This window comes from Desulfobacula sp. (genome assembly GCF_014237455.1).
Classification (GTDB): domain Bacteria; phylum Desulfobacterota; class Desulfobacteria; order Desulfobacterales; family Desulfobacteraceae; genus Desulfobacula.
In genome coordinates this window covers 1-53132 of record NZ_JABZFL010000089.1, presented here as the reverse complement: position 1 = coordinate 53132, position 53132 = coordinate 1, and the positions used below count along the sequence as shown (strand labels likewise).

At 42.3% G+C, this 53132-nt stretch carries 46 protein-coding genes; 16 read left to right on the top strand and 30 right to left on the bottom strand.

Annotated features, from left to right (window positions below; all coding sequences use genetic code 11):
• From HGJ91_RS12960 to HGJ91_RS12910, 11 genes are all read right to left on the bottom strand, one after another.
• On the bottom strand, window positions 1-724 hold a 724-nt coding region (locus HGJ91_RS12960; protein ID WP_291348234.1), incomplete at its 3' end, for a molybdopterin-dependent oxidoreductase.
• Between the two features lie 26 nt (window positions 725-750).
• On the bottom strand, window positions 751-1554 hold the full coding sequence (locus HGJ91_RS12955; RefSeq protein ID WP_291348233.1) for a 4Fe-4S binding protein: 804 nt from the start codon (window positions 1552-1554) through the stop codon (window positions 751-753).
• Window positions 1555-1568: 14 nt separating this feature from the next.
• Window positions 1569-2006 carry a hydrogenase iron-sulfur subunit gene (locus HGJ91_RS12950; protein WP_291348232.1) on the bottom strand — a complete coding sequence of 146 codons (438 nt, stop codon included), beginning with the start codon at window positions 2004-2006 and terminating at the stop codon, window positions 1569-1571.
• A gap of 41 nt (window positions 2007-2047) precedes the next feature.
• On the bottom strand, window positions 2048-5077 hold the full coding sequence (locus tag HGJ91_RS12945) for a CoB--CoM heterodisulfide reductase iron-sulfur subunit A family protein (RefSeq protein WP_291348235.1): 3030 nt from the start codon (window positions 5075-5077) through the stop codon (window positions 2048-2050).
• 80 nt (window positions 5078-5157) lie between these two features.
• Window positions 5158-6309 (bottom strand): (Fe-S)-binding protein, encoded by a 1152-nt coding sequence (locus tag HGJ91_RS12940; RefSeq protein ID WP_291348231.1) that lies wholly within the window; start codon window positions 6307-6309, stop codon window positions 5158-5160.
• A gap of 4 nt (window positions 6310-6313) precedes the next feature.
• Complete coding sequence (locus tag HGJ91_RS12935; RefSeq protein ID WP_291348230.1) at window positions 6314-6865, bottom strand: (4Fe-4S)-binding protein; 552 nt, start codon at window positions 6863-6865, stop codon at window positions 6314-6316.
• Between the two features lie 43 nt (window positions 6866-6908).
• The gene (locus HGJ91_RS12930) at window positions 6909-8891 is read right to left on the bottom strand and encodes an aldehyde ferredoxin oxidoreductase N-terminal domain-containing protein (protein WP_291348229.1); all 1983 of its coding nucleotides are present in this window, start codon (window positions 8889-8891) and stop codon (window positions 6909-6911) included.
• A 286-nt stretch (window positions 8892-9177) separates the two neighbouring features.
• A complete protein-coding gene (gene oah / locus HGJ91_RS12925; RefSeq protein ID WP_291348228.1) occupies window positions 9178-10314 on the bottom strand; it encodes a 6-oxocyclohex-1-ene-1-carbonyl-CoA hydratase in 1137 nt (378 codons plus the stop codon).
• A gap of 27 nt (window positions 10315-10341) precedes the next feature.
• A complete protein-coding gene (locus HGJ91_RS12920; RefSeq protein WP_291348226.1) occupies window positions 10342-11091 on the bottom strand; it encodes an SDR family NAD(P)-dependent oxidoreductase in 750 nt (249 codons plus the stop codon).
• Between the two features lie 22 nt (window positions 11092-11113).
• A complete protein-coding gene (gene had / locus HGJ91_RS12915) occupies window positions 11114-12226 on the bottom strand; it encodes a 6-hydroxycyclohex-1-ene-1-carbonyl-CoA dehydrogenase (protein WP_291348225.1) in 1113 nt (370 codons plus the stop codon).
• 28 nt (window positions 12227-12254) lie between these two features.
• Window positions 12255-12434 carry a DUF2080 family transposase-associated protein gene (locus tag HGJ91_RS12910; RefSeq protein WP_291348224.1) on the bottom strand — a complete coding sequence of 60 codons (180 nt, stop codon included), beginning with the start codon at window positions 12432-12434 and terminating at the stop codon, window positions 12255-12257.
• Window positions 12435-12806: 372 nt separating this feature from the next.
• Between HGJ91_RS12910 and HGJ91_RS12905 the strand changes: the two genes are divergently transcribed.
• From HGJ91_RS12905 to HGJ91_RS12850, 12 genes are all read left to right on the top strand, one after another.
• On the top strand, window positions 12807-13802 hold the full coding sequence (locus HGJ91_RS12905; RefSeq protein ID WP_291348223.1) for a TRAP transporter substrate-binding protein: 996 nt from the start codon (window positions 12807-12809) through the stop codon (window positions 13800-13802).
• An 83-nt stretch (window positions 13803-13885) separates the two neighbouring features.
• Window positions 13886-14380: a TRAP transporter small permease gene (locus HGJ91_RS12900; protein ID WP_291348222.1), complete on the top strand. Its 495-nt coding sequence runs from the start codon at window positions 13886-13888 to the stop codon at window positions 14378-14380.
• Window positions 14377-15693 (top strand): TRAP transporter large permease, encoded by a 1317-nt coding sequence (locus tag HGJ91_RS12895; protein ID WP_291348221.1) that lies wholly within the window; start codon window positions 14377-14379, stop codon window positions 15691-15693. Before HGJ91_RS12900 ends, HGJ91_RS12895 begins: the two co-directional genes overlap by 4 nt.
• An 81-nt stretch (window positions 15694-15774) precedes the next feature.
• Complete coding sequence (locus HGJ91_RS12890; protein WP_291348220.1) at window positions 15775-18066, top strand: PAS domain-containing sensor histidine kinase; 2292 nt, start codon at window positions 15775-15777, stop codon at window positions 18064-18066.
• Between the two features lie 4 nt (window positions 18067-18070).
• Window positions 18071-19486: a sigma-54 dependent transcriptional regulator gene (locus HGJ91_RS12885; RefSeq protein WP_291348219.1), complete on the top strand. Its 1416-nt coding sequence runs from the start codon at window positions 18071-18073 to the stop codon at window positions 19484-19486.
• 122 nt (window positions 19487-19608) lie between these two features.
• Entirely contained in the window at window positions 19609-20463 is an 855-nt protein-coding gene (locus HGJ91_RS12880) for an ABC transporter substrate-binding protein (RefSeq protein WP_291348218.1), read from the top strand.
• A 244-nt stretch (window positions 20464-20707) separates the two neighbouring features.
• Window positions 20708-21142, top strand: a complete 435-nt coding sequence (locus HGJ91_RS12875) for a hypothetical protein (RefSeq protein WP_291348217.1) — start codon at window positions 20708-20710, stop codon at window positions 21140-21142.
• Window positions 21143-21172: 30 nt separating this feature from the next.
• Window positions 21173-22141, top strand: a complete 969-nt coding sequence (locus tag HGJ91_RS12870) for a TAXI family TRAP transporter solute-binding subunit (RefSeq protein WP_291348216.1) — start codon at window positions 21173-21175, stop codon at window positions 22139-22141.
• A 12-nt stretch (window positions 22142-22153) separates the two neighbouring features.
• Window positions 22154-22687 carry a DUF1850 domain-containing protein gene (locus tag HGJ91_RS12865; protein WP_291348215.1) on the top strand — a complete coding sequence of 178 codons (534 nt, stop codon included), beginning with the start codon at window positions 22154-22156 and terminating at the stop codon, window positions 22685-22687.
• A 34-nt stretch (window positions 22688-22721) separates the two neighbouring features.
• A complete protein-coding gene (locus tag HGJ91_RS12860; protein ID WP_291348214.1) occupies window positions 22722-24737 on the top strand; it encodes a TRAP transporter permease in 2016 nt (671 codons plus the stop codon).
• Complete coding sequence (locus tag HGJ91_RS12855) at window positions 24727-25704, top strand: CoA transferase subunit A (RefSeq protein WP_291348213.1); 978 nt, start codon at window positions 24727-24729, stop codon at window positions 25702-25704. The genes HGJ91_RS12860 and HGJ91_RS12855 overlap by 11 nt, the downstream gene beginning before the upstream one ends.
• Before the next feature lies 1 nt (window position 25705).
• The gene (locus tag HGJ91_RS12850) at window positions 25706-26482 is read left to right on the top strand and encodes a CoA-transferase subunit beta (protein ID WP_291348212.1); all 777 of its coding nucleotides are present in this window, start codon (window positions 25706-25708) and stop codon (window positions 26480-26482) included.
• 51 nt (window positions 26483-26533) lie between these two features.
• Here HGJ91_RS12850 and HGJ91_RS12845 read toward each other — a convergent pair whose 3' ends face one another.
• The 14 genes from HGJ91_RS12845 to HGJ91_RS12780 form a co-directional block, all read right to left on the bottom strand.
• A complete protein-coding gene (locus HGJ91_RS12845; protein ID WP_291348211.1) occupies window positions 26534-27640 on the bottom strand; it encodes a permease in 1107 nt (368 codons plus the stop codon).
• 68 nt (window positions 27641-27708) lie between these two features.
• Window positions 27709-28008, bottom strand: a complete 300-nt coding sequence (locus tag HGJ91_RS12840) for a helix-turn-helix domain-containing protein (protein ID WP_291348210.1) — start codon at window positions 28006-28008, stop codon at window positions 27709-27711.
• A 146-nt stretch (window positions 28009-28154) separates the two neighbouring features.
• Window positions 28155-29546 carry a sigma-54 dependent transcriptional regulator gene (locus HGJ91_RS12835; RefSeq protein ID WP_291348209.1) on the bottom strand — a complete coding sequence of 464 codons (1392 nt, stop codon included), beginning with the start codon at window positions 29544-29546 and terminating at the stop codon, window positions 28155-28157.
• Window positions 29547-29565: 19 nt separating this feature from the next.
• Window positions 29566-31062, bottom strand: coding sequence for an ATP-binding protein (locus tag HGJ91_RS12830; RefSeq protein ID WP_291348208.1), 1497 nt, complete (start codon window positions 31060-31062; stop codon window positions 29566-29568).
• Window positions 31059-31565 (bottom strand): hypothetical protein, encoded by a 507-nt coding sequence (locus HGJ91_RS12825; protein WP_291348207.1) that lies wholly within the window; start codon window positions 31563-31565, stop codon window positions 31059-31061. The genes HGJ91_RS12830 and HGJ91_RS12825 overlap by 4 nt, the downstream gene beginning before the upstream one ends.
• Window positions 31543-32130, bottom strand: coding sequence for a hypothetical protein (locus tag HGJ91_RS12820; RefSeq protein ID WP_291348206.1), 588 nt, complete (start codon window positions 32128-32130; stop codon window positions 31543-31545). The genes HGJ91_RS12825 and HGJ91_RS12820 overlap by 23 nt, the downstream gene beginning before the upstream one ends.
• Before the next feature lie 91 nt (window positions 32131-32221).
• The gene (locus HGJ91_RS12815; RefSeq protein ID WP_291348205.1) at window positions 32222-33916 is read right to left on the bottom strand and encodes a sulfite exporter TauE/SafE family protein; all 1695 of its coding nucleotides are present in this window, start codon (window positions 33914-33916) and stop codon (window positions 32222-32224) included.
• A gap of 32 nt (window positions 33917-33948) precedes the next feature.
• On the bottom strand, window positions 33949-34332 hold the full coding sequence (locus HGJ91_RS12810) for a hypothetical protein (protein WP_291348204.1): 384 nt from the start codon (window positions 34330-34332) through the stop codon (window positions 33949-33951).
• Window positions 34329-35087, bottom strand: a complete 759-nt coding sequence (locus HGJ91_RS12805) for a 2Fe-2S iron-sulfur cluster-binding protein (protein ID WP_291348203.1) — start codon at window positions 35085-35087, stop codon at window positions 34329-34331. The genes HGJ91_RS12810 and HGJ91_RS12805 overlap by 4 nt, the downstream gene beginning before the upstream one ends.
• On the bottom strand, window positions 35080-35529 hold the full coding sequence (locus HGJ91_RS12800; protein ID WP_291348202.1) for a CBS domain-containing protein: 450 nt from the start codon (window positions 35527-35529) through the stop codon (window positions 35080-35082). Before HGJ91_RS12800 ends, HGJ91_RS12805 begins: the two co-directional genes overlap by 8 nt.
• An 18-nt stretch (window positions 35530-35547) precedes the next feature.
• The gene (locus HGJ91_RS12795; protein ID WP_291348200.1) at window positions 35548-35763 is read right to left on the bottom strand and encodes a hypothetical protein; all 216 of its coding nucleotides are present in this window, start codon (window positions 35761-35763) and stop codon (window positions 35548-35550) included.
• 12 nt (window positions 35764-35775) lie between these two features.
• On the bottom strand, window positions 35776-37941 hold the full coding sequence (locus tag HGJ91_RS12790) for an NAD(P)-binding protein (RefSeq protein ID WP_291348199.1): 2166 nt from the start codon (window positions 37939-37941) through the stop codon (window positions 35776-35778).
• Window positions 37942-37957: 16 nt separating this feature from the next.
• Entirely contained in the window at window positions 37958-38473 is a 516-nt protein-coding gene (locus HGJ91_RS12785; RefSeq protein ID WP_291348198.1) for a 4Fe-4S dicluster domain-containing protein, read from the bottom strand.
• An 86-nt stretch (window positions 38474-38559) separates the two neighbouring features.
• The gene (locus tag HGJ91_RS12780; RefSeq protein ID WP_291348197.1) at window positions 38560-40641 is read right to left on the bottom strand and encodes a molybdopterin-dependent oxidoreductase; all 2082 of its coding nucleotides are present in this window, start codon (window positions 40639-40641) and stop codon (window positions 38560-38562) included.
• A gap of 433 nt (window positions 40642-41074) precedes the next feature.
• Here HGJ91_RS12780 and HGJ91_RS12775 point away from each other — a divergent pair, with 433 nt between their 5' ends.
• Window positions 41075-43654 (top strand): PEP/pyruvate-binding domain-containing protein, encoded by a 2580-nt coding sequence (locus HGJ91_RS12775; protein ID WP_291348196.1) that lies wholly within the window; start codon window positions 41075-41077, stop codon window positions 43652-43654.
• Between the two features lie 22 nt (window positions 43655-43676).
• Entirely contained in the window at window positions 43677-44687 is a 1011-nt protein-coding gene (locus HGJ91_RS12770; protein ID WP_291348195.1) for a dual specificity protein phosphatase, read from the top strand.
• A 3-nt stretch (window positions 44688-44690) separates the two neighbouring features.
• Here the strand turns inward: HGJ91_RS12770 and HGJ91_RS12765 are convergent, their stop codons facing one another.
• The 5 genes from HGJ91_RS12765 to HGJ91_RS12745 all read right to left on the bottom strand — a co-directional run bounded on the left by HGJ91_RS12765 (window position 44691) and on the right by HGJ91_RS12745 (window position 50436).
• Window positions 44691-45053 (bottom strand): response regulator, encoded by a 363-nt coding sequence (locus HGJ91_RS12765; RefSeq protein ID WP_291348194.1) that lies wholly within the window; start codon window positions 45051-45053, stop codon window positions 44691-44693.
• Window positions 45028-47064 carry an ATP-binding protein gene (locus HGJ91_RS12760; protein WP_291348193.1) on the bottom strand — a complete coding sequence of 679 codons (2037 nt, stop codon included), beginning with the start codon at window positions 47062-47064 and terminating at the stop codon, window positions 45028-45030. Before HGJ91_RS12760 ends, HGJ91_RS12765 begins: the two co-directional genes overlap by 26 nt.
• Window positions 47065-47080: 16 nt before the next feature.
• Entirely contained in the window at window positions 47081-48001 is a 921-nt protein-coding gene (locus HGJ91_RS12755) for a phosphate/phosphite/phosphonate ABC transporter substrate-binding protein (RefSeq protein ID WP_291348192.1), read from the bottom strand.
• Between the two features lie 102 nt (window positions 48002-48103).
• A complete protein-coding gene (locus tag HGJ91_RS12750) occupies window positions 48104-49021 on the bottom strand; it encodes an AEC family transporter (RefSeq protein ID WP_291348190.1) in 918 nt (305 codons plus the stop codon).
• A complete protein-coding gene (locus tag HGJ91_RS12745) occupies window positions 49018-50436 on the bottom strand; it encodes a hypothetical protein (protein WP_291348189.1) in 1419 nt (472 codons plus the stop codon). The genes HGJ91_RS12750 and HGJ91_RS12745 overlap by 4 nt, the downstream gene beginning before the upstream one ends.
• 220 nt (window positions 50437-50656) lie before the next feature.
• On the opposite strand from HGJ91_RS12745, the gene HGJ91_RS12740 reads away from it, so the two are divergent.
• Both HGJ91_RS12740 and HGJ91_RS12735 read left to right on the top strand, forming a co-directional pair.
• Window positions 50657-51430: a LytTR family DNA-binding domain-containing protein gene (locus tag HGJ91_RS12740; RefSeq protein WP_291348187.1), complete on the top strand. Its 774-nt coding sequence runs from the start codon at window positions 50657-50659 to the stop codon at window positions 51428-51430.
• 2 nt (window positions 51431-51432) lie between these two features.
• Window positions 51433-53049, top strand: coding sequence for a LytS/YhcK type 5TM receptor domain-containing protein (locus tag HGJ91_RS12735; RefSeq protein ID WP_291348186.1), 1617 nt, complete (start codon window positions 51433-51435; stop codon window positions 53047-53049).
• Window positions 53050-53132 lie beyond the last annotated feature (83 nt).

Here is a 53132-nt window from a genome sequence, read left to right as displayed (position 1 = left end):
CAATAAAGTCCTTGTCTTCAAGTTCTTGATCAAGAATCACTTTCATTATCCCATTGAGCAGGGCTACATCCGTTCCAGGCTTATGACGGACATAGAGATCGGCAAGATCGGCAATCTGATTCTTCCTGGGATCTGCCACAAGCACTTTTGCCCCTTTTTCAATGGCTCTGAAAATCCGTGTGGCCACCAAAGGATGGGAAGTTGCTGTGTTGGACCCGATAATAAAAATTGCATCTGACTCTTCAAGTTCAGATATTGCGTTTGTCATTGAACCACTGCCAAAAGATGCGGCAAGACCTGCCACAGTGGAGGAATGTCACAGCCTTGCGCAATGGTCAATATTATTTGTCCCGATGGCTGCTCTTGCAAATTTCTGCATGAGATAATTTTCTTCATTGGTCACTTTGGCAGAGGTAAAAATCCCCACTGAATCCGGACCACTGGCTTGTTTTATCTCTTTGAGTTTTGATGCGGCAAAATCAAGGGCTTCATCCCAGGAAACCTCTGTGAGTTCCCCGTTTTTTCTCATCAACGGTTTTTTCAACCTTTTTTCGGATTGAACAAACTGATGGCCGTTCCATCCTTTGATACAGAGCCTGCCTTCATTTACCGGAAAGGTCTTGCAGGGGATTGTGCCCGTCAGCCTGCCGTCAAGGGACTCAAGAAAAAGGTTGCATCCACATCCGCAATAGGTGCAGGTTGTAAGCGTATTCCTGTATTCCATTCTCTTTCCTCTTTATTAAAACCTTTTTACTTTTCAGGCTCAGGACCCATTAAGCTCAAAGGTGATTTTTCATTTTTATTGATCCCGGATGTATATCCGAATTCAGTATTCATAATCCCAGCTATTTTTTTGTATAAAAGCCGTAAGGGAATATCCGAAGGACAGGCTTCATCACACAGCCCGCAGTCAATACATCGGTCTGCCATATGCATGGCCCGTGTCAGGTGGAATACCGGGATATCAACCGGGAGACTGCCTTTTGATACCAGATCCTCGCATTCAAGGCTGCATTCCCTGCAAAAACACATGGGACAGATATCCCTGCATCCGTAGCACTTGACACATTTTAAAAACTGACCCTTCCAGAAGGAAAATCGTTCTGAACGATCCATATCTTCAACATCCTGTACATGCTTTTGCAAAACGCCTTCTAATTTTTCTCCAGCTATTATTTCATCAGGATAGGGTTTTTTGCATTCACACTGAAGGGCAAGGGATTGAGGGCAACAAATTCCGATGGGAACAACCTTATCCGGTTCAAGCTGTTTCAGCCGGTAAAGGGCATAAAGCCCTCTTTCATCACAGCCCCGGACCAGGATTCCGAACACATCATCCGGGTATTGTCTTGCAATGGTGATCAGAACTTTGTTCAAAGGATATCTTGCATCCCCGGATGTTTGCAGGTCACCAAGGCTAAGCCCTTGAAGGTCATCCCCCTTCTGGAACAGACAAGGGGTCACATGACCACTGACATGGGCAAGGGCCACAACGCCTTTTACAGACCCTTCAGAAAAAAGCTCATTGATTTTTTGTTTCACTTGATCAATCATAAACACACCTTATTCTAAGCAAGCACCTTGGCTTGTTCGTTTTTCAATGGTGAGGGCCCCAGTTTTTTCAAGACACCAACAAAATCGTTGATCTCTTCAATATACTCCGGTGCTTCGACAGAGGATACCCACCTTGCCCGAAGTCTCTGTTTTTCTATGCCGCAGAAATCAAGCATCTGGGACAGAATGGTCACCCGTTTCTCAGCAGAATAATTACCATACAGGTAATTGCATTCGCCCTTGTGTCAACCACCCACAAAAACACCGTCCACTCCCTGTTGAAACGCCTTCAGCACATGATGGGGAGACACGCTCCCGGAACACGTGACCCGGATAACCCGCATATTTGGCGGATACTGCATACGACTAACCCCAGCCAGGTCAGCAGCGGCATACGCTCACCAATTGCAAAGAAATGAGATGATATAGGGTTCAAAATTAGTGTCGCTCATTGGCTTCTTTCCTTATATAAATGTTCTTCATTAATCCTAAATCACGCCGCCCCTACCTGGGCCAATATCTGCTCAGGTTTATATCCCAGAAGATTTGCACTATGACACGGACAGGCAGAAGCACAGGTCCCGCATCCCTTGCACAAAATCTGATTCACCACGCAGACCCGTTTTTCACTATTGTACGATATCGCCTCGTAAGGACATAGGGGCATACACGTCTGGCAGCCTACGCATGTTTTATAATTGATTCTGGCGACGGTCCCTGAAGTGGTCACCGTATCTTTCGCCAGAAGAGTCAATGCCCTTCCGGCAGCACCATAAGCCTGGTTGATGGTTTCCGGAATATGCTTGGGATAATGGGCTGTTCCGCAAAGAAATACACCGTCCGTTGCAAATTCAACGGGCTTAAGCTTGACATGGGCTTCCTTGAAATACTGGTCCTCACTTAGCGCTGCTTTGAACATACCGGCCATTTCAGCAGTAGAGTCTGCCGGGATAACGGCCGCAGCAAGAGAAAGGACATCAGCATCCAATTCCAGCCTCTGGCCCAAAATCGGATCGGGCACGGTAACCCTTATCACATCTTTGCCGCCTTCTTTGGCTTCTTCAACCTGGGGAGCGTCTTCCGGGGTATACCGTATAAATTGAACCCCCTGCTCCATGGCTTCCCTGTACGAATCCTCTCTGAATCCATAGGTTCTAACATCGCGGAACAAGACATATATTCTCATTTCCGGATTGAGTTTTTTCAGATGAAGGGCATTTTTGACCGCATGACTACAGCATACCCTTGAACAATAATTTCTTTCCTCATTCCGGCTGCCCACACACTGAATCATAACCAGGGTTTCGGCATTGAGGACGGTTTCATTGCTTTTGGCAATCTCTTCTCCCAGCTCCATATGGGTGAACACGTTTTTATTCTGCCCGTACAGGTATTCGGTGGGTTTATATTCCTCAGCACCAATGGCCAGAACCGATGCCCCGTGTTTAATCTCTTTTATCCGCCCTTCGGTTTCAATAGTTGTAGTGAAGTTTCCGAGATAACCGTCAACTTCCTTGATAACCGCCTCATGGGACACATGGATCAGGGGATTTAGATAGACCTCACGAATCAAATTGTCAAGATAGGTCTGAACATCCAGACCTTCCAGGGTGGTGTGAAGTCTTCTGGCCATGCCGCCCAGGTCTTTATTCTTTTCCACAAGGTGTACTTCATGGCCCTGTTTGGCAATGGAGAGAGCGGTAGTCATACCGCCAATTCCGCCGCCAACCACCAGAGCCGCCTTGTTTACCGGCAGATCAAATTCCTGTAAGGATTCCAGTCGGGCCGCCCTTGCAACTGACATCCTGACGATATCATGTGCCTTTTGGGTGGCCTCATCCTTTTGCTTGGCATGAACCCAGGAACAATGTTCCCGGATATTGGCCATATCAAGGTAATATTGATTCAACCCGGCCTCTCTTAAGGTGTCATGGAACAAGGGTTCAAGGGTTCTGGGGGAACAGGCGGCAATCACCACACGATTGAACCCTTTTTCCAATGCCAGTTCTGTTATTTCCTGGGCAGAATTGGTCGCACATGAAAAGATCTGCTCCGTAGCATACACAACATTGGGTAAGGTTAAAGCATACTCAACTGTGGAAGGAACATTGACGACACTTGAAATATTTGCCCCGCAATGACAGACAAAAACGCCTATCTTTGGTTCTTCGTTGGAGACATTCCTTTCTTCCGGGTATATTCTTTCTTTGGCCAGCTTCCCCCGTCTGTAGTTAAGGAGTTCACCCGTCTGTGCGCCGGCCCCGCTGGCGGTAAAGACGGATTCAGGAATATCAGTCGGGCCCTGGAAAGCACCACTGACAAAGATCCCGGGCCTGTTGGTTTTGATGGGATTGGAAGAATCTGATTTGGCAAATCCGTGTGAATTAAGATCGATTCCAAATTTTTCTGATATTTCCTTATACGCCTTTGGCGGATTCAATCCAACAGAGAGAACCACCATATCGAATTCCTCCGATTTGACGCCATCGTCTGCCGTCGCATATCTGACAACAACATTTTGGCTTTCAGGGATCTCTTTTTCGATGGATGCGTAGCTTCTAATGAATTCAACACCGGGCAATTGTTCCGCTCTTTGAAAAAAGCGTTCAAAATCCTTACCAAAAGAACGAATATCATTATGAAATATGGTGCACTCGGCATCTTCATAATGGTGTTTTGTCAAAATCACCTGTTTCTGGGTATAGGTACAGCAAACGCCTGAACAATAGCTGTTATCCCCTTCGGTCACCCTTCTTGAACCAACGCATTGAATCCAGGCTATTTTTTTGGGATGTTCCTTGTCAGACGTCCTTTTTACCTCACCTTCATACGGACCGGTGGAGGATAAGAGCCGTTCATAGTCCATACTGGTGACCACGTTCTGATATTTGGTATACCCGTATTCTTCCCTGGCAGAAGGATCAAACGGAGTAATACCGGAAGACAGAATAATCGCGCCGACATTGATATCTGTTTTCTTAGGCACTTGTCTGAAATCTATGGCACCTGTCTGACATACACTTGAACAAATATCACATTTGTCCTCTTTTAGTCTAAGGCAGCTGTCATCAATATATGAAACAAGGGGAATAGCCTGGGAGAAGTATACATGAACTGCTTTGTTCATGGATATCTCCTGGTTAAATGGATCAGGATAGTGAACCGGGCAGTATTCTACACAGGTGGTACATCCCGTGCATAATTCCTCAATAATATATCGGGGCCTTGTTTTCAATGTGACCTGAAAGTCACCTTTTTCCCCTTCTAAACGCTCTACTTCAGTAAATGTCAAAACCTCTATGTTTGGATGCCGGCCGACCTCGACCAGTTTAGGAGAGAGAATTCACATCGAGCAGTCGTTGGTGGGAAAGGTCTTGTCAAGCTGGGCCATATGGCCGCCAATGCTTGGTCCTTTCTCTACCAGGTAAACCTTGAAACCGGCAGTGGCAAGATCAAGAGAGGCCTGAATACCGCTGACTCCTCCGCCAACAACCATTACGTCTCCAAAATTTTTATCTCCCATATTTTTAGAAACAAGACTTTCAGAAAATTCCTGTACTTTTTCTATCGGCAATACGTCGTTTCCCACTTTCTATCTCCTCATCATATCATTTCACTGATAATTTCCGTAATGTCTTTGACCTCCAGAACATCTTCATACTCAAGATTCAGGCGACTTTCTTCAAAGTTAGTAATACAATATGGACAGGCTGTTGCCAGGACTTGGGCACCGGTCTCTTTGGCCTGTTTCAACCTTAAATCTGAAAACCTTTCTTCCTGGGGCGTATCCATCCATATCCTGCCACCGCCGCCACCGCAGCACAGACTGTTTTTGCGGGAAGCCTCCATTTCAACCAATTTAAGCCCTGCCACCTTTTTTAAAAGATCTCGGGGTTCATCATATACATTATTATGACGGCCCAGGTAACAAGGATCATGGTAGGTTATTTTTTTCGGGAATTCTCCTGTCAGTTCAAGCCGTCCCTCATTTATCAGCTCAAGCAGGTATTGGGACATATGAACAACCTCAAAGTTTACCATAAATTCGGGATATTCGTTTTTAAACGTGTGAAAGCAATGGGGAGAAGAAACAATGACCTTTTTTACGCCATTATCGATAAAGGTTTTGATGTTTTCTTTAGCCAGATTTTTGAATACTTCTTCACTGCCTGTTTTTCGGATGCTTTCACCGCAGCAGTTTTCCTGGGAACCCAAGATCCCAAAATCCACTCCTGCTTTGTTCAGAATATTGGCTGTGGCTGTGGCGACCCTTTTCATTCTCGGGTCATAGGAAAGATAGCAGCCAACAAAATATAAGACTTCCATTCCTTCAGTATATGTTTTTACAGACAAATCTTTTGCCCAGTCAGAGCGCTTTTTTCGATCCCCCTGCAGGGGATTACCTTCAGAAATCAGGCTGGCTCTTGCCGTACGGACAGGCTTGACAGATGCCGGAAAAATTTCATATTCCGTGGCCACTCTTCTGAGAGCCACGCTGATATCTATCTGCTTGACACCTCTAGGACACTGATCAGGGCAGGTCCCGCAGGTGGTGCAACGCCATAAGTCTTCACCTTCTATCTCGGTTAAACCAAAGGCCGCCTCCCGGATCAGCTTGCGCATACTAAAGGGTCGAACCTTGTTCCACGGGCAAACCGAATCGCAGAGTCCGCACTGGAAACATAATTTAAAGATATCTCCGCCGGCCTCTTTTATCTCATCTATTACTTCTATGAAGGGGGCTATAGTTTCCATTGATTCAGTCCTTCTCAGACATTCGGGATAGAGCATCCATTATCGTCTGTAATCCATATTTGTCTGCCAATGATTCCAAGCCGATCTCCATGTCCTCCTGCTCTTCGGAATCTTCCGGGATGGTTTCCTCTTCCCTTTCTTCATAAATCAGGGCCTCAGCATGGCACCACTTAACACACAAGGGCTCATCTTCGCCCTCACACATATCACATTTTAGAGGCAAGCCGGAATCAGGTTCTTTGAACTCGTCCCTGGATGGACAGGAAGCCCTGCAAAATGCACACTCATCGTATTCTTTTCCGTCAATCGTGTACTTGTCTCTGCCGGCACATTCAGCTACAGTATACTCACCCGCATATACAGGAATATATATATCTCTTAAAGGATCACGAATAATCCGAATACGAGACCTTGCCGGATTATTGCTGCTATATTTGGGTGTAGCGTGAAAGGCGGAGCAGATGACTTCACATGCCCGGCAGCCATTGCATTTATCAACATCAATTCTTATTGTCTTAATTATTTTCTTTTCTTTATCAATTTTATCAACAGTCAAGATTCATGCCCTCCACTCTATTTTTTTCTTTTTCAGCCATTGCCTATTTAGAAGAAGCATCTTCGCCGTCCGTCAAGATTCCTCTTTTTATAAAATCTTCGGCCACGTAATCCAAACCTAAGTCATGTAAGGACTCTTTAGTCGGAATACCATCATTGTTCCACCCTTTATATTGGTAATACGTATCTAAGAGTTCCTTTTCAAGCTCAGGAAATCTTCTCTTCCAATGATCAGTAGGTGGTACTTCATCTTTTCTTCTCATACCTCTTCTTATATTGTTGGCTCTAACTAAGTTTCGATAACGCTTGGCAGCTTTAGTCAGTTTGTCCTGATCCATTTCTATGCCTGCACCTGCGGTGATAAATTTTGGGAAATTGTGCATATGATAGGGAGGTTTAAGGTGAAATGAAGAAAGACCGGCACACATGCCGAGAGCGTCATCAATGTAGTGCATTTTTTCCTGCCAGTCAACAATCTCACAAGTCATTTCAATAGTTGGATAAAAAGGAGTTACATTTTCTTCTCCCCTCATTTCCCAATCCAGAAAATATTGCTTGAATTTTTCATCCGGAACCTGGAACCAGTCCTTTACAAACTTTTCTCTATGCTCTCTTTTTGGGAAAGGCGCCTGGGGAAATTGTCCTTCAATCTGTGTAATATTCATTTTCTCGCCCGTACAATACATCAGATAATAAATCGGATTCATCATAAACAATTTAAGAGGTAACTGCTCAACCTTCTTAATATTATTATGGGCGTATTCCTCAGCACCGTTACCTATCTCTTCGGCTGCCCAATGGGTACCATTTGCCAGAACATCCCCTATTCCTTCCCGCCGGACAATTTTGTCAAGCAGATAGTAAAATCTTCCCTCGGTGTCTTCCGGCATATCCGGGAAATCTTTATCCGTCAAAATCCCATCTTCTAAAAGCTCAAGAGCAAAGGCCATAACCTGGGGAGTTGAGTACCCATCCAAGCCATATTCCGTAGCTTTCTGAGCAATTCTTAAACCAAAATCCAGGTTTGAGAAGGCTCCCATTGTATAGGTAAGTTTTGTAAAGCATTTCATCATGTATGTGGGTAGTCCGGGCAAAGAAAGTGTTGCCCCGCATTTCATGGGGCAATTATAACAAGAGATCAGGCGTGTACGGGCGCTTTCCAGCGTCTCTTCCCACTCCTTTGCAACCTCCTCTGTCCAAAAACCTTTTCTACGGGTACGAGAATTTCCCCATGAAAAATTTTCAGTGTGCCATTTTTCATCATGGACAGCCATCTCCTGGGGTGACCCTAATCTGGACAAAATGGCCATAACCCCTGGAATTGGGTTCTCTTCTCTAAATTTTATATATTCCAGAACTTCATTGCAAAGTTCTATATATTTTTCAGGATCAGCAACATTAATATCTTTTGTTCCGCGGACTACAATAGCTTTTACCCCTTTATCTCCCATAACAGCACCGATACCGCCCCGGCTGGCACTGGACCTGCCCTGCTCAACAGAAGCATAAAATACTCTGTTTTCACCCGCCATACCGATAGCAGCCACCTGGGCTTTGGGCTCATTCAACTCCTTGCGAAGAAGTTCCGCAGTTTCAAGAGCACCTTTACCCCTCAAATGAGAAGCAGATCGTATTTCTACTGTGTCATTATTTATATACAAATAAACCAGATCAGATGACTTACCGCGAAGGATCACTTTGTCATAACCGGCATATTTCAATTCCGGTGCCCAAAATCCCCCCATCATTGAAAATGCCATTAACTTGGTCTGGGGAGAAATGGTAGTGACAATGGTACGATTACAACCAGTAGCAGGAGTACCACACAAAAGACCGGCACCAAAAATTAAAAGATTCTCGGGATCAAAGGCTTCAACTTCAGGTCCAACCCTGTCCCATAATATCTTGGCATTAGTCCCTAGACCCCCCAGATAAAGCTCGGTATCTCTTGGGTCGGTTGCGACCTTCTCAATGTTTCCTCGGGTTAAATCAATTTCCAAATTAAATCCCGTCTCTGCATACCTCATTTTTTATTCCCCTTCTATATTACCTGAACCAGTGATATAAATTATTGTTTCAACAATATATACCATCCGTTCAAAGCCTGTTAAGCCTTTAATACCGGATACAAAATCACTCTTGGTGATACAAAAATTACCTGCGCCGTCCAATACAATGTGATTATATATAAGCTACATAATAACTATGTGTCAAGAAGAAAAATGGGGGTTTTAAAAACCCCCATAGAAGATATAAATACTCACGCCAGCTTATGTATCAATTATTATTGATACTATGTTTTTTATCTCAACGTTATTCCTGGGGTTTGCCCATTACACTGGCGAACATTTCATCATCCCACAGCTTGGAATCGGCAACGTTCTGGCGAAATTTTATAAAATCGATTGTATCCTGACCCGTAATTTTCTTGGTATTGAATGCACCAAATCCAAGGAATGCTTCCCCGGACATATTGGCGGCAAGCCAATGTCTGTGATCATTTTTCATGGTATCCCAGAAAAATTTCTTTTTCTGACGGATACCGTCAATGGATTTAATCAGGCATCCCGGGAACAGGTTGGCAAACTTCCAGATCACATTGTTGACTTCTTTATCAAGAAGTTCAAAATCAGCATTGGCCTGATGTTGTTTGAGAATGGCCCGGCCGTCTTTAAAGTCCTGTCCGGATTTATATTCGCCGTAAACGATCTCACCGTCTTCAAGATATTTGTCAGTGATAATGGTGGGATTTCTCACCCATTCACCGTCTATTTTAAGAACAGGAACAACCTTGGAAAGCATCCCTTTTTGTTTCATTTTATATGAAGACCACATCTCGCAGGATACGCAGTTCCACATGGCATCTTCAGCAGTCAGGAACCAGGGGAGGAAATCCGAAGATCCGCCGGCAGGTGCTGAACCGTGTCTTGGGCCTGCCTGGCCGAAAATGGCAAGGTCGGAAGATATGGCAATATCACATGCCAGACCGATTTCCTGGCCGCCGGCAACTCTCATGCCGTTCACCCGGCAGACAACTGGTTTTTTGCAGGCCAGAATGGAATCAACCATGTGGTTGAACAGCTCCATGTACTGACCATATTCATCACATCTTTTTGAATAAAATTCTGAATATTCTTTTGTATTTCCACCCGTGCAGAATGCATAGGGGCCTGTGCCGGTAAAAACTACGGCAACAACACTTCTGTCAAGAGAAGCATTTTCAAAACCTGCAATTACACCCTTTACCATATCTGTGGTATAAGAATTAAACTGTCTTGGGTTATTTAAGGTAATCCATGCAACAAACAATTTTTCTGTAATATTTCCTTTTGGATCTGTTAATGGTTTTTTCTCATACATAGCGCATGGTGCTTCCGTTCCCCAATGGGGATTTCTGTGCAAGGAATGATCCTTAACTTCGTTTTCTCTTGGCATCCACTCTAGAGCCATATTTACCTCCTCATATAATATATTTATTTATCCAATGTATCCGCCGTCAACACCCAGCACCTGTCCTGTGATATAACTTGCATCATCAGAAGCAAGGAATACAAATGCAGGGGCAATCTCTTCAGGTTCTGCAAATCTGCCCAGCTGAATTCTGCCTTCATAGATTTTTTTGAGTTTCTCATCCGTCTGAAGTTTTCCGGTCATTTCTGTTTTGGTAATCCCCGGGCAAATTACATTTACATTGATTCCATATCTGCCAAGTTCACGGGAGGCTGATTTTGTAAATCCTATGATACCGGCTTTTGCAGACGCATAGTTAATCTGACCGACGGTTCCGAAAATACCCGCTGTGGAGATAACATTAATAATTTTGCCGGATTTTTGTTCTTTCATATGGCGGCCTGCCGCCTGTGTTGTATTAAAGGCTGCTTTTAAATGGATATCAATGATGGCATCCCAGTCTTCTTCCTTCATTTTAAGCAGCATGGAGGGTTTGGAAACCCCGGCATTATTGACAACAATATCAACTCCGCCCAGCTGTTTCACGCATTCTTCAACCATATTCTGTGCACTTTCATAACTGGCAACATCCGCCGCCACAGCAACAGCTTTACGGCCCAATTTTTCAATTTCCCCCACAGTCTCTTTAGCAGCAGCATCATTGGAATGGTAGTTTACCAGAATGTCTGCACCTTCCTTTGCATACATCAGGGCAATGGCTCTTCCGATTCCGCGGCTTCCACCGGTAACGATGGCTTTTCGTCCTTCTAATTTCATCTTTATCATCCTTTAAAAATTATTAAAAATCAGGGATAAGTACAATTCTCTGATCTGGTGATTTTTTATGGGCTTCATCATAACTTTGGGCAATGGTGCTCATGGGTCTTGTCTGGACAAATTCTTCAAAATTAATTTTTCCGCTGGTGATCATGCTCAGTACGGATGGATAGTATTCAGGCAGGCATCCCCAGGTTCCAATGAGTTCTGCATCAAATGCCATAAGTCTTGAAATGGAATATTCGACCTTGTGCGGGCCATAACCCACGACTATCATTTTGCCTGTAAAGCTTAAAAGGGCAAGTCCCAGTTCCTGGCCGGGCTTTGAACCTGAGACTTCAAATATCTTCCATCCGGTGGAAACAAGTCCATTTTCTTTTCTAAAGGCTTTAACTTCCCCTGAAACTTCTCTGGTGGTTTTACCCATGGAATTGACAGCAAAATCAGCTCCGTTTTTCAGCATAGTATCAAGGCGTTCCTGGTCGATATCAATAGCAACGACAGTTGCCGCACCCAGGGCTTTAAGTATCTGAACCATGTATTGTCCTACACCGCCAACCCCGATAACAATGGTATTATCTCCCACCTGGATATCCGCACGCTTTGCCGCCTGAAAAGGAGTTGTTGCTGCATCTGCCACAACAGCCAGTTTTTCAAGAGGAATATTTCCACGATCTTTAACTTCGCAAAGATCAATGGCAGGAACAGGAATATGGCTTGAGTTTCCTCCATAAATCCCCATGCTGTTGCCCGGCATCTTCTGGGCAAGACATCGGTTTCCCCTGCCTGTCTTGCAAAGGTAGCACTGGCGACATGGCATAACAGCAGGAATGATCACTTCTTTCCCGTTCCAGGAACCTGCATCATCTGCGGCAGCCACAACAGTTCCGGAAATTTCATGTCCCAATGTTAAAGGAGGTTTGTTTACTGTGGGAACGCCATAATAATAATATCCAAGGTCTGTATGGCAGACACCGCAGCCTGCCACTTCAACCAGAACCTCTCCCGGTTTCAGTTCCGGTACATCGATCTGTGTCTTTTCAAGTTTACCAGGGGTGACTTCACCTGTTTCCCTGTCTTTTCTAAATGGGGTCACCATTTGCCAGGTCTGAATTTTGTCCGGTATATTCGCCATCTCATACTCCTTATTATATTAAATTATATTAACATTTCACCACTTTGACTTTTGTGCCGATCCATTCAGGCGGCAAATAAACCCTTCCACTATTACCGCTTGAATTAACAGTTTTTTCGATAATTTCTTCGCCATAGATTTCAAATTTCACCTTGGTGCGAAAGTAATTTTCTTCAAATCTGTCACTTTTTTCATCGTCAATCGCCATGATGTTAAACCCCTGTTTGCAAAGTAACCATACAACAATAGTATATTTTAGCTATTACTTAGATGCTTTATAGATACATTACAGCTACACGTCAAGAATTTATTTTTATAATTTATTTTTATAATTGGTTGACATGTCAACAATATGAGCTTCTTTTTTATTTTCCGAAACAAACTTTTTTCTTGACATGGTTTCTTTATTTTAAATATAGTTACTTAACATAGCTGATTTATAGTTACATTGTAATACTATTAATAATTCAATGAAAGGAGGTGAAATCTCCCGGGCAAAATACATGGCGGTATTATTCAAATTATAGAATCCCAAGTTAGTTTTTGGCTCCAGTATGAACTTTTTTAGGAGGTCAACAAAATGAAGAGAATTACGATTTTATCTTTTTTAATTTTTTGTTTTAGTACAATTTTTGCTTTCAATGCAACAGCTAAAACTGAATTCACCTATGCTAATTTTTTCCCCCCCACACACATTCAAAGCATACTTGCAGACAGCTGGTGTAAAGAAGTAGAAAAAAGAACCAATGGCGAAGTCATTATTAAATATTTTCCTGCAGGAACCCTTACAAAAGCCCCGCAAACTTATGATGGTGTTGTTAAGGGTATCGCAGACATCGGCATGACGGTTCTTGCATATTCAAGGGGCCGTTTTACTGTAGCATCTGCCATTGACCTGCCCTTGGGCTATAAAAGCGGTGTCCAGGCAACAGCCGTTGCCAATGCTGTTTTAAACAAATTTCAGCCCAAAGAATTTAACGATACAAAGGTTATGTTTCTCCATGCTCATGGACCAGGGCTTATCCATACCCGCGACAAAGCCGTTTCTTCCCTGGCAGAACTGAAGGGCCTTAAACTCAGAGGGACCGGAACCAGTGGCCTTGTTCAGGCTGCTCTCGGTGCATCTCCGGTTGGCAAATCCATGAGAGAATGCTACCAAATGCTTCAAAAAGGTGTAGTTGACGGTTCTTCCCATCCTGTTGAAGCTAACAAAGGCTGGAAATTAGGTGAAGTTGTTCATTATCTGACTGAAAATTACTCCACTGCCTACACGACTACTTTTGCTGTCTTCATGAACAAAGGCAAATGGAACAAGCTATCTCCTGCTACACAAAAGGCGATTCAAGATATAAACGCTGAATGGTCTATAAAACACGGCGAAGCCTGGGATGAAGCAGACAAATTAGGTCTTGCGTTCTTTATATCTAAAGGTGGAAAAGTAGTTGGTCTTTCCGATGCAGAATCCAAAAAATGGGAAGCTGCTGTTGCACCGGTAATCGATGGATATATCAAAAAAGCAAATGAAAAAGGTGTTGATGGAAAAGCAGTTGTGGATTTCATCAAAGCGAATATGTAATATTAATTCACAATAAATGACCGGCCTTTTTGTATCAAAGCCGGTCATTTATTAAAGTGGCTAATTTTTTTGCAGGATATTTTATGAGTATTATCTTCAAGGCGCTGGACAAATTTTCCGGATTTTTAAAAATCATTGGTGCAGTAGCCCTGACCGGCATGATGCTGTTAACTGTTGTTGATGTGATCGGTCGTTTTTTCAAGCATCCCATATTTGGTTCTGTTGAGCTTGTCGGTTTTCTGGCCACTCTCGTGGTTGCTGCGGCCTTGCCATACACCTATAAGGTTGAGGGGCATGTGGGTGTAGAAATACTGGTACGCCTGCTGTCTAAAAAAACTCAACTGATCATTGACCTTTTTACCCGCACCTTAACCCTTTTTCTGTTCTGCCTTGTGAGCTGGCAGATGTTTCTTTATGCTAAGGATATACATGAGACAGGTGAAGTCTCCATGAACCTGGAATTTCCCATTTACTACATTATATACCTGCTCGCTTTCGGTTTATTGATCTTCGTTATTACCATAATAGAGGCTATTTTTAAAAATATTAAGCAATTGAGAGAATTAAAAACAAAATGAGTCCAACAATTATTGGCATCATCGGTATTACCATCATGATCCTCATGTTTCTGACAAGAATGCCCGTTGCCTTTGTTATGGCCATCGTCGGCTTTGTGGGATTCAGCACCATGATTACACACAATGCCGGTCTAGCTCTTTTGTCCAGAAATGTGTATGACGTCTTTGGATCATACGATTTAACAACCATTCCTTTATTCATCCTCATGGGACAGCTCGGGTTTAACTCGGGAATCAGCAAACGTCTTTATGATGTCGGCTACAAATTCATGGGAAGTACCAGGGGCGGTCTTGCCATGGCTACTGTTTCTGCCTGTACAGCCTTTGGTGCGGTCTGCGGTTCCAGTCCTGCAACAGCAGCAACCATGGCAACGGTGGGTCTTCCTGAAATGAAACGATATAATTATGATGATGAGCTGGCAACAGGATCTGTTGCATCAGGCGGTGGGATTGGCATGATCATGCCGCCCAGTGTTGTCCTGATCATTTACGGTATCCTGACAGAGCAGTCCATTGGTCAATTATTTGTTGCCGGAATTTTTCCGGCCATTCTTGTCACCATTCTTTTCATTATTGCCATTTACATCAAATGCCGTATTAATCCTGAACAAGGTCCTCCCGGAAAAAAATTTACCTGGACGGAAAAATTCAAGGCGCTGCTGGGCCTTGGTGAAACCCTGGCTGTATTTACCCTTGTTATCGGCGGCATTTTCATCGGTCTTTTTACACCGACAGAGGCGGCTGCAATCGGTGCTTTCGGTATACTTGTCATTGCAATAATAAGAAAACAGATCTCCTGGGCAGGTTTTGTCAAATCCATGATGGAAACTTTAAGAACCTCATGCATGGTTATGATGCTCATCGCCGGTGCAGTTATTTTTGGAAAATTCTTAGCCGTCACAAGAATTCCCTTTGAAATTGCCGGCTGGGTCAGTGAGCTTCAACTGGCGCCGTTCCTGGTCATGGCGGTAGTCATTATGATCTATTTCATCGGCGGATGTTTCATGGATGCCCTGGCTTTTGTAACCTTAACCGTTCCTATTTTCTTTCCCGTTGTCATGGAACTTGGATATGATCCCATCTGGTTTGGCATCATCATCGTTATGGTAACAGAAATGGGGGTTATCACGCCTCCCGTCGGCATCAACGTCTATGTGGTTTACGGAGTTGCAAAGAACGTACTGGGACAGGAAATTCCTCTGGAAAAAATATTCAAGGGAATCTTCCCCTTCCTGATCGCTGTTATTGTCGGAGTGATCATCCTGATCATCTTTCCAAAAATTATACTGTTTTTACCCCAACTCATGTATTGATCTTGACTATCCCATGGACAGGTAGTAACCAAACTATATAGAAACACACTTGGCAGGCTTAAAATACCATGGGGGTGTTACTTGAAAAGCAATTTTTTTTCGCTGGATCATCTATTTTCCAGCATCCGCTCAAAGTTCATTGCCATCTTTGTCATTTTAGGCGTGATGCCGCTGATTGTTGTGGGGTACTTTGCTTATAAAAGTACATCAAACGCACTTTTATTACAGACCAGCGAACAATTGGGAAATCTGGCAGACAAGACTGCCCAGCAGATTGATACATTTTTCGATGTGGTTGAAAAAGATATCGATCTGTTATCAAATTTTCCCTTTATCCAGCTTTCTTTTCTCCAGTTTGAATTTGGCCAAAAACTGGACACTGCCAAAAGGCTGGTTGAAGAATATGAAAAAAAAAATCGATATTATAAGCGAATTTACCTGATCGATCTTCAAGGCAGGTCCATATTGACCATCCCGCGGGACAGCGATAAAAAATCCAGCTTGTTTAATACCCCTGACTGGTTCAAAACCGCGCTTGAAAAAGACATATTTTTATCAGACATCATCATGGATGAATCCTTTACCAATTCCTTTTTGATCCTTTCAAAAAAGGTATATGATTTTGAGGATAGAACAAAACCTGTAGGAATCCTTGTCTTTGAAATCAGGCTGTCCTCCTTTACCCTGTTTGTTTCAAGTTTAAAGATCGGCACCCAGGGGTATTCTTTTCTGCTCAATGACAAAGGGTATCTCATATACCACCCGGACCAGAGTCTGAATTTAAAAAACACCTTTCTTGAAGACGGGGATGCAAAGCTTGCAGACATTATAAAAAAAATGGAGTCGGGAGAACGCGGGTTTGGGGAATACCTGTTTAAAAAAAACAAAAAATATATAGTGTTCTCCCCGTGCAGAATAAAAAACTGGAGCGTGGGAATTACATTGCAGCGGTCAGAGGTCATGGCTGATATTATTAAACTTCGGCAGAGCATGATGACATTCTCCGCCTTGATCATTGCCCTGATCATTTTTGTTTCACTCCTGTTTGTCAAAAGCCTTACTCAGCCCATCAGCCAGTTGATCACCGGGGCCAGGGCTATTGGAGCAGGGGATCTGGATCAGGCAATTCGAGTGGAGTCATCGGATGAACTCCAGGGCCTGGCAAGAGAATTCAACAAGATGGCTGCAAGGTTAAAAACAAGCATGCAGAAAATTGTTGAACTCCAAACCTTTAGTGATGATATCTTCAGAAGCGTATCCAGCGGTATTATTACCGTGAACCGAGAGGGAAAGTTAACCTCGATTAACAAAAGTGCAAAAAAAATCTTTTCCTTATCAAAGGAATTAATTGATAATAAGGCTCCAGGGAACACCCCTGCAAGAATAAAAAAATCCCTGGCTTTGTTAATGCTGACTCTTGGGAAAAAAGAAAAAATAGAACATCAGGTCATAGATTATTTAAATCAACAAGGCGAGCCTGTTTTCATTGAAATCAACACCTCTTTGCTCAATGACAGTGGGGGCAACATCATCGGGGCCATTGCCGATATCAGGGATATTACCCTTAGAAAACGAATGGAAGAATTAATGGTAAGGGTTGATAAACTGGCCTCTTTAGGAGAATTGTCTGCCGGAATTGCCCATGAGATCAGAAATCCCCTTGCAGGGATGAAAACAAGTATCCAGGTATTGGCAAAAAAACTGACCAGCCCTTCACAACAGGTTCTTATTGAAGGCGTTTTAAGTGAAATAAACCGGCTCAACGCAATTGTTACGGATCTTTTAAAATTCTCAGGCCCTTCCCCCACCTTTCCCGGGCCTGTGGATCTAAAAATTGTACTTAAAAGAACCCTTGACCTATTGATGGAAAAAATAAAAAAACTGAATATCAAAATTATTCAAAAATATGATCATAATGTCCCAAGTGCCTTTCTTGACAAGGAACAGATTCAACAGGTATTTTTAAACCTGATGCTGAATGCTGTTAAGGCCATGCCAAAGGGTGGCACCCTTACTATTTCCATGAAAATGGTAAGGGACCAGGACAGAATTAAGGAAAAAATCACCCAGTCCTTTGATCCGGGTTTTTCAATGGAAAATCAATTTATGGCTGTCTCTTTCAAGGATACCGGTTCTGGAATAAAAGAGGGAAACCTCTCCCGGGTATTTAATCCCTTCTTTACAACCGATCCCAATGGTACGGGCTTAGGGCTTTCCATTGTCCATAAACTTTTGGAAAAAAACAACGCTTTTATTTACATTGACAGCAAAGAAGGCAAGGGGTGTCACGTCACCCTTATTATCCCCATAGCTGATAATTCCCAAAATATTCTGTCTGAAACGATTTGGGAAAGACAAGAGAAAAGGAAGTAAAAACATGGCACAAGAAAGAATTCTTATTGTCGATGATGAAGAAGTCCTTTGCCGGTCATTAAAAATGGATTTTGAAGAAGACGGCTACCTGGTTAAGATTTCTAACAGTGGAGAACAGGCCCTTGAATTAATATCAGCTTTTTATCCTGTTGTTGTACTTCTGGACTTAAGGCTGCCGGGAATAAATGGGATTGAGGTTTTAAAAAAAATCACCTCATATGACCCGGATATTGCCGTGATCATCATGACGGCATTTGGTGACACAAAAATCACTGTTGAAGCGGTAAAATGCGGGGCTTTTCACTTTATCAACAAACCCTTTGAGCTGGAAGAATTAAAAAAACTGGTGGGCCAGGCCATTAAGAGCCAGGTATTAAAAAGGGAGGTGGAATATCTCAGGTATCAACAGCGCAAAATATACCGATTCTGCGACCTGGTGGGAAAAAGCGATAAAATGATGAAGATATACAAACAGATTGAAGTCCTTTCCAAAACAGATCATACCACTGTGCTTATCCTGGGAGAAAGCGGCACGGGCAAGGAACTTGTTGCAAGTGCGATCCACTTTAAGAGCAAAAGAAACAAAGCCCCTTTTATGGAAATCAATTGCGCATCTTTGCCGGAAAATTTAATTGAAAGCGAACTTTTCGGGTATGAAAAAGGGGCTTTCACCGATGCAAAACAGCAGAAAAAAGGATTGTTGGAGATTGCCAACAATGGGACGGTCTTTCTGGACGAGATCGCAGAAATGCCATTGTCTATCCAGGCCAAACTGCTTACATTTCTGGAAAAAAAGCAGTTTAAACGGCTCGGGAGCGGCAAGGATATCAAAGTGGATGTCAGAATTATTACCGCCACAAACCAGGATCTTGTAAAGGCAATTGAAAAGAAAAAGTTCAGAAAAGACCTTTATTATCGTTTAAATGTTGTTTCCATTCACGCCCCCCCTTTAAGGGAACGCACAGACGACATCCTGGCGTTAAGCAATTATTTTCTGGAGGAATTCTCCAGGGATATGGGAAAGAGACCCAAAACCCTGCTGCCTGAAGTTGAAGACATTTTTAATGCCTATCCCTGGCATGGAAATGTCAGGGAGTTAAGAAACGTCATTGAGCGGGCAGTTATATTCTGCACGGGTCAAACAGTTGATAAAGACCTTCTGCCCCGGGAAATGCTGGATTATAAAAATCCAGGAGCTCCTAAGTTAAAATTTGGGGATCAGGAAAATCATGGCCGGGAAAAAACCCATACTCCCATTGATGCGGTCTTGTTAAAAGTTGAAAAACAAATCATTGATGATGCCTTAAGACAGACAAAAGGGAATAAGACCAATGCCGCCCGCCTGCTTGACATCAGCCGGTATTCCCTGACACGCAGGATAAACAAATTAGAAAAGGAAAACAAAAGACAGAACAAATGATCCAACTATTTCCCCACAGACGTTTACTGCCTTTTTTCTTTGGTTTTATTCCAGGTATCTGGGTTCTGATTTTTTTTATTATTTTTCCTGGCCCTGTCATTGCGAAGGAATACCGTATTGCAATGATTACATGGCGCGGTGAAACCATTGCAGAAAAAGGGTTTATTGATGAACTGGATAAAAGCACCTATGATATAGCATTGACCAAATACTATGCTGATCAGGATAATTTTCGACTCCAAAAAATAATAACGCAGATTCAAAACACTCCGGTTGATATCATTTATGTTTTCGGCACGACAGCTACCAAAGCTGTTTTATTAAGGATCAAGGATACGCCTGTTGTTTTTAATATTGTCAGCCGGCCGGTTGGATCAGGAATCATAGCCTCCTGGGAGAGCTCCAAAAACAATGCCACCGGTGCCAGCAACAAAGTATCAGTGATACACCAGTTAAAGACCTTGAAAAAAGTCATCACTTACAAAAAGCTGGGAATTATTTATAACCCTAAAGAGCAGAACTCCATTATTCAGCGAAACAATGTAAAACGGCTGGAAAACAGGCTTAACTTTTCCCTCAAAGAATACAGGATCTCTCAGGAAAAGGACATTTTAAAAATTCTGCCCCAAATGAAAAACAAGGTTGACGCTGTTTTTCTCCCGGCAGATTCCATGATCAAGTTTTTGGGAGAGAAAATCATGGAAACGGTAAACACATACAAGATCCCATCCCTGTCCTCAGTCGGGAGCATGGTTCCTGAAGACGGCGTTCTGATGGGCTTTGTCCCCAAATATTATGAACTGGGAAGAATTGCAGCCAGAAAAGCCATACTTATTTTAAACGGAAAGAATCCTTCGGATATTCCCTCTTCTGTCCTTGATCATTATCATGTTTCAGTGAATATGAAGACTGCCAGAAAAATCAATATCCAGATTCCCATGTCCGTCCTTGTCATGGCTAACCAGATTGTCAGATGATGATGCTTTTAAAGGTGAACAGGACTTGAATGACTGTGCGGTTTTCGCCCGAAAACCTGAGGCAAAACCGCACACTTTTCTTATCCGGGCCATGGTTAACACCTCCCGGTGTCTGTATAACCTGTTAAAATAACGACATAAAAAAAATAAATACCCTCTGGCACCATGATTGCAATTATTTATAAAGTTATTGCCTAAAACGGGGTGCACTAAAATCTATCAATTATTAAATAAGGAGAATCTTATGAATCAAAGTAAAATTAAATTTTCATGGTTATTGCTAATTTTCGCAGCAGGGGTGCTTGCCCTGACCGGATGTATGACGGTAACTCCCACTCCCAAACCCGGAGAAGTCTTTTCCTGTGCCAAAGATTCAGATTTAAACAAGATAATTGCGCCTGAAGCCTCTTTGGAAAATTTTTCATGTGTTATTAAAAAATGGGCTGGTGCAAATACGCTTCATTTTAATGTAGCCGTCAAAAACATCAGTAATGAAGACCAGCGGTTCAAGGTCAATATCTTTCTTGAAAATGGCAAGGCTGTTGGCGGGCTTCTTCCCCGAAAAATCAAAAAAGGCCTTATAAAACCAGGTGATACTGCAAAATTCACCTATCCTGTCAAGGGAGTTGCCGGAGCAGCCGGAAAAATTGATCTGATCATCAAAACCATGAGCAAGTAATATCTAAATTTAAATAAGGAGATTTGCCCAATGAAACGAACACATATCATCTTGTCCATTTTATTCTTAACCCTTGTTTTTACAGGGGCGGTAGTTGCAAAAACAACCTTTATCAGTATCGGAACCGGTGGGACCGGTGGCGTTTATTATCCATACGGCGGCGGTGTAGCTGAAATCTGGTCAAAGTATGTAAAAGGGGTGAGGGCAGTTGCCGAAGTAACCGGTGCCAGTGTTGAGAATGTAAAACTGGCCCATAAAGGAGAAACCGTGATTGGTGAGGTTATGGCTGACACCGTCATAGCCGGATATGAAGGGCTGTCAAAATTTAAAGGCAAAAAACACAACATTCTTTCAATGGCCATTATGTATCCAAACGTGCTACAGGTGGTAACTCTGAAAAAGAGCGGTATCACCAACATCGAGCAGCTCAAAGGGAGGAACATCAGCACCGGAAGTCCGGGCAGCGGTACCAATTTTATGGCTGAAGCTGTATTCAAGGCATTAGGAATTCCTCTGGACTCATTTAAAGACAGCCGACTCTCCTTTACTGAAAGCGCTAACGCTTTGAGAGACGGTACAATTGAAGTAGGTTTCTGGTGTGTAGGACCACCTACCAGCTCTATTCTGGATTTGTCAACCACCCATGATATCAGCGTTATAGAATTCACACCGGAGCAAACAAAAAAGATCGTTGCGTACAACAAGGCTTACACGTCAGTAGATCTGTTCGCCGGCGCATATAGAGGTGTTGACAAAGCCGTACCTACAATCGGGGTAATGAATGTAATAATCGCTCAGAAATCTCTGGATACGGATTTGGTCTACAACCTGGTTAAGGCGCTGTATGAACATAATGACTATCTGGTTAAGATTCATCCTTTGGCTGCTTTTACCACACCTGAAAATGCAGTTAAGTATGCGCCTATTCCATTACATCCCGGCACAATCAAGTATTTAAAAGAAAAGAATATTGCCGTACCTGCACGGCTGATTCCTTAAGGAGAATAAAAAATGACCAGGTCGAGTTCAATTATTATTTTCTGTGTGCTTGGCCTGGTTTTATCACTGATCCTGACTGCCTGGCTGACGCCTGGCGGCCTGGAACTTCATGTCACCCTGGTAAAAGAAAAAAAACCCGTGCTTGTTCTGCCTCTTAAACCAGGAGAAAGGTTTACCATCCATTATTACCACTCGGTTGAGAATGCCCCTATCTGGGAAGAACACAGCATGGATGAGACGGGCAAAATCTATATTGAAGAGGAACGCTATGAAAAATTTGGTGCAGGTATGGGTCAAATGCCCGGAGTGGGACGGAAGGTAAAAAAAGGTGTTTATGAAGCGATTACAGATATGCACATGCCAACCGGTGATTTCATATTAAGGGTGGGAAGCCCTGGAGTAGACCATACCATTATCTTGCGGGACAGACGCTATAATCTTTCTGACACAATTGCCCACAAGGCCGTAAGGTTTTCAGGGAAATCCAGAAGCATGCTTTATCTAATATGGCGAGCCCTTAAAGGCAGTCCCCAATTATACAAATAAAAGTTGTGTACACAAATATATGCAAAGGAACACGATGGTTGAAAATATTAAAACAGGTCAAGGCAAAGATTCTACAAAAAATTTTGATCCGGCAGATGCCAATCAAACCCTGATAAAAATAACCACATGGATTATCATGGTCATTGCTGTGAGCCTGAGCCTTTACCAGCTCTATACGGCGGGTGTGGCCGCACTGACAGCCCTGGTTCAGCGATCCATCCATCTGGGGGCCATTCTCAGCCTGACGTTTTTACTTAAACCCGCTTTTTTAAAAATCAGAAAAGATAAATTTTCTTTCTGGCTCTTTCTGGACTGGATTCTGGTCGGGTTATCCATATACTGTACTTTTTATATTATCAACGATCTTACTGCCATTTTTGAACGCCAGGGAGACTGGCTTCTAAGTGATCGAATCGTCAGTATTATCGGAACGCTTCTGGTGCTGGAAGCCTGCCGCAGGGTCATTGGGAATATTATGACGGGGATTTGTGCTCTCGGCATTGCTTATGCCATGTTCGGGCCCTATATGCCCGACCTGATCATCCACAAAGGGTACAGCATTGAACGGATTACCACCACGCTCTGGCTGACCACTGAAGGAATTTTTGGTCTTCCCATTGGTGTGGCAGCCACTTTTGTTTTTGTTTTCGTTCTTTTCGGTGCCATCCTGGAAACCACGGGAGGTGGAGCGTTTTTCATTGATATGGCCTATGCCCTTACCGGTCGTTTCTCAGGGGGCCCTGCAAAGGCATCAGTGGTTGCTTCAGGATTTATGGGGTCGGTCTCCGGGTCTGCAGTTGGCAATGTTGCTGCCACAGGCTCTTTTACCATACCCATGATGAAAAAAGTAGGGTACCGTCCCCACGTGGCAGGGGCTATTGAGGCCGCTGCCTCAACCGGGGGACAGATGATGCCGCCCATTATGGGAGCAGGCGCTTTTTTAATGGCCGAGTTTACCAACACAAGCTATCTGACCATCATCAAAGTAGCCTTGGCACCGGCCATCATGTATTATCTTACCGTGTTGATATTTGTTCATTATGAAGCCCAGAAATACGGTTTAAAAGGCGAATCAAAAGAAAACCTTCCAAAAATCATGAAAGTGCTTAAAGAAGGGTTGCATTTTATTATTCCGGTCCTGATATTGATTTATGTCCTCGTGTCAAATTATTCCCCTATGATGGCCGGATTTATTGCGGTAATCAGCACGCTTGCCATCAGTGTCATGGCAAATTCTATCCGCTGGATAGTGAACGGCAACAATAAACCAAGCCTGATCCAATTCAGCACGGGCCAGTTCAAATCAATTGTTAAAGCACTTGAAAATGGTGCCAAAAATGCTGTTATGGTCTCTGTGGCATGCGCAGCCGCCGGCATCATCGTGGGCATGGTAAGCCTCACCGGTATGGGGCTTAAGTTCTCAAGCCTTGTCCTTGAACTGAGTTACGGGATAAAGGTTCTGGCCATTCTCCTGATTGGCGGTGCCTCCCTGGTGCTTGGCATGGGGCTTCCTGTCACTGCCAGTTATATTGTTCTGGCCACACTGGCAGGACCGGCTCTGCTTGATATGGGGGTTCCCATCATGGTCGCCCATATGATCGTGTTCTGGTATTCCCAGGATGCCAATGTTACGCCGCCTGTCAGCCTTGCCAGTTTTGCCGGAGCAGGAATTGCTGGGGCCAATCCCATGAAAACCGCCTTTACCTCCTGGAAACTGGCAAAAGGACTTTACATCATCCCCATTGTCATGGCATACAGACCACTTTTAGGCATGGGGGATAATTACGAGCTGTTCCACTGGGAGGTAATTCTAACCATGATAACCACAACCCTTGGTCTGTTTGCCTTTGCATCTGCCCTGGAAAGATTTTTCTTACGAAAAGCCACTCTTATTGAAACTCTTCTTTTCTGGCTGGCGGCCATCGGTCTTTTCTGGCCGGCATACTGGGCCGATGTTGCAGGTTTAATTGCTTTGATCCTGGCTTGCGCGCTCCAGAAATTTTATTCCGTTACACCAACCACCAACACAGGTATGACCAATGACAAATAGCTTAAACAAGGTAATACCCCTTAAACAGGCCATTGAACAATATGTAAAAAACGGCTCCCATATATCCATTGGGGGATTTACCATAAACCGAAATCCCATGGCAGCAGTTTATGAAATTATCAGGCAGAAAATTTCTGACCTGCATTTATATGCCCACTCCAATGGCACAGGTCTGGATGAACTCATTGGAGCAGGCTGTATTTCAAAGCTGGAAATAGCCTACGCCGGAAATGGGAAAGCTGCACCCACCTGTATTCGATTTGCCAGGGCCATCCAGAATAATGAAATATTGTTTGAAGACTATTCAAATTACATGATGAGCCTGAGATTTACAGCAGGTGCCATGGGGGTGCCTTTTTTGCCCACGCTTTCAGGATTTGGATCGGATATACTGACAAAATGGGGATTTTCCAAATCCATGAGAAGATCTGATCCTAAAATTGTGGATGATAAACTGACAGTTATAGACAATCCTTTTGGAAACTGGACAGGCGCATCCAAAGTGGTCCTGGTACCGGCCATCAATCCGGATATCACCATCATTCATGTTCAAAAAGCTGATGCCACGGGAACCTGTAGTATGCAAGGACTTGCATTTGCTGACATCGAACAGGTAAAGGCATCCAAACATGTTATTGTTACTTGTGAACAACTTGTCACTAAGGAAGAATTAAGACAGAACCCTGACTTGAATCAGATCCCCTTTATCCATGTGTCAGCGGTCTGCCATGTTCCTCTGGGTGCCTACCCCACTGCAGTATTTGGCCACTATGACTATGATTCTCAATATTTGCGCAAATTTGCAATTGCAGCAAAAAATTCGGATAAATTCAAAAACTATCAAAACAAATATATTTATGGCGCTAAAGACCATGAGGCATTTTTAGAGATCATCGGCCAAAAAAGAATTGATACGATCACGGCAGATCCAAGAACCGGTTACTCGGTTAATATGAAAAGGGATTAACATGAAAACAATTCAACCTTATACCCCCAGGGAAATCATGACCATTATGGCGGCAAGAGAAATAAAAAACGGGGATATTGTTTTCAGCGGCACCGGTATTTCAATGCTGGCAGCTATGGCAGCCAAGAACATCAATGCGCCCGACAGTGTGATTTTTTTTGAAACCGGAGCCATAGATTCCCTTTTGGAAGAACTGCCCTTTGCAGTTGCAGACCCTCGAATCATGTACTGGGCTGCTGCAAATTCCAGGCTGACAGATGCCTTTGCCACCATGCAGAACCCGATAACAGGAAAAAAAGTCATCGCTATATTAGGTGCCGCCCAGATAGATCGTTACGGAAACCTGAACACCACCTGCATCGGGGACTATCATTCTCCTGAAATCCGATTTTCAGGCAGCGGTGGCGGGTGTGATGTGGCAAGTTTTGTCCCCCGGTGCATTGCATTTATGCAGCACGAAAAACGTAAATTTGTTAAAAAACTTGATTATCTCACAAGCCCCGGGCAACTTGAAGGAAATAACAGCCGACAAAAAGCAGGGTTAAGACCCGGCGGTGTCAGTGTCGTGGTAACCAATCTGGGTGTGATGAGATTTGATAAAGACACCGGCAAAATGTATCTGGATAAATTCTATCCCGGTATTACACCTGAAAAAATCCTTGAAAATACGGAATTTAACATGGATGTTTCAAAGGCAACCCTGGCTGATCCTCCCACAAAAACAGAACTTACCATCCTGCGGGAGGAATGTGATCCCCAAAGACTGATACTTGATTAATAAGGATTTTTGTACGCCTTCCAGGCTGGGCAGTGGTTTCAGATATTAGAACTATCCCGAAATTAATTTTAGATATCCTAATATAATAGCACCAAAAAGTGAAAGTGAAACATATAGGATGAATACCCGATACTTAACCAGCGTCCAAACGGCAGCCATTGCAGGCAAAGTGGTAGTTGGGCCCGCTATAAGAAAAGATAGGGCAGCAGCTGGGCTCATTCCCTGGGTTAGAAGGCCGCTGACCATTGGCAAAGCACTTAAATTGCTGGTATAGACAGGAATTCCAAGAAAAGCAGCCGTTAAAATAGCCCATGAATTTTCTTGGCCCATAATAGTTGTTATCCATTCTTCTGGAACGTAAAGTATAATTAACGCTTCAAGAAAAAAAGCCAAGGCCATAAATTTAATTACCAATAGCGTTGCATCCCATGATTCCCTGGATAAACGCCTCCAGAAATCTTTCTTCCCGTCACAACCGCAATTAGTTGATTCTTCCTCTAAATTATTACAATCAATTTGTGCTGTTGGACTTGAACTGAAATTAACCGAAGGTTGGATTTCTGTGACTATGTTTGCATTACCAGCACAACAGACTGTTGCCGGAATCAATTTTTCAGGTTTCCAAGAGAACAAATTCTTAACTCTTGTTGAAAATCCGGACCAAATAGTTCGAACCATGGATGGTCTGTTTTGAGAACGGAAACTACCTTTACGTTTAAGGACATCAGTGCTGATCCATTGTTTCTGCACAAGGAAATGCGTTATGAATCCTGCGGACAGGCTCAGGATAAGAGTCCCAAGCAGACGCCAGACAGCTAAATTCCATCCAATCGTTCCCACACTTAAAAAGAAAATTTCAGGGTCCATGGACGGAGATGCTATCCAAAAAGCCATGACTGGAGGTAGCGGTACTCCACCTATTAATAAGGCAGCAATAACAGGTATAACACCGCAGGAACAAAATGGACTGAATGCACCGACAATGGTTGCCAGAAATATGGCCGTGATTGGACCTGCATCAAAAGCACGTTTGATGTATTTTGAAGCGCCTGACATATTTACTGCTACTGCAATCGGAATGGTGATCACAAGGTAAGGCCAGATGTGAAAAAAAGCATCCATCATAAAATTTGCTATTTTTATAATTTCATTTGTCATGTTACTCTCCTTTTTATGATAGTGATTCTATATTTCTAAATATTTCGAAATATATCAGCAAAAAAATTTTACGGGTTACATTTTCCTTCGGTACAACACTCAGACTGAAGAAAGTCTACAAGCTCGTTAAGAACCTCAAACTGTGGGATACAGTATAATGTCCGACTCTCTCTTACCTGTCTGATCAAGCCTACTGAAATCAATCGGCTGATATGGTGTGACAGGGTAGACCCGGGGATATTCAGTTTTTCTTGAATTTGGCCGACAGGCGCACCTTCATCTCCGACCTTTACAAGATATCTAAAGATAGAAAGTCGAGTAATATGTCCAAGTTCTGCCAATTTTTTTGCTGCAATTTTATCTTCCATGATCCAAATATAAATTTAAAAAAACGATTTGTCAACTATATTTTTAGAATTATCGAAATATAATATTTTATTACTAAAAAAATTACTCCATAATTTTAAAATAACGTGCATAATTATCATAATTTATGAGTGCTTTAAAGATTTGGTTAGCGAAAAAGTTCCGGATCAATGGAGAATCGTTTCATGATCTGCTGCAGGGCCTGCCGATCCATATGACAGCGCTTTGCCGCCCGGGTGATATTGCCGGTGGTCATGGAGAGCTTGGCACCGATATAATCGTGGTTAAACTCATGGAGTACTTTTTCTTTTGCTTCTTTATATGGCAGCGATGAAATGCTGCTGTCAGGCTCTTTAGAATCATATTTTTTGGGGTCTGCATCCCTTAAGGGTATATCAGACAGGACAATTATATTCTCTTTTGAATAGAGAATTCCCTGGACAAGAACATTTTCAAGCTCCCTTACATTTCCGGGCCATGGCTGCTTCATCAAAAGATCCATTGCCTCTTCGGAAATCGTTTTCAATTCTTTTTTCAACTTTTTGCAATGCTTTGCCACAAGGTGTTCGGCAAGGATCGGAATATCGGTTATTCTGTCTCTTAACGGCGGCAGTTCAATGGGAAGGACATTCAACCGGTAAAAAAAATCCTCGCGGAATTCATGGTCGGCAATCTTCTGTTTAAGATTTCTGTTGGTGGATGCAATGATCCGCACATCCACTTTTTTTACTTTTGTGTCCCCAAGGGGTTTTATTTCCTTTTCCTGGAGGACTCTTAATAATTTTGTCTGGATGGAAGACCCTATATCCCCGATTTCGTCCAGAAAAATCGTTCCCTTGTCCGCCTCCTGGAAAAGCCCATTCTTGTCCCGGGTGGCATTGGTAAATGCGCCCTGTTTATAACCGAACAATTCACTTTCCAGGATGAGCTCCGGAATGGTCGGGCAGTTGACAGGGATAAACCTTTTATCTTTTCGCGGGCTTAAGGCGTGTATGGATCTTGCGGCCAGATCTTTTCCCGTTCCTGATTCTCCTGTGAGCAACACGGTAACATCACTTGATGCAACCAGGCTGATTTGATCAAACACCTTTTGCATGGGTTCACTTTTCCCAATCAAATGTGAGGGCCTGATCTCTTTTTCCTTTAAAAGCCGTTTATTTTCCTTTAACAATAAACTTCTTTCAAGGGCTTTTTGGATTTTAAAAATGATCTCATCCTGTTCAAAAGGTTTGGGGATAAAATCATAGGCCCCCTTTTTAATGGCCTTTACAGCAGATTCAATATTGCCGAAAGCGGTCAGCATGACCACTGTCAAATCGGGATAATTTGACCGTATATGCTCAAGCAGTTCAAACCCGTCCATACCCGGCATCCTGATATCACAAATGACCAGGTCAAACTCCTCCTGCTCAAGAATCGACATGGCCATTTTTGCTGAAAACGCCATGAAAACCCTGCAGTTAATTTCAGGTTCAAGGGTTCTCTGCAAAAGCCTTGTCATGTCTTTTTCATCGTCAACTGCAAGAATGCTTGCTTTCATTTTTATCCCCCGGTCGTACTTAAGCCATAGTTCTATCAGCAGGAAGGCTGATTGTGAATAACGTTCCCTTTCCTTCGCTGCTTTTTACACGGATATCTCCCTGGTGCCGTTTAATAATACCATATCCGACAGAAAGTCCAAGCCCCGTACCCTGACCAACCGGTTTTGTAGTGAAAAATGGATCAAAAATCCTGGATAAATTCTTTTTCCCAATCCCTTTTCCATTATCCTTCACCATAATCAGGATATTGTCCTGTCCTGTTTTCTGAGTGGTAATATCAATATTTCCTTTTCCATCAACTGCGTGACAGGCATTGATTAAAAGATTTACAATCACCTGTCCAAGCTCCTGTTCATTTCCAAGGATATTAAGCCTGTCTCCCGTATAAGGATTCAGCGACATTTCAACATTCCTGAAATCAGAATGGTTGGATAAAAATTTGGCCACACCATCAACCACCTTGTTGATGTCAATAATACTCAATTCGGAAGAGCCTTTTCGCGAAAAAGAAAGAAGATCAGATACAACTGTTTTGCAATTCTGTACGTGTTTTTCTATAATTTTTAAATCATCTTTATGTTTGGGCTCCAGTTTTAACAAAAGCTGTGTATATCCAAGGATAATTCCCAAAGGATTGTTTATTTCATGGGCCACACCAGCAGACAATTCTCCCAATGCGGCAAACTTGTCTGCCTGAGCGATTTGCCGTTCCATCTGCCTTTTTTCATTTATATTCTTGATGATGAAATGATAGGTTTTTGCACATCCGAACGCTCCGTAATCAATGCCGCCGGTCATCAGAACCAGTAGGGATTCATTGTCCGGTTTTAAAAATTCGATTTCCTCATTTAAAATATATTCTTTTGAACCGATCTTGTTACTGATTCTTTCCCATTCGGAAGGATCGGCAAAAAACTTGCCTGCCGTCATTTTTTTCATGATCATTTCGTCGCGAGCATACCCGGTCAATGCGATCCCGGCCGGGTTAATCTCCATGATCTTAAATTCACTGTCTGTAACAATAATGGTATCCAGGGATTGTTCAAATATTCTGCGGCATTTATGCTCACTGCTTGTGAGCCTTTCTGTTCTCTCAACCACTTTATTCTCAAGGGTCTGATTCAGATCCATGAGTTCAATATGGATGTCTTCAAGCTTTTTCCTGCCCGTAAGAATTTTCTCGTTAATCTTCCAGCTCTGGTTGAAAAAAAGGGTGATCAGGCCTACCAGCATAAAAGAAACAGTGTTCACACTTCCTGAAAAGGCACTGATGGAATGCCAGGTGCCTGCATTTGAAGTGAGAACTAAAAACTGTTTTAATATATGACCGAAGGATCTTGATACGGAAAAAATTGTGAGTCCCATACTGATCCATAGCAGATAATGAAAGACTGCATTATCCGGGTCCATCTCCCGTAATATTTTTGCCTTGTAAAGCGATAGAAGCGAAATCACCACCATGGCTACAGAGCCTAAAACATCGACTGCCAGTATGGGAATAAACGAAGCAATCATGGGGTGTCCTTTTTCACCATCATCTGCCTTTGGTCATCAACAAGATGTGAAAGTCCCCTGTAAAGAAGCAGCATGGCAGGCACACATAAAAGGTGATCCAGTTTTAAAATATAATAAAACCAGGCGAGCAGGGATGAATCATTGTTGGTGATGATCCTCATTTTCCCAAAGGATATATTCTCAATTTTTACGGCATTGATCTGGTTATCAAAAAAATGGGCTGCAACGGCATCCAGATTCCAGAGGATAAAAAAGAAGGCCGAGTATTGAATCAGGCGCCAGCCTTTTTGTTTATCCAATCCCTTGCCCGTGATGGTAAAAATAAGGGCCACCATGGAAAAAAGAAAAAAAAGATGTCCCACCTGGTGGGTGATAATCCCTTCCGAATTCGAGTGAAGCTGAGTGGCAGATACATCTATGGGCAGTAAGATCAAACCTGCAATAGTCATTGCCGGGAGGAATTTTAAAAACCGCTTTATATTATACGGATTCTTTTTTGGCATATCGTTTTTTAAAGACCATTTTTAATACTGCAAAGAGTATAAATGACAAAATAAGACAAACAACAAACCAGAGCATGGAACCGACATTCGTCTGAGATGAAGACCCAAAAGAAAAGGAAAATACCCATTCTTCTCCAAACCGACTTAAAAGGGTTTGGGGTGTATACACCTTTGCCACATAGGCAACCATCAACAATATGGGAAGGACATTGCCGATAAAATGCTTTAATATTCCTTCAAAGAAATAATCATAGTAGGCCCTGTTTAACTGGGCCTGGTCGATATTTTTTGCCAGGGCTTTGCCTTTTTCCCTGTCAGGATGCTTCATTGCCTCTTTTCTCACACCCTGCCAATGCAGGTATTCCTTTTCCAGGCGTACATATCTTTTGGTCACATAAAATCGTGCTATGATTCTTGTTATAATGACAACTATAAAGGCAAGGAGAAATATCACAACCCCGGGGCCTAAAATCTCTAGGGGAGAAAACAAAGCATCCAGAAACACCACCGTGCTTTGCAAAAAACCATAAATCAGGTCCCACACCCTGTCCAGAAAATCATCCATAAACTTTCCCTTAAAATAAAACCCGTGGCTGATTCAATCATTATAGAGATTCAGCACACGGGTTTCAAGGTTCATTTACCCTTTATAAGGGTTATATCCAGATTTCAATCTTAAAAAATCTAAAGAACAAGAAGAACAATGTAACTGCAAGAACAATCTTCAAGGTCATTTCAGAAAACATTTTCTGGGCACGACTGCCAAGCATACCACCGGCAAATCCACCAATAATAATGGCAATGGCCAGGGTCATGTCAGGCAGGTATCCGGCCATGAGATATCCAATAAAGGACCCGATACTGGAAAAACAGGTTCCGATCAAGGATATGGGAACTGCCACATACATGGGAAGCCCGGCCAAAGTGGTCATGGCAGGTACCAGAAGGAATCCGCCGCCAATACCAAAGGATCGGGATACGATACCAATAAAAATACCCAGGAATGCAAAAAGTAATGGGTTGATTCTAAATTCTTCACCCCAGAATTTAAACCGATAATCCATCAGGCCTGTTTTTACAGGCTCAATACTGCCCATTTCTGCTGAACGGCCTTCAGCTTTGGCTGCCGCAACCTCTTTATTAAATTTCTGGGTCATGGCCTTGATGTTTTTTCTTTTATTCATGGCCTTTGGAGTCATTTCCATAAGGGTCTTGATTCCCATGAGAACAACCAGGATGGCCAGCCATTCTTTATAGGCTTTCATGGGAAGAATCGCGGATACATATTTACCAAGCCAGATGGAGCCGATAAAAATACCTGCTCCAAAGGAGAGTCCCACGGGCCATGCAACCCGCTTTTCAATCTTGGCATACCGCCAGAAAGATCCTAAGGGGCTAAACAGGGTCAGGGCTATATTGGAGGGTTTTAATACATTGGCTGCATTGATACCCACAGGCCCCATGGTGTTGACAACCAACACCTGGAAGGCTGCCATGAGCATACCACCGGCTGCACCGATCATTGAAAAATAGGTTCCCACGAGAATGGCACCAATAACAATCCATAAAGGATTCATATACCGATAAGCCTTGGAAAGCCAGAATCCGTTTTTCTCCAGTTTATAGTCGCCTATTTTTGCATTGTTCACATACACATCAAATTTGGTGTTGGGAGGGGTATGCCTGAAGGATTTAAAGGAGACTGTAAACTCACCGGTTGCTTTATCAAGCTTTACGTAGGTGCCCTTGTCCCAGTAATTACCGCTTGACTGGTCACCGATGACAGTTTTTGAAAAAATAACTACTTTACCTGTTCTGTTACTTTCTTTAACAATGGTATTAATACCATAACTACTCTCATTGGCATACCTTAAAAAATTCCACTGCTCGTCTGATTTGATGGGGCCCATCATTGTGCGAGCCACAGCATCTACATCATTGAATTTCTTTTTCAGATAGAACATGGTGGTGGAGTAAATCCCCTGTCCTTTTTTCAGAAGAACGGACGGGCCGCCAAACCTTTTCTTATCAACTTTACCGAATTTTTCCGGTACATTGGTAATCATGTAATAAAGAGGTGGAATCTCTGTATCCAGGGCAAATCCTGCTTTTTTACTATCCTTTTTAAATCTTTTAGTCTCAAATGCACCATCCGTGTCTTTGGGTGCAAACATTTCAGATTGTGCAATGGCAAGGTACAAATCCTGGCCCGGCGCGATCTTTCCGGTGATTTCAACCACATCCCCGGCTTTATAGGAGGATGCTGAGATACCATCCCCGGCAAAAGATCCTGACGCTGTAAATAGCAACACAAGCGTCATCAAAATAAAATGGTAAAAAATTTTCTTCATTTGACTCTCCTTTTTAAAAACATACATGATAATTATAAATTAAAATATCTGACAGCCAGTTTTGCCCCCAGATAACTTGTGATTCCTGATACAATCATATAAATAAACAAATCATAAATATTCAGTAAAACTATGTCCCCCATAAACGGCCCGGCAAAATTTATAGCAAAATTCACGGCAACAAAGGTAAGTGCCCCTGTGCCGACTCCCAGCACAAATGAAAAAAGAGGAATATTCATAATCCCGGTTTTAAGTGCTTCCACCAGTCTGTACCCTGTCATTGCCCCGTTGAATGCAATAAACAGCGGCAGGATGAACAAAACTTTATCTGTGGCAATAAATGTTGAACAGAAAACAGCAAGGATCAATGATCCGCCTACACCAATGAAAAGTGATTTTATGGCTGCGATGGTCATTTGTGTATCCTTTCCCTTTCAGTTATGGCCCTGTTTGACATAAGTTTTATGCAGGAGGGACATAGGTTGTGATGCTCCTTGGTATCGGGATGGGCAAGGGTCGTCTCTCCCACATGCTTGAGAAAATTAGAGGTTGCATACATTTTTGTGCAGCCCTCACACCGTTCCAGGGGCAGTTGCCCGATAATCTCTTCTTTTATGGAAACCGTTCTGACACTGTCCTGGTCAACCACCTTGATAATATTGGTGGGGCAGAGGTTAGCACAGGTTCCGCACCCGATGCAGCAACCCGGGTTTGGTACCACCCTGCTTCCATTAGGCGTTTTCTCCATTTTCAATGCTTTGGCTTTTACGATTTCACTACAGACCCTGATACAAAGCCGGCAGCGAATACAGCCGTTGGGCGGCGGTGTTATGGCAACATTAAATTCCTTTGCAAGATTCCGGATTCTTAACGAGTCAGGTGCCATCTGCAACAACTTGTTAAACGCTTGTTCCCGCCTGGCTTTCACCAGTTCTGAATTGGTTTTTACCTTAAGATCTTCTTTAACTTTAATAATACAGGACAGCATCACCACTTGTTTACCTGTGGGGGATACCACTTCAACACCGCAAAGTTTACAGGCTCCTGATGGTTTCAGTGCGGGATGAAAACATAAATGGGGTATTTTAATCCCGTTTTCCTTTGCAACCTGGAGAATGGTCTGATTTTCTCTGGCTGAAATTTCCTTATCATCAATGGTAATATTAATCATAGGCTGCATCCTGAAGGTCTGAAATATAATCTTTAAGATAATGAAGTTCCTTGTTTAAAACACTGACATGTTTTTTAACAAGATCTTCAAGGCTGAGCATCCCTTTGATTTGTCCATCCAAAACCACTGGCAGGTGGCGGATCTTTGCCTTGATCATCATTCCCATGGCATCTTCAATTGTGTCGCCAGGCTCAGCCACAATGAGTTTTGATGTCATCACTTCCTTGACCAGAATATTTTTAATATCTTTATTTGAAAAAATAATATGACACCGCAGAAGATCCCGTTCCGTAAAAATACCCTGGGATGTTTCTTTTTTCATCACCACAAGGGCTGATACATTATAGCCTGACATCAGTTTAAGGGCCTGTTCCACTGTCTGGTCCTGCTCTATAGTATGAAAATGACCGGCACACTCTTCCAAACAATCTTTTACCTTCATTATATCTTCATTCCTTTGTTAAGGTTTACCAATAAGTCTTAAAGAATCCTGGGGAAGCCGATGGGTGCCTTTGCCCTGCAGGCTGACCCTGATCAATGAATCCGGATCATTGATGGTGGTATCCGGGTCTGTTATAAATCCGTGAAGCCCGATAAAGTCATCCATATAAGGCTCCCATGCTTCATCCTGTGATTTTCTATACACCTCGATTTTATCCCCTCTCTGGAATTGCATGATTATTTCCTTTTATTTTAGGTTAACAGGTCGTGTTTCAACATTAATTTTTGCACTTAGCTTCCGCTGGCAATTATTGCACAAGAGCCTGCTCTCAGTCACTTTTGTGACATTCCCTGTTTTCTGAGAAATAAACTGTAGATACTCAATAGAGGGGAGAACAGCATTACATTCTTCACAATATTGGATCTCCTGTTTGTTCAAAATCGTGCCACAAAGTTTCAGCATCCTTTGCCCATTCTCTTCTTCGATGACAATAGCTTTATTTTCACAATTAGCCGCACATGCTCCACAGGTAATGCATTTTTCACTTGTTGCCCTGAAATCTGTTTCAGAAGGATTATCAAAATCCATATATCCGAATTTAAGCGCATCAATCCCCATCTTATCCCTGCAGATTTCCACACATTTTCCGCATCTTCGGCAGATATCGCACCTAAGACACCTGGCAGCCTCCCGGCGGACACTTTCTTCATCATACCCAAGTTCTACCTGCTGAAACATGGTTCGCCGCCTGTCTACATTCAGCATGGGCATTTCAGGATGTTTAAGGGTCATTTTCCGGCTGGCTGACATTTCAATGGGATGTTCAATATTATGCCTGATGGGAAGTTTAGGCATCCTGGGCTGGGGGATATGGTTCAGATACCGATCTATTGCCTCTGCCGCCCTTTTTCCTCCGCCAATGGCCTCAATCACGGTTGCAGGACCGGACACAGCATCCCCTGCTGCAAACACACCCGGCATGGTGGTTTCCATACTGGCATGATTCACTTCTATGGTACCTCTGCGTGTCCAGTTCATTTGATCAAAGGCTTCCATGCCATCATCATCCACATATTGACCAATGGCACTGATGACAGCATCTGCTTTGATAGTAAAATCCTTGCCCAGTATGGGAACGGGTGCCAGTCTGTCAGATCCTTTTTTCTTGATCAACTCGGCTTTAATACACTCAAGCCCGGTAATGATACCGTTTTCACCAACAACTTCTTTGGGAATGGTTAAAAAAGCAAATTCAATGCCTTCTTCCTCTGCCTGCTCAACTTCCTCTATATCCGCCGGCATCTGGGTTCTGGAGCGCCTGTAGGCAATGGATACCCTCTCAGCTCCAAGCCTTAGACTGGTCCTTGCTGCATCTATGGCAACATTTCCACCACCGATAACAACCACATGTTTGCCGGGTACATGGTGTTCCCCTAAGGCCACATCTTTTAAAAATTCAACGGCATCAAAAACCTTTGGAAAATCTTTTTCCCCTTTTATTCCCAGATCCCAGGATTTATGGGCACCAATGGCAATAAAAAAGGCTTCATAACCCTCCTTTTTCAATTGCTCAAATGAAACATCTTTTCCAAACCGAGTATTATAAGAAAATTCAACACCAAGATCTTCAATCATAGCCACTTCCCTGTCAATTACTTCCCTTGGCAGGCGATATCTTGGGATTCCCACCATAATCATACCACCTGGAACGGGCAGATCCTCAATTACCCTTACTCCATAGCCCATCAACGCAAGATAGTATGCAGCAGAAAGTCCGCCCGGACCGGCACCGACAACACAAATTTTTCTCCCGTTAAAATCCTCTTTCTCAGGATTTTTATAGGCCCTGTCCGACATTGCCCTTTCGGCTGCAAAGGCTTTTAAGAACTTGATGGAAACCGGCGTATCAATTCTGGCACGGACACACATCATTTCACAGGGTCTTGTGCAGATCAGCCCGCAAACCCAGGGCAATGGATTGTCACGGCGGATCACTTCAATTGCCTGGGCATCCTTTCCTTCGGCAATCAGGCTCAGGTAAGTCGGGATGTCAATTCCGGCAGGGCATGCCATCTGGCAGGGTGAGGGCGCCAGCTTCCCACAATCGTGGGAAGGGCAATTCTTTGTTTCAATATGGCTTTGAAATACTTCCCTGTGTTTCGCTATTTTTGTTTTCAGGAAATTACCGATTTCGATGTTCTGCACCAGACTTGTGTCATAAAAATATTCTTCAATAAGAGAATCAATGGCCAAAAGATGATCAGAACCGCCGGCGCCCTCTGCAATCTCTTCTGTCAAATGCAAAATCTGTTCAGAGATTCTCCTCCCTTTAGGATCAGTTAAATATCCCGAACTGATCTGTTCAGAAAGATAAATAACTGTTTTTCTAACCGGACAGGTTTTTTCTGCCATTTTTTCTCCTTAACGACTAGAAACTGCTTTTTTCAAGGGATGCAACTGCTGATGCATGCCGCTCACGCCGAATCTGAGTTGTTTCTTCAACATTACCAAACTGCAGGCAACCAGTTGTACAGGTGGTCACGCAGGCAGGATCTAACCCCTCGTCTATTCTATCCATGCAATAGTCGCACTTTTCCACCTTCCCTGTATCCTGATTCCACTGGGGAGCTCCCCAGGGGCAGGCAGAAACACAGGTTTTACAACCCACACACAGATCTTTATCAACAAAAACAATACCATCCTTGCTTCTTTTCTGCATAGCCCCTGTGGGACAGGCAGAAACACACCATGGGTTTTCACAATGAAAGCAGGGCATGAAAATAAATGAAGTTTTCGGCAACCCGTTAATAAATTTTGGACCCACCTGGATGATCTGGCAGAGTTTCGGCCCTATGGGGAGATTCTTGTTGGACTTGCACTGGATTTCACAGGCATGACATCCAATACATTTTTTAATGTCCTGGAATAGATAATATTTACTCATTCAAAGCCTCCGACCTTATATATAATTTAGTATCTGATTTATACCTTTTTGTTGCTATCAGACTCATTGTCCTGATTTTCCTTTAATCAAAGGGGTTTGACCGTTACAAAGGTCTCATGAAATGCAGGACTTCCTCCGACCTTGTCATATACATTTTCCTGAAGCACTGCATCGGAAAGCCCTTTATTAAATGATCTTTTTGCCCTGGCGGCTTCATGTCCATATCCATGGAGCATAAAAACTGCTTCAGGATGGATCAGATCTGTAACAAAGGCTTTTATCTGGCCCTTACCAACTGGTGAAGACACTTCAACAACAGCATTATTTTTAATCCCCAGTTCATCTGCCTTGGCTGTATTGATCCACAAAGTATTTTCACTCTCCAGTTCGTTCAGATAGGGAACATTCTGGGTAGACACATGGGTGTGGATAGCCGAACGTCCCACCACCAGACGAAATTTACCGTCCTCGGGCTGTGGAATCGCTTCATATTCGGGAAAAGATTTAAACCCGGCATCTTCAAGCAGGGAGGATTTAAATTCTATTTTACCGGAGGGGGTTTTAAAAGGAAGATTATCCCTGTCCCAGAAAATCTGATCAGATCCATAGGCCACAAATCCCTTTTTCTCAAAATCTTCCTTGGTAAAACCAGTGCCTTCAAGCTGCCAGTCGACCAGGTCTTCCATGGTTTCGTATGGAAAATAATCACCTATTCCCAGCTTTTCACCGATTTTCTTCAAAATCACGGCGCCATCCATGGTATCATATCTGGGTTCAACCGCTTTTTTTCTCAAAAACATCTGGGGTTTGAGCCCGTTCATCTGCTGGATACAGTCAGTCCTCTCAAGATAAGTGGATTCCGGCAAAATCACATCTGAATACCAGGCAATATCAGAATAGTTAATGTCAATGGCGACAATTAGGTCCAGCTTCTCCAGCGCTTTTTTGGTCTGGTTTGTATCGGCAATGGACATAAGCGGATCAAGACGATAGGCAATCAATGCCTTCAAAGGATAAGGATCTTCATTCAAGATCGCATAGGGCAGAATTTGTCCAACCCCGTGGCTGGGATCAGGAAGTGGAAAATCCTTGGTACCGACTTTATCAAATCTGGGCACATCAATCTTTGGAAAATCCTGGCTGACAAGTTTTCTGGCAGCCTTTCCACCGACCTCTCCCGGACCCTTTTTAAAGAAAATTCCGCCTTTTGCTTCCACGCTGCCCATTAAGGCATTGAGCATCAGAATAGACCGGCGCATATAAATTTCATTGGTCTGGCTGGCCCCTCGATATCCATAATGAAAAATCACGGCGGGTTTGACCTGGCTGACTTCCCTTGCAAGACTGATAATCTCTTCTGCCGAAATCCCCGTCTCTTTTTGTGCCCATTCGGGTGTATAGGTTTCAACAAAATCCTGAAGTTCGTTCAGACCATGAACCCATTTTGAAACAAATTCCGCATCATAAAGCCTTTCCTTTAAAATGACATGCATGAGGGCATAATTTAAGGCCAGATCGGTTCCCGGCCGGATCATCCAGTACCGGTGAGCCTTGGAAGCCGTGACATTTACCCTGGGATCGATATAGGTCAGCTTTGCACCCTTTTCCATTGCATTCATCAGGGTGTTGACTTCTTTTACTGCCAGGGATTCAAAGAGATTCCTGCCGTAAAGAACAATATGTTTTGTGTTCCCATAATTGATTCCCATCTGGCCGTCTGTATAGCCGAATAAAGAACGGCAGGCTGTGTTGACAGACCCCTTGCACAGGGCATCATGGGTAAAATGATTTGGGGATTTCAGTGCCTTTAAAAAGGTTTTGCTTACATGGGTTGAAAGCTGAGCCCTTTCACACAGGGCAATGCTGTGCCCTCCATTTTTATCAATGATCTCCTTAAGCCGGGTTGCGACATAATCAATTGCTTCCTCCCAGGAAGCCTTTCTCCAATTCCCGGACCCGCGTTCACCGACCCTGATGAGCGGGGATTGTAGCCTCTGATCATCATAGAGCAGGGATTTACCTGCTGATCCTCTGGGACACAGGCTGCCGTCTATACCGGCTACATGTTGATTTCCTTCTATCCAGTCTACATGTCCGTCTTTTACCTTAACCTTAATAGGACACCTGACAGAACACATGAAACACAAACTGAAAACATCTTTATCCATAATTTATTGCCTCCTTTAGCAAACTTTTATTTTGCAACCTCTTATTCCTTTATAGCCATAAGCGTGCCATTTTTTTTCATCCTGCAAAACAAGAGCTCAATCAAAAAGCCAACTATTTGAAATTTAATAAAATATTGTTGTTCGTAATGATTAAAAAATTATGAAGTACGCGTATTTGGAGTGTACATTGAATATTTTTCATTTTTTAGCCAAATTTTTTCAAAATACCTGAAAGCCCTTTCTCAACAAGGGTTTTCCTAATTTAAAGATAAAAATGTCATAAAAATATGGCGCAATAAAAATATGGCGCTGCATTTTTTTTATTGCGCAGATGAATACAAAATCCTGTTTGTATTCTTTTGTTTTCAATGCTACCTTTAAAATATCCTTAAGCGATAGATTTAAACCAATGAACCATAACAGTTTATAAATCATGTTGATTAAAAACCTATTCAGATACTGGACATACCAGGTATTTTCTCCGGGAACTATTTTAAGAGAAAAATACGAATCATTTAAGGCCTTGCTGGAATATGACAAGGCAGCCCATGAGTTTATGGCAAGTCTGGAGGATATTTATTATACTCAAAAAAAATGTGACTTTCAGACCGTCGTAAAAACCTATGAGCACTTTGCAGCTTCAGTTTTAAAAATGGTTGAAGAACTTTTAAAAATGTGCCCGTCAAACTATTGGAGCCTAAAAGATTATTTTAAGAAATTTGATTTTTATATCCGGTTTATGCTTGCCCCACAGGCGTTTGAATTTTCACCGCCATTTATCATCGAATTTGATAAAATCTCATCATTTAATGAAGCAGTTACAGGCAGAAAGGCATTCTCTCTGTCTTGTCTGAATAATGAACTCCACCTGCCATCACCCAATGGATTTGTCATCACAACCAATACTTTTCATTATTTCTTGGAGACCAATGATTTACGGGAACCCATTAATGAACAACTGGCCAACCTTGATATCAGCGACTCCTCATCTTTGGAACGGACAGCCCGTAAAATTGAACAATTAATATTAAATGCAACGGTACCCGAAGATATTGATGCCGCTGTAACAGGTGCCATAAACTCCCTTGGGCAGAATAAGGAGGTCAATTTCAGGGTTGCACTTCGAAGCAGTGCTGTTAAAGAGGATGGAAAAGTTTCCTTTGCCGGTCAGTATCAAACCCTGTTAAATATAAATAAAGAAGATGTTTTAAACGGATATAAACAGGTCATTGCCGGCAAATATTCCGCCCATGCACTCTTTTACAGGATCAGCCGCGGGATACTGGACGATGAAACCCCCATGGCTGTCCTGGTCCTTGAAATGATTGATTCAAAAACATCCGGTGTGATCTATACCCGGGATATTGAAGACCCGCTTTCTGACGATTTATTAATCCATTCAGTCTGGGGACAGGGCGGACTGCTCGTGGAAGGGGAAGCATCACCGGATGTTATCAGGGTATCAAAAAAAAATCCTGTTACTATTGTCAGCACAAAAATTGCAACCAAACTAAAACAAATGGTTTTAGAACCGGAGACTCAAACCCAAACCATTGATACAGACCAAGACAAAAGAAATCTGCTTTCCCTTGATGAGCCATCTGTTTTGACCCTTGCCAGATGGGGCATTTCCCTTGAAGCTCATTTTAATCAACCCCAGGATGTTGAGTGGTGCCAGAACAAATTCGGCAAGCTTTTTATCCTACAGTCCAGGCCGTTGAATCTCCATCCAGGTGCGATCCAAAACAACGAAAAACAGGTCCGGATCACGGAAAATAAAATTATTAATACAATTATTTGTTCGGGGGGAGAGATGGTCTCTCCGGGAACCGGTTCAGGTCCTGTCTACAGACTTGAACACTTATCGCAAGCACTCCATATCCCCGATGGATCAGTGGTTGTGGTCAGACATGCTTTGCCTCAATTTGTTATAGCAATAAATAAAATGACTGCGATCATTATCGGCACGGGAAGCCGCGCCAGCCATTTTTCATCCATTGCCAGGGAATATGGGGTTCCAGCCATTGTAAATGTCGGCAATGGATTCGATGATCTTGTCCAGGGAAGTCATGTGACTGTGGATGCAGACAGATGTATTGTATACGAAGGAACGGTAAAATCTTTATTAGAAAGAACCACATCAAAAGAGAATTTTTTCAAAGACAGCTCTTTTATGGTCAAACTGCAGTATGTGATTAATTTTTGTGCCAAATTAAAACTGACTGATCCTGAGTCCGACTCTTTTGTCCCGGAAGCATGCAGATCTCTTCATGATATTATCCGGTTTGTTCATGAAACTGCTGTGAAAGAAATGTTTTTAATCGGAGATAGAAAAGGCGGCAGGAAAAAAGGGGCAAAAAAACTCATCTCCGATATCCCTATGCTCTTTTATGTCCTTGATGTGGGCCAGGGAATCAAAGCGGGACAGATGAATGAAAAAATATTGAGGCCAAAAGATATTGCCAGCATTCCTATGAAAGCCGTATTAGAAGGGCTGTCAAACCCGGGAATATGCTGGTCTGAAACCACCCATTTTGACTGGGAGGAATATGACAGAATTGTCATGGCCGGAGGCATCATCAGTGCAGATTCCTCTATGTTCGGAAGCTATGCGGTTCTGTCAAAAGAGTATTTAAACGTCAACTTCAGGTTTGGATATCATTTTGTTATTCTGGATACCATCTGCTCTTCTTCAAAAAAAGATAATTATATTCTTTTCAGATTTTCCGGTGGCGGTGGCAGTCCTGCCGGAAGGTTTCTCAGGGCCAATTTTATTAAAGAAATTTTAACACGGCTCGGGTTTATGGTGGAGATCACATCAGATCTTATTGATGCAGAGTTCAAGAACGGTTCATTAAAAACCATGAAAGAAACACTGGATATGACAGGGCGTCTTTTGGGGGCGACGAAACTCATGGATATGTATCTTAAAGAAAACACGGAATTAGAATTTTTAATAGATGATTTTATGAACGGCCAATATGATTTCAGGTCGGCTGTTGATAAAGGATGATAAACATGAACGGCCATAAAATTTGAAAGAAGACTCAATGTTCCCATACCCCATCACATGGATCACAGACAGCCTTGCTGTCGGATATGCCCCCATGTCATATGCTGAGCTTGAGACCATAAAAACTAAGGGGATTAATGCCATTGTAAATCTTTGCGCTGAATTCAGTGATCTTCATGACCTTGAAGAATCTTCAGGATTTGAGGTATATTACCTTCCCATATGGGATGAGGATATTCCCAAAATGACAGATATGGAAAAGGCCCTGGCCTGGCTTGATGAGGCCCTTTATCTTGAAAAAAAAGTGTTGGTCCATTGCCGGCACGGGATTGGCAGAACAGGCACCTTTATCACCTCCTACATGATTCGCAGAGGTCTTACTCTCAAAGCGGCTTCAAAAAAATTAAAGTCCTCAAACGCAAATCCCTCCAATTATGGTCAGTGGAAACTATTAAAAAAGTATGGTAAAAAATCAGGCATCCTCAAGATCAGGGAGCCCTCCTTAGAGATTAAAAACAGGGTAGATCTAAGTCTTTTTTTTTCTGATTATGAATCTTTGATTGAAAATATTGATAAAGAAGTTAAAAATCGACCCAAAAGAGACCATATCCAATGTGGCAGGACAGCGCATAAATGCTGTTTTGAAAATTTTAATCTTCAACTGATAGAAGTCATTTACCTCCACTCAAAAATAAACAAACATTTTACATCAGCTCAAAGAAAAACGTTAATAAAAAAGGCTGCTGAGACATCTAAAAACGGAGACATGTTATGCCCGCTCAATGACGGCTCAGGTTGTCAGATTTACGAATTAAGGCCGGCAAGATGCCGAATTTACGGAATATTTGAGTTTTCAAAAGACAAATATGAGATCCAGGATATGCTTTTTGAACTCTCCCAAACCGTATTCTTAGCCTTTTCAGGAAAATTCCTGCCAGATACTGATTTTACGTTTTCCGTAGCGGATACAATTTCAGGAAAATTTGTTCAAAAATACTTCCATTATATGTCCGGCCTTGAAAAAAAAGACTGATCTTTATAAATTTTTTAGAACTTCTTCCACCTTGTCTTCCAATTCATCTTTATCAATGGGTTTTACACAGTATTCGCTGGCACCCAGCTTTAAACACTCCCTGGCGGTCTCAATGGTGGGATAGCCTGTCAGCATGATCACCCGAATAGACGGTGACCTTTTTTTCAATTCTTCCAGAACCTCAACCCCGCTCATTTTTTTTAACTTGATATCCAGAATCGCCAGATCAACCTTATTGGATCCCACAAATTGGATGGCATCTTCTTCTTCCGTAAAAGGAATAACCGAATGCCCTTTTCTTTCAAGAATCCGTTTAATCAGGTTAGCTGCATCCAGAACATCATCCAGTGCGAGAATATTCGCCATTTAATTCTCCCTTTTTCATATTTAAGCCAGAGGGCAGTACAACAATAAATTGTGTTCCCCCATCTTCTTTCTTTCCTGATAGCGGAGGAGAGAAGACTTTAATCCTTCCGTTATGCTCTTTTATAATACCAAATGTGACTGACAATCCGAGGCCTGTTCCTTTATCCGGGCTCTTGGTGGTGTAAAATGGTTCAAATATCTTACTTATATTTTCTTTAGCAATTCCTATACCTGTATCTGATATGGATACTTGGATCTCATTTTGAATCTCCCCGATCCCGGTGTTAACAAAGATGCTGCCATTTTCTTCAATGGCATCAAATGCATTGTTCAAAAGATTGATAAAGACCTGCTTTATTTTTTCCTTATCTCCTTTCATCAACAAAGGCTCTTTATGGTATTCATATTTCACCATAACATGATTCAAGCTGAATGTATGTTCCACCACACCTAAAACTTCTTCAATGGCTTCATTAATATTAAACTCCGTTATAATACTTTTACCGGAGCGGGAAAAATTTAAAAGATCTGCGACAATTTTGGAACAAATTTTTGTCTGCTTAACAATGGTTGCCACATCATCATAAATCTGTCCTTCCTTTTCAACATCTTCCAGTAAAAGCTGGGCATATCCAAGGATAATCCCAAGGGGTGTGTTGATCTCATGGGCGACTCCGGCGGCCAGCCGCCCGACAGATTCCATCTTCTGGGCCTGGGTAAGCTGTTCCTGAACGGCTTTAAGCTGTGTAATATCCCTGCCGCTGCAGACAAGACCCTTTACCCGGTCTTTTACTTCCGAAACAGGAATTTTTACCACATGCAGCCACTTTGGTCCTTTTGATCCAGACAGTCTGTTTTCTTTAACAAGGGGAATTCCTGTTTCAAGAATGCTTTTGTCCTCTTGGTTATATAGTTCCGCCTGGTTTCCGGAAAACAAATCATCGTTTCCCCTGCCGACAATGTCTTCTTTGTTTTTATTCAACATTTCACAAAAGGCCCTGTTGACCGAGACATACCGGCCTTCATGATCCTGCAGGGATATGAAATCCGGTATGGCATCCAAAATCATCTGGAGCAAGGCTTTTTGTTCATTCAAAATACTTTCGGCACTTTTCAGATCAGACAGGTTGCCTCTCAAAGACAAGGTCATGGCATCAAAGCTTTCTGCCAGGCACTGAATTTCATCTCCTGAACATTGTTTGTAAACAGAACATTGCTGGCAGGAGTCCATTTTTTTAGCGTATTCACCTTCAACACAAGTTTGACAAAGGGTTCCTGCCAGATACCAGCACCGGTGATGAAAATTTTTATATGCCGGGCAATCTTTTTGATGACATTGCATAATATCCCAACAATTTTTTTTCAACATCGGAGCCGTTCTGATATCAAGATTTCCCCGCAATGCCTGTTCTGAGGATTCATGAAGCTTTTGTATGCTTTTTGTCACAGGATTGAGCAGCAGGGATCCGATGAAACCTGCAATGAGAATTGTCAACATTATAGTTACCACCACAGAAATGATGATTTTATTGACTGCTTTTTCAGCCCGTGTTCGAAAAAGACCCAGCCTCAGTGTTCCCAATCGATTATCATTAATAATAACAGGAATTGCATAATCATAAATCAAGTGTTCGCCGATATCCAGAAGCTGTATAGATCCTTTCTGGTTGTCCAGAACAGTGTTTGACCTTTTGAGCCCTACTGGAAACCCATGTTTAAACGTATGGGTAAGAGGGTTGTCTTCCTCATCCAGAACAAAGGTATAAAAGATATCATCGCCCAGTTGTACGGTTTCATCCACCAGGACTTTCATTCTCAAAAAATCCATAACCAATATGGGTTCCACCATCCGGGCTGAAAGGCTTATTCCTATTGAAATTCCCCGATTTTTTAATTCTTCCAGCATGGATTCTTTTACGACATGGCTGACCCAGAAAAAAATAACAAGGCCCTGGATCAGAAGCAGAGAAAAAAAACCCAGATATATTTTACCACGAAATCCCAGCTTCATTTATTTATGTCATCCTTTATTCATCAAGACTTATGTCCACCCTGGCAGCCAATTGCCTCACAGAGTCAAAATCCGAATCGGAAGAGCTTATTACCTTAATAAAATCGGCGGCCTCTAATATTTCACGATGACTCTTAATATTAAAATCCAGTTTCCCCAAAGCCTGTTTTAATTTTTCCACGATCTTTTTATCCAGGTTTTTCCTGGCAGCATACACCCACCCCGGGTAGGGGTCTGTCATTGAAACAATCTTTATTTTATTGACATTTATTCTACCTGACACCACTTCCAAAGTGCCTTCCCTGATGGTTCCGATATCATATTTCCCGGCATAAACAGAAAGAACAACCTTTTCCTGCTTTCCTCCGGGACCCGGTGCAAAGGCAATCTCCTTAAAATCCAGTTTTGTAATGCCATGGTCCATGAAATGACCCAATGGGAATAGATAGCCTCCTGCTGATGTTGAGTCCACGGCAATCCATCTTTTATGACGACAATCGGATATGGTTTGGATGAATGAATTATCTGTCCTGCAAATAATCTGCCCCCTGAAGCTATCTTTGCCGTCCATTTCCACAATCCTGGCAAAGGCCTCTGCTCCATATTGATGGGCAATTTTTACATAAACAACCGGATTGGAAAAGGAAATATCAATTTTTTTCTGGCCCACCATTTTCATGTGCTCGTCAAATGTATCCGGAAATATCTGTTTGATATTCAGGCTGGTCACTTTTCGTAAATATTGAATGAGAGCATGGTGACGGGTGTGAGATACCGTATGGGAATATTGGGGAAGATAGGCATAAGTGACAACGTCTGCCTCCTCTTTAAGTGCAACCTGCTCCTTTTTACTCAAGTCCACTTTAGTGGCAGATTCATTTTCTCCACATCCGGGAAATAATAAAAAGCAAAGCAAAAGCACCCATCCGTATTTCACTTTATTTCTCCTTTCTATTTTATTACCCTAATTCTATCAACAGATTAACCATACCATATAGATGGTGTTTTAGCTAAAAATATTTAAACGCCTCTGGCTAACCTAGCCGATAGTGAGCCACAACCCATAGGTCAGACCTGACATAATGGTACAAATGGATATGGCTGCCACTGCAAAATCAGGATCACCCCCGATCTCCTTTGCCATAATATAAGTAAGCGTTGCGCTGGGAGAAGAAAGGATAATCAATCCCGGAAGATAATCGTCTGGATGAACAGATAAAAGCTTAAACAATATAAATCCGATAGCAGGTGCAACCATCACCTTTAAAAAGCAGGATATCAGAACATTCAAAAACTGTGGTTTTAATTTTTCAAAAGAAAGGGACGCACCAATAATCAGCAGGGCCAGGGGCAACGCCATACCCTTTAAAATATCCAGAGCCCTGTCAATAATCAAGGGCATTGCTATATTGAACAGAGAGAATAAAATGCCTGCCAGGGCTGACAATATCACAGGGTTGGCCATGGTTTTTTTCATGGTATCAAACATCCCTGGGCGATCTTTGTTGTTCCTGCTGTGATATTGCAAGACAATGACGGCAAGGATATTCTGAAGTATCATCACAAACCCTGCTATGATCGCAGCTTTTACAAATCCGCTATTCCCCAGATAATAGAATGCAACTGCAAGGCCAATATAACCAAGATTGCCATGAAACGCGCATTGAATAAACGTTCCTTTTGATGGTTTTGCCATTTTTAAAAAACAGGCTGCCCCAAAGGCAATGGCAGTAATTGCCACCAGCGAAACCAGTGTGATGAGGATCACTTCAAGATTCATCTGGGTGTTTAAGCTGGCTTTTGAAATGGAGCTGAAAATCATGGCCGGAATGGCAATATAATATACCAGGCGATTGGCCTGATTTAAAAAATCCGGTGTGATAAATCTTTTTTGTTTTGCAAATAATCCTAAAAAGATAATAATAAATATTGGAATAATGGTTGAAAAAATATTCATATGAAAGATCGATCCTTTGTCTGCCACCACCCAATAGTCGTGCCAAGTCTCTGGAATTCAATATGCTCTTTTAATTCAATCTGCCGTATCCAGTCTGCAAGGCCTGAAGCATGATGAATGATCAACGGTGTGCTGTGGTTGGGTAAAATATCCAGGGAGAGTTGATACATGCTGATAGTTTTATTGATCCCATAAGAGATATCCGGGTTGTCCCAGGGGGTGGGATGGATAAACCCGTGATTGGCCCCTTCTTCTTTCAGGTAACCGAAATGAGCAGGATATCTGGATTTTAATTGTCTTATCGCCTGAACGGCATCAAGATTTGTCTGTTTATCAAGGCCTTTGTTAAGATTCTTTAAAATAGTATCATCAAAAGACTCAAATCCAATGGAAGACAATAAAATTCGAACATTCTTTTTTACAGCAATTTTTAGTACTTTTTCCAAAGACTCCAATCCGTTTAAGAAATAATCCGCTCGAAGGGTTAGATTGATCTGGGACAATTCAGCAGACTGTTCATCCATCAGTTCAAAGATTCTTGCAAGCTTAAACAACGGACTTTCATTAATCAGCTCAAACGGTATTTTCCTGCCGTCTGGGCTTGTTGGTAAACATAATAATTGTTCTTTTATTGCCGTTTCATTCACTGCTCCCATATATCCTTTATCCGCTGCCACATCGCAAAAACTGCATCCTTTCTGGCAAATAGTAACAAACGACGGTTGAAAGCCTTTTTTTGTAAGCCCCGCAGGATAGTCAATGGAGATTTTTCTTTCTTTCGCTGCATGCTGGCACCCGATCTGTTGCAATACCTGTGCAGTTGTAATGGTTATCGGCTCAAAAACTGCATCCTTCAGGACATGGAGTGTTTGCCAGTCCACTTTTGAAAGGAAGGCATCATCCCAGGGTATGGATGGATTTTCAATAATTTGACCCTGTTCACCCTTGCATAAAACCCCTTCAAGTTTTGATACATCAAAATCCGGGCCTGATGCTAAAACCGGTATTATCTGTTGGGCCGGGCCGTGAAGGGCAAAGGAAAAATGATCAGATAATCCTTTAAACCGGTGGGGATGTGTCTGCCAATCAATTTCCCCTTTATAATCAGGTCCTGCCTGGGGACCGGCAAGAATAGTAATTGCACCCTCATCTTTTAATTCTCCGGCAAAATCAAATAGATCCGGTCTTCCCCCAAGAGTTGAAAATCCCACAACTTTTTGACGGTCTTTAAAATAATGGTTTAAGGCGATTTTTAAATCTTTTTTATCATCCTCATTGGTAACTCCCACAACGATGGCGGCATAATCAGTATAATCATTAATAATGGTGGCTGCCATCTGGGGACCTAAAAGCCCATAAGATTCCCCTGTAAAATAACCTGTGATAATGACCAGTTTCTTTGTTTTTTCTTTCATATTTATAACTTTAAAATTAAAAAGCGCCCTTTTATTAAACAGCATACTGCATGTTCCAAAATTTATTTTGGAACATGCAGTATAAACCAACTTAAATCCTTATGAAAGATTTTATCTTGATTAGCATCAGTCATGGAAATAAAAAGGTAATCTTGAAATTTTTAAAAAATACTGCCATAAAAATATATGGATTAATTTTACTTGATAAAATTAAGGTGGCATGAAAATTAACTGCATTATTATAGATGATGAACACCCGGCAAGAGAGGAACTTGTCTATCTGCTTTCAGAATATGATGAAATAAAAATAATGGATCAGGCAGATTCTGCATCAAAGGCTGTTACATCAATACAAAAAAACAGGCCCGACTTTATTTTTCTTGATATACAGATGCCGGGAAAAAGCGGTTTTGATGTTATTTCTGAAATTAAAAACATGAAAAAACCCCCACTTGTCGTATTTACAACCGCATATGACCAGTATGCGGTTAAAGCATTTGAAAAAAATGCCATTGATTACATCATGAAACCTTTTTCTCAAGACCGGCTTGAAAAAAGTATAAACCGGGTAAAAGAGATATTAAACTTAAAAAATGAGAACCTGATTCAAAAAGAGCTTAAAAAATTAATTGAAAAAACCATAACTATAAAAAAAATCAAAAAGATCTCCGTTGAACATAAAGGAAGGCTTCTTCTTTTAAATCCCGATGATATCGTTTTCTGCAGGTATAAGGATAAGAAAATATCGATTCATACAAAAAAAAATCCCTATACTCTTTACGGTATCAACACACTTAACCATCTTGAACTGCATCTTGCGTCCAATTTATTTTTTAGAAGCCATCGCAATACCATTGTCAGCTTTAACCATATTAAAGAGTTCAGTCCATGGTTCCACGGAAAATACCATTTAACCATGAACGATGGGAATAAAACCGAACTGATTGTAACACGGGACAGGGTAAAACTGTTTAAACAGCACTTAGGGATCTGATAATGCCTGATACGACGCTCATATTAAATCTTGCCAAACATGCCGGTTTTATAGTTGCTGCGGCCCTTATTCTTCTTGCGATTTCCCCGATTCAGGAATTTGGAATAAAAAAAAAATCCTATCTGAACAGGATCTTTCTCATTCTTTTCTTCGGTTTTTTTGGAATTCTGGGCACCTATAGCGGCAATCAGATTTTTGATTCATTTGCAAATCTTCGTGCCATGTCGATCATCACCGCCGGCCTTTATGCCGGCCCCCTTGTGGGTACGGGAGCCGGCTTTATTGCAGGGATGCATCGCATTCTAATTGACCCGTGGGGGTTCAGTGCCATACCGTGTGCGCTTGCAACACTTTTTGAAGGCATGTGTGCAGGATTTTTATCAAGACGCCTCGGCAAATACAGCCGGGACTGGAGAGTCGCGGCTTTCATCTGTTTCATTGGCGAGGGAATACATATGCTCATGGTCCTTGCCATGTGTCGCCCCTATTTTGAAGCAGTTGCGCTGGTAAAAATAATTGCATTCCCCATGATGCTTTCAAATCCTATTGGTACGGCACTTTTTATCCACCTGATAAAAGTCTTGTTTGCGAAAAGGGAAGAAAGGGAATCTATTCAGGCCCAGCATGTACTGGCAATTGCAAACGAGACCGTAGGATATCTTCGTGCCGGACTCAATATGGCATCTGCTAAAAAAACCGCGGAAATTATTTTCAACCGTATGGCAGTTGCAGCCGTTGCCATAACAGATAACACCACCATACTTGCCCATATCGGTGCAGGTGACGATCATCATCTTGCCGGGGAAAAGGTCCGCACAACAGCGACACGTGATGTCCTTAAAAAAGAAAAATCTATTTTTCACAGAAGCTCTAAATATATTGGATGCAGTGTTTCAACCTGCCCGTTCAACTCGGCAATTATTGTTCCCCTTAAAAAAAAGAACCACATGATTGGTACCTTAAAACTGTATGGATCAAACGATATCTCTTTAGATAAAATAAAATTTAAAATTGCCCAGGGGTTGAGCGAACTTTTTTCAACCCAGTTTGAACTTGAAGATATACAGACAAAAGAACAACTCCTGGCCCACACAAAAATAAAACATTTGCAGGCCCAGATAAACCCGCATTTTCTTTTTAATTCATTAAACACAATTGCATCATTCTGCCGGACAGATCCCAAAAAATCGCGTGAACTGATACTTGACCTGTCTTCTTATATGAGAAAAAACCTGAATTCCAGCCGGGGCTTTGTTAAGCTGTCAGATGAATTAAAACAGATTAAATCATATTTAACCATTGAAAAAGCGCGTTTTGGCGATAGGATCAATGTCAAAATTGATGTTAAAAAAGAATGTGAGCAATGGCCTGTTCCTCCCCTGATTATCCAGCCCCTGGTGGAAAATTCAATAAAGCACGGCATCTTAAGCAATGAAAACGGCGGTAAGATTGAAATCAAAATTGTAAAAAATATGGATGTGCTTGAGGTTTGTATTTCAGATGATGGTGCTGGAATGACCCCGGAACAAATAGAATCCATCTATCACATAAATGATATGGATTCCCAAAAAGGGGGGGTTGGTTTACCCTGTCGTTGCATAAAAAAAGTAGTAAATTAGTAAAGAAAAAGCTTGAGGAACCCCATGAATAAAGGTTATAATAAGTTTATGAGACAAAAAAACAACCAAATTCAGGAGGCCAC

Coding starts and splice junctions, on each gene's coding strand:
- HGJ91_RS12790 (WP_291348199.1), bottom strand. CDS start 37,941: ATGGCAGAAAAAACCTGTCCGGTTAGAAAAACAGTTATTTATCTTTCT.
- HGJ91_RS12775 (WP_291348196.1), top strand. CDS start 41,075: ATGTTGATTAAAAACCTATTCAGATACTGGACATACCAGGTATTTTCT.
- HGJ91_RS12820 (WP_291348206.1), bottom strand. CDS start 32,130: ATGGATGATTTTCTGGACAGGGTGTGGGACCTGATTTATGGTTTTTTG.
- HGJ91_RS12760 (WP_291348193.1), bottom strand. CDS start 47,064: ATGAAGCTGGGATTTCGTGGTAAAATATATCTGGGTTTTTTTTCTCTG.
- HGJ91_RS12900 (WP_291348222.1), top strand. CDS start 13,886: ATGAGTATTATCTTCAAGGCGCTGGACAAATTTTCCGGATTTTTAAAA.
- HGJ91_RS12800 (WP_291348202.1), bottom strand. CDS start 35,529: ATGAAGGTAAAAGATTGTTTGGAAGAGTGTGCCGGTCATTTTCATACT.
- HGJ91_RS12740 (WP_291348187.1), top strand. CDS start 50,657: ATGAAAATTAACTGCATTATTATAGATGATGAACACCCGGCAAGAGAG.
- HGJ91_RS12780 (WP_291348197.1), bottom strand. CDS start 40,641: ATGGATAAAGATGTTTTCAGTTTGTGTTTCATGTGTTCTGTCAGGTGT.
- HGJ91_RS12895 (WP_291348221.1), top strand. CDS start 14,377: ATGAGTCCAACAATTATTGGCATCATCGGTATTACCATCATGATCCTC.
- HGJ91_RS12835 (WP_291348209.1), bottom strand. CDS start 29,546: ATGAAAGCAAGCATTCTTGCAGTTGACGATGAAAAAGACATGACAAGG.
- HGJ91_RS12815 (WP_291348205.1), bottom strand. CDS start 33,916: ATGAAGAAAATTTTTTACCATTTTATTTTGATGACGCTTGTGTTGCTA.
- HGJ91_RS12920 (WP_291348226.1), bottom strand. CDS start 11,091: ATGAAATTAGAAGGACGAAAAGCCATCGTTACCGGTGGAAGCCGCGGA.
- HGJ91_RS12850 (WP_291348212.1), top strand. CDS start 25,706: ATGAAAACAATTCAACCTTATACCCCCAGGGAAATCATGACCATTATG.
- HGJ91_RS12865 (WP_291348215.1), top strand. CDS start 22,154: ATGACCAGGTCGAGTTCAATTATTATTTTCTGTGTGCTTGGCCTGGTT.
- HGJ91_RS12905 (WP_291348223.1), top strand. CDS start 12,807: ATGAAGAGAATTACGATTTTATCTTTTTTAATTTTTTGTTTTAGTACA.
- HGJ91_RS12810 (WP_291348204.1), bottom strand. CDS start 34,332: ATGACCATCGCAGCCATAAAATCACTTTTCATTGGTGTAGGCGGATCA.
- HGJ91_RS12785 (WP_291348198.1), bottom strand. CDS start 38,473: ATGAGTAAATATTATCTATTCCAGGACATTAAAAAATGTATTGGATGT.
- HGJ91_RS12745 (WP_291348189.1), bottom strand. CDS start 50,436: ATGAAAGAAAAAACAAAGAAACTGGTCATTATCACAGGTTATTTTACA.
- HGJ91_RS12870 (WP_291348216.1), top strand. CDS start 21,173: ATGAAACGAACACATATCATCTTGTCCATTTTATTCTTAACCCTTGTT.
- oah (WP_291348228.1), bottom strand. CDS start 10,314: ATGGCTCTAGAGTGGATGCCAAGAGAAAACGAAGTTAAGGATCATTCC.
- HGJ91_RS12880 (WP_291348218.1), top strand. CDS start 19,609: ATGATTACATGGCGCGGTGAAACCATTGCAGAAAAAGGGTTTATTGAT.
- HGJ91_RS12750 (WP_291348190.1), bottom strand. CDS start 49,021: ATGAATATTTTTTCAACCATTATTCCAATATTTATTATTATCTTTTTA.
- HGJ91_RS12830 (WP_291348208.1), bottom strand. CDS start 31,062: ATGATTGCTTCGTTTATTCCCATACTGGCAGTCGATGTTTTAGGCTCT.
- HGJ91_RS12885 (WP_291348219.1), top strand. CDS start 18,071: ATGGCACAAGAAAGAATTCTTATTGTCGATGATGAAGAAGTCCTTTGC.
- HGJ91_RS12795 (WP_291348200.1), bottom strand. CDS start 35,763: ATGCAATTCCAGAGAGGGGATAAAATCGAGGTGTATAGAAAATCACAG.
- HGJ91_RS12805 (WP_291348203.1), bottom strand. CDS start 35,087: ATGATTAATATTACCATTGATGATAAGGAAATTTCAGCCAGAGAAAAT.
- HGJ91_RS12765 (WP_291348194.1), bottom strand. CDS start 45,053: ATGGCGAATATTCTCGCACTGGATGATGTTCTGGATGCAGCTAACCTG.
- HGJ91_RS12855 (WP_291348213.1), top strand. CDS start 24,727: ATGACAAATAGCTTAAACAAGGTAATACCCCTTAAACAGGCCATTGAA.
- HGJ91_RS12845 (WP_291348211.1), bottom strand. CDS start 27,640: ATGACAAATGAAATTATAAAAATAGCAAATTTTATGATGGATGCTTTT.
- HGJ91_RS12860 (WP_291348214.1), top strand. CDS start 22,722: ATGGTTGAAAATATTAAAACAGGTCAAGGCAAAGATTCTACAAAAAAT.
- HGJ91_RS12825 (WP_291348207.1), bottom strand. CDS start 31,565: ATGCCAAAAAAGAATCCGTATAATATAAAGCGGTTTTTAAAATTCCTC.
- HGJ91_RS12910 (WP_291348224.1), bottom strand. CDS start 12,434: ATGGCGATTGACGATGAAAAAAGTGACAGATTTGAAGAAAATTACTTT.
- HGJ91_RS12930 (WP_291348229.1), bottom strand. CDS start 8,891: ATGAGGTATGCAGAGACGGGATTTAATTTGGAAATTGATTTAACCCGA.
- HGJ91_RS12840 (WP_291348210.1), bottom strand. CDS start 28,008: ATGGAAGATAAAATTGCAGCAAAAAAATTGGCAGAACTTGGACATATT.
- HGJ91_RS12735 (WP_291348186.1), top strand. CDS start 51,433: ATGCCTGATACGACGCTCATATTAAATCTTGCCAAACATGCCGGTTTT.
- HGJ91_RS12955 (WP_291348233.1), bottom strand. CDS start 1,554: ATGATTGATCAAGTGAAACAAAAAATCAATGAGCTTTTTTCTGAAGGG.
- had (WP_291348225.1), bottom strand. CDS start 12,226: ATGGCGAATATACCGGACAAAATTCAGACCTGGCAAATGGTGACCCCA.
- HGJ91_RS12940 (WP_291348231.1), bottom strand. CDS start 6,309: ATGGAAACTATAGCCCCCTTCATAGAAGTAATAGATGAGATAAAAGAG.
- HGJ91_RS12875 (WP_291348217.1), top strand. CDS start 20,708: ATGAATCAAAGTAAAATTAAATTTTCATGGTTATTGCTAATTTTCGCA.